Origin of the sequence: Pseudomonas sp. Irchel s3b2, assembly GCF_900187445.1 — a bacterium.
In the GTDB taxonomy this organism is placed as follows: Bacteria; Pseudomonadota; Gammaproteobacteria; order Pseudomonadales; family Pseudomonadaceae; genus Aquipseudomonas.
The window spans coordinates 1-57,671 of sequence record NZ_FYEB01000020.1 but is presented as its reverse complement, the minus strand read 5'-3'; the positions used below and the strand labels follow the sequence as shown (position 1 = coordinate 57,671).

Sequence of the window (57,671 nt, the reverse complement as noted above, 5' to 3'; positions counted from 1 at the left end):
ACCTGAAAACCCAACCCTTTCAGAGTCGGAAGACCTCGACCTCACCCAACTCTCCAAAGCCACCCAACGCGCCGTCAGCGCCCGCTTGCGCGACCCGAAACAGCCCGATCCCGTGAGTCATATTTTCACCATTCTCCCCGACGTCGACACACCCACCCTGCTCGCTCACGCCAGCGAAACCCTTGCCTCCATGAACGTCATGACCACCGACCTGGCCGACCAGCTCGAAGGTTCGCATCGCAACGTGGCATTGGCAATTCAGCAATTGGCCGTGCTGGCCGAGATGTTGATCAATCGAGCGCTGGATAACCTCGATTCGCCCACGCCGGCGGTCACGCCCGTCTGCCACTGAGTGATCACGCTCGTTGATCGAATGGAGGTTTTTTCATGGATCGATACATGCCGGTCACCGGCATCGACTGCACCATCGCGTCGCTGCTGATCGACACCGAAGCGCCGCTGGATGTGCTGCATGAAACGGCGGCCTACCGCATCCGCACCGCGACTCAATTGCTGGAGAGTTTCGCCGTGAACGAAGGCGTTTACAGTGAGCTGGCTCGGGTGTTGGTGATTTCGTTGCGCGATGGCTGCGATTTGCTGGATGTGGTTGGGCGAAGGTTACAGATGCAGGTTTCGGCGTCGTAACGAACCCGGCACAGGAAATCGTTGCCGCTTCCCCAATAGAAAAAGGCACCGACGAGCATATCGCAGGTGCCTTTTTTTGATTTGAGCGGGTAGGGATGTTCTAAATACGTGACAGAACTGAATGCCCCTATTTTCCAGAGGGTGCAATGCGCACCGACTGGCGCTCCTTCATCAACCCCACTGCAAGTGCCGATAGAATCAGCGCAATCGAAATCCCTTCATTGAAATCAACCCTATGCCCAAGCATCAGCATCGAACCTGCGATCCCAAACACCGGAATCAGCAATGACAGCGGTGCCACTCTGGAAACCGGGTACTCTCGCAGCAGTAGATTCCAACCCCAATAGCAGAAATGCGTCGCCGCATAGACTTGAAACAAAATCGAGAACACCGACACCCACTCAAGGTGTGTTGCCAAGGAGGTAAACGGAGCGGGACCGTGTGCCAGCCAAGTGAGTACCAACAAGGGAATCGGCGGGAACAGGCTGGCCCATACCACAAAGGCGAACATTTCCCGAACCTTCGACCTTTTGATGATGACGTTGCCGATACTCCAACTAAAGGCACTCACCAACAACAAGCCATAACCTACTGTCGTTGCATGGCCGGGACTGCTGAAAATAATGCTGATCAGGCCCAGCGCTGCGAGCCCCACTCCAAGGATCTGTCCAAGGCTCAGATGCTCGCGAAACAACAACACTCCCCAACCCAAGGTAAAAAATGCACTGAACTGGATCAACAGGGCAGCGGTCCCTGGTGGAACACCCAGTTCGATGCCCAGGTTGATCAACGCCCACATCGCGACGCCAAAAATCAATCCATAGGCGGCCAACCACCCTATGGCAATCGGCGGGCGCCTGACAAAAAATACCCACGGCAACGCAGCCAGCATAAAGCGAAGAGCAGTCAGCAACAGCGGATCGATAGCGGCCAAGCCTAGTTTGGTGATGGGAAAGTTCAGGCCCCAGACGGCTGTCACCAAGACGGCCAGGGTCAGATGTTTTTTCTGCATGACGTTCTATTTCCAGAAGACAAGGCCGGCAGCTGTATGCACCAACCAAGTCATCACTATGAGCAATAGAGGCAATGGCTCGCTTGCACTACCAGGTCATAAATCATTAAATTCGGGCCATGCGCGAAACTGAAATAGATCCCTACGAAAACACACCCCGCGATGCAGTGGTGACTGCCAATAACTATCTGGATGGCCAGCGCTTTGCGCTGCATACGCATCAACGTGGGCAGTTCGCCTACGCCGCCTGCGGCGTCATCACGGTATTAACCAGCCAGGGTAACTGGGTTGTACCCCCACAAAGGGCTATCTGGGTACCGGCGGGAGTTCCCCATGAGATGAGCATGAGCGGGCCGGTCACCATGCTTAATACTTACATCCGTAACCGCGCCGCGATTCGGCTCAGTCTGCCTGCCCACTGCCAGGTCTTCGGCGTGTCGGCACTGCTTCGGCAGCTGCTGATCCGGGCCATAGACGTTCCGGCACTGTATGCCAAGGAGCATCTGGACGGCCATCTGATGACATTGCTGCTTCACGAAATAGCAGGCATGTCGCCCCTATCGCTTAATGCACCTCTGCCAATTGAGCCAAGGTTGGCACACGCCTGCCGCAACCTGCTGGAGCAACCTTCGCTGGAGATAGGGATTGATGATATGACCAGGCAGGTCGGGATGAGCCGCCGCACATTCACCCGTCTATTTCGCCAACAAACCGGTATCAGTTTTGTCGAATGGCGCCAGCAGGCATGTCTATTGGCGGCCGTGGTGCGTCTGGGTAACGGGGAGGCAATTACGCGGGTGGCGACCGATCTGGGCTATAGCAGCCCGAGTGCCTTCACCAGTGTTTTCCGTCGAGTATTGGGTGAGGCGCCCAGTCGGTATTTTCGTAGCGAGAAAGGATTTTTCTGACAGATTAGAATCACGTCATACTGGGAAATTTCCCGCAACTCATAGCGACGTCCATGAACTGGCGAATAAGGTTTCCGGAAGATAGTCTTCATTCTTCGCTACAAACCCTGCGGACGGTTTTGACAAGCCGAAACAGCGTAAGGATCCCTAATCCCATGGAACGCCCTTATGAAAAAAATCCCCCTGAAATTAGTTGAAAAACCGGCCACTTCAGAGCCTGAAACAACCCAACTTCCCCAAGCCATCGAACGCGTCGTCAGCGCCCGCCGGCGCAACCTGAACAGAAACATTTTCAGCGTCCGCCCCGACGTCGACACGACCACCCTGCTCGCTCATGCCAGCGAAACCCTGGCCTCGCTCAACGTCATGACTTTGGACTTTGCCAACCAACTCGAAGGCTCGCAGCGCAATGTGGCGCTGGCTCTTCAGCAGTTGACAATGTTGACCGAGCTTTTGGTCAACCGAGCGCGGGATAACCTCGATCCGAACGGGTCGGTGGCCGTAGCCAAGCCTCCCGTCTTTCACTGAGTGATCGCGCTCGTTGATCGAATGGTGGTTTTGTCTGGATCGATACAGGCGACGGCTACAGGCGCAGATTTCGGCGTAGAAAAGCAAAATGGGCGGCCTCATTGAGGTCGCCCATTTTTATTGATGCCGTCAGTTGCCCCTTCATTGACTACTCTTCGTGGCAGTGAGCAACACGGAGGAGCCTTCCATCAACATGAATTTTTCTTCACCCCACCGCTTCTCTCCAACCTGTACATTCCTCTCGCTCATTCAAGAAACTACAGTTTGCCCGCCTCCCGCGGGCTTTTTTTGCCTGCCGTTTTATTAGGTCAGTTCAAGGTAACCGCCGCATGGGAAACCTCCAGCAGTTCCTACAGGCATTTCAACCGATACAAATACGTATCCTGCTCCCCATGCTGCTGCGAACACCGCGCCTGATAAAACATCCTGATCAAACCAAACCCAGCCGCTTCAGCCAGCCGCTGGCTCGCCACGTTGGCCGAGGCGGTGATCAGGTAAAACGTGAAACCGGGCATGCTGTTGATCAATGCTTCAAGCGCCGCCCGCATATAGCCTTTGCCCGAATACTCAGTATTGGCCCAGTAGCCGATGAGATATCGATTGCGGCGCCGGGGTTTCAAGCCAATGCAGCCAATGATCGTATGCGCTTCATCGTCGACGATAAGCAACCGCCGCTCGCCAGCTTCGCTCTTGAACTCATCGACCGCCCGCGCGAGAAACGAGCGCGCTTCGTCCTCGGTGGTGTAGGGTTTGGCCCAATGCAGAAATTCGGAATGGGCGGTAAAGCTGGTGTTCAGCGCATGCTGCAACGCTTTACACCATTCAGGGTCGGGGGAGCTCAATCTCAATGTGTGAGTGCCAACCGTCAGCGCAAGCTCCATTGCATCATCCTTAAATACAAACTCCATGACACCTGAGAGTAACAGGTCAGCTATTTAGCCTGCAGTCTGAGGCTGCGCAGAAGCCTCAGGCTTTTCATGTTTTTCCAGCACCGGCAACTCCAGCCGCGCCCGCCCATAGAACGCCAACGCCGTCAGCAAACACGCCAGCCACACAAAGATTCCGGCCCAGAAGGTGTGGGACATGTAGTGCCAACCCTGTAGAACCCGCGTTGTGCCGTAGACGAAACCGAGCAGCAGCGAGCCGTACATCAGCGCTTTGGAATACCGCCAGCGGTAGCGGCGAGCCACGAAGTACAGCGCGAGCATCGTGAAGCCGCCCGACGCATGTCCACCCGGCCAGCAACGACCGGCACCGGCGACTTTCAGCAGGTCGAAATTCTGGTACCACGCTTTGTGTTCGATTTTCCCGGCGTACTGAGTCGTTTCGACCGGGCAATAGACACTGGTGTGGCCCTTGAGGTAGTGGATAACGCCAGTGCTGATGGAAAACGCGAATACCACATAGAGAAAGTCCCGACGGTGTTTACTGGCAAACTGAAGCACCGGCGCGAGTTTGATTTTTTCCAGCAGTGCGATGATCTTCGAATGTTTTTCAATCTTCAGACGCGGCCAGAGAAACGACAGCAAAGCGCCGATCATCGCGACCTCACCGGTCCAGTTCGGAATGATCCGCGCCCATTTGTGGGTGATTTTCTCGAACAGATGAACATGCTGTAACGGAAACACCCGGGTGGCCGGATCATAAAAAAGATCGCTGAAGGCGATGTCTATCCTGGTCATGTCAAACAGCAGGAAAACCACGACCGCGCAGGCCAGCGGGATACCGAAGTTCGCCCAATAAAAGCGGTAACGGGAAGAAGTCAGCATCGTACGTCCTGATCCAGAGGGATGATGGTCAGGCTCATTCAGTGGTCACCGAATGCCAGTCAGAGGCTTCGATGAAGCCGAGCATGCGCGGTGCCTGAAGTTTTTCGGCGGTGATAAACAGAGAGGCGCCGTAGCCGAGGGTGTCGGTGGGTAACTTGAGGTCTTTTTCCAGTTGCGCCATGCATTCGCTGTGGGTCACCAGAATCAGGTTGCGCCCGGCCACCTTGTGCGCGAGGACATCGCGCAGCATGCTGCCTCTGCAGTGGACCAACCAGTCTTCGTCGACGCCGACCTTGTTGAACATATAACCGGCGGTTTGCGCCGTGCGCATCACCGGGCTGTTGTAGATGTCGGCCCGATCCAGGCCCAAATGCTCGAACTGCGCGCCGACACTCACCGCCACGCTGCGCGAACGATCCGTAATGCCATCGTTGCCAACCAGACAGGCTGCGGTGGAGTGATCGCAGCGCTCGACGTGGCGCACCAGCACGATCATGTCGCCCTTGGTCCAACCGGTCACCAACGCCCGGGCACCCGCTACATTGCCATGGGCCAGGTCCGGGACGGCAGCAGGCCGCAACAGCCACACGGTCAGCGGAATCACCAGCAGCGCCGAGGCCAGCACGACCGCAGTATTTCGATAACGGGTCAAACGGCTCAGATCGATCGAGCGTTTTATCCCGAACAGACTCAGTCTCAATTCCACATCAAACCGCCTCGCCGGCATGCACCATTGTCATTCGATGCCGCGAGGGTAAAGAGGCGCGCGTCGGCAACCGGTGAAACCCATGTGAAAAAAAGCTTAAGACCCGCCCAAAAGTCTTGTTACAGAATCGGTCCGAGAAAATCCTTTCAGCTCTCGGGGTTGCTGCCGATACAGACCTGCTAACCCCTTGCTGGCTCTTAAAACAACAATCTTCCAGCCAACCGACGATCAAGAAACACAACGTTCCTGGAGGAATATTGATGAATAGCTGGTTCGGTAATATCAGCGTGAACCTGAAACTGGGCCTGGGATTCGGCCTGGTCCTGGCACTGACCTGCGTCCTCGCCCTGACCGGCTGGACGAGCCTGGGCGGGTTGATTGACCGCAGCAACTGGATGAGCGACATCACTCAGTTAAACGCTGGCCTGACCAAACTGCGTGTGGTTCGCCTGCAATACATGCTGACCAACGGCGATGAAACTGCCGCACAGAATGTACAGACAACACTCGATGGCTTCGTCGCTCAGCAACAATCGTTGCTGTCGAAATTCAAAAGCCCGGAAAATCTCAAGTTGCTCAAAGAGCAGAGCGCGACCATCAGCGCTTACCAGATATCCCTGAACAAAATGCGCAGCGCCTACCGCACCGGTAACAGCGCCCGCGACGCCATGGGCGCCAACGCTGAAACCGCCAGCAAGTTGATCGAAACGATCAGCACCCGGGTGCAGCAAATGCCCCTGAGCGATCAGCGCTTCGAACAGTTCCAGGCCATCACTGCGGCCAAGGAAGCATTCATCCTGGCTCGCTACGAAGTGCGTGGCTACACCGCCAGCACCAACGCCGAGACCGAGCAAAAAGCCGTCACCCAACTGGACACGGCCATCGCCAGCCTGAAACAGCTCAACGTGCATTTCGCCGAGACCCAGCAAGACGCTCTGCGTCAGCTGGAAACCGCGCTGAGCAACTACCGCAGCGCCTTGCAAACATATAAAGCCGCCAACACCGATGCGGTGCAGGCACGCAAGGAAATGACCGATCAAGGCGCCACCATCGTGACGCAGAGCGATCAGCTGTATCAGATCCAGCTTGACCGTCGTGACGCCGAAAGCGCCAAGGCCCGCACGCTGCAACTGATCAGCACCTTGCTGGCATTGCTGGTGGGCATCATTGCTGCCGTGCTCATCACCCGTCAGATCACCGGCCCGTTGCGCGATACCCTGGCCGTGGTCGAGCGCATCGCCAGCGGCGATTTGTCCCAGGACGTCAAAGTGACCCGCCGCGACGAACTCGGCGTGTTGCAGCAAGGCATCGCACGCATGGGGGTGACCCTGCGCGATTTGATCAGCGGTATCCGCGATGGCGTCACCCAGATCGCCAGCGCCGCCGAAGAACTGTCGGCCGTGACCGAACAAACCAGCGCCGGAGTCAACAGCCAGAAGATCGAGACCGATCAGGTGGCCACCGCCATGCACGAGATGACGGCCACGGTGCAGGAAGTCGCGCGCAATGCCGAAGAAGCCTCCCAGGCCGCAGCCGCCGCTGATGGCGAAGCGCGCGAAGGCGATAAAGTGGTCAACGAAGCCATCGCCCAGATCGAACGTCTGGCCAGCGAAGTGGTGCGTTCCACCGAAGCCATGAGCGTGTTACAGAAGGAAAGCGACAAGATCGGCAGCGTCATGGACGTGATCAAAGCCGTGGCCGAGCAGACGAACTTGCTGGCCCTCAACGCCGCCATCGAAGCAGCCCGTGCCGGTGAAGCCGGTCGTGGTTTTGCGGTGGTGGCCGACGAAGTCCGCGGCCTGGCCCAGCGCACGCAGAAATCCACCGAGGAAATCGAAGGCCTGGTGGCCGGCCTGCAGAACGGCACCCAACAGGTGTCGACCGTGATGAACAACAGCCGCGCCTTGACTGACAGCAGTGTCGCGCTGACCCGCAAGGCCGGCGTATCACTGGAAAACATCACCCGCACGGTGTCTAACATCCAGTCGATGAACCAGCAGATCGCTGCCGCTGCCGAGCAACAAAGCGCCGTGGCCGAAGAGATCAGCCGCAGCATCATCAACGTACGCGACGTGTCCGAACAGACCGCTTCCGCCAGCGACGAAACCGCTGCCTCCAGTGTTGAACTGGCGCGGTTGGGTAATCAGTTGCAGATGATGGTAAGCCACTTCCGGGTTTGACGTTACGTCAATGGTGAATGACAGATCCATTCGCGGGCAAGCCTCGCTCTTACAGGCTACTCATTAAACTTGTAGGAGCGAGGCTTGCCCGCGAAGGCGATCTACCGATCACCAGAGTCATTCAGGCTTCCCACGGATTGATCACTTCAATCCCGGGAAACTCGAAGTCCCGAACATTGCGAGTGGCAATGGGTGCTCCGTGACTTCGGCAGATTGCCGCTATCTGAGCATCAGCCATCGACGCCATTCGACCATTTGCTTCAGAGCCAGCTACCAGCGTCGCGTACTCCACCGCGGCATGGGCATCAAAAGGCAAAATCCTTCCGGCAAAGTCTTCTTCGAACATCGCCATCGCATGAGCTTCAAGTTTCTGTTTACGCTTGCCGAACGGGAGCCGGGCAATGCCATGGAGAATTTCCGCTACAGTGACAGCACTGATTGCCAACTCCATTGCTGGCTGTGCATCAACCCAGGCAAGCACTTGAGTGTCAGGCTCGACCCGCATGAATTCTGAAAGAACATTGGTATCGAGCACTATCATTCGGAAAAATCCACCGCTGTCGCTTTCTCGTGACGCGAAGGAAGATCGAGCTCAACCCCACCACTGGCTTTGAACCTATTGCGGATTCGGCTACCAAGACCTCCTGCGCGATCAACGGTGGCCAGGGCTCGACCAAGAATCAGGCGAGCCTCTTCTTCCATCGAATGCCCATTGTGAGCGGCGGCGATACGCAACTGTTCCTTGATCTGATCGTCCAGGTTTCGAATTGTGATACTGGCCATGATGCCTCCTGCAATCAATGAAATCATTGATTGAGGCTAACACACCTTGCCCCATCAAAACCCGCAGAGCTGCCGAACGGCCCCAGACACTAATCGCAAGGAACTCGGCGTAAAACTCCAAAGCCCTGGTTTCATCGAAAATCCGCAGGGTCAGGGTGGTTTTGCCGAAGCTCATGGGTTGCACCCCACCAGCGCAGCAAATGAAGGCTCACTCAATCATGATGCTCGCTGGCGCGTTTGAGCAGTTTTTTGCAGCGTTCGGACAGATGCAGCACGCGTAGCTGTTTGCCAGCCTTGGTGTAGCGCTCGCGCAATGTTTTCAGCGCAGCAATGGCCGAGTAGTCGACGAAGCTCAAGTGGCGACAATCAAGGGTCACCTGGGCCGGGTCATTGGCGGGGTCGAACTGGTTGAGGAATGGCGTGGTCGAAGCGAAAAACAGTGTGCCGTGCAGGCGGTAAAGTTTGCTGCCATCGCTTTCCTGATAGCTGTCGGCATACAGCTCGCGAGCCTGTTGCCAGGCGAAGTTGAGCGCCGCAATGATGATCCCGCATAGCACGGCGATGGCCAGATCGGTGAACACCGTGATTATCGTAACCGCAATAATCACCAGGACGTCGTTGAGCGGCACCTTGTTCAGCACCCGCAACGAGGCCCAGGCGAAGGTCTGCTGCGCCACCACGAACATCACCCCGACCAGTGCGGCCAGCGGAATGCGCTCGATCAGCGGCGACAGAAACAAGATGAACAGCAGGATCATCACCCCGGCCACTGCACCGGAAAGCCGACCGCGACCACCGGAGCTGAGGTTGATCACGGTTTGCCCGATCATGGCGCAGCCGCCCATTCCGCCGAACACACCAGACACTATATTGGCAGCACCCAATGCCACGCATTCGCGATCCGGGTAGCCACGGCTCTCGGTGATTTCGTCGGTCAGGTTCAGGGTCAATAGGGTTTCCAGCAAGCCGACCATCGCCATCAATATCGCGTAAGGGGCGACGATGCTCAGGGTTTCCAGGCTCCATGGGATATCTGGCAGCGCGAAGCTCGGCAAGCCACCGGCAATGTGCGCCATGTCGCCCAACGTGCGGGTCGGCAGACCCAGCAGGTAAACCGCCAGCCCAACACCCAGAATCGCCACCAGTGCCGGCGGCACGGTACGTGTCAGACGCGGCATCAGGTAGACGATGGCCATCGTCAGCGCCACCAGCCCGATCATCATGTATAGCGGCGAGCCACTGAGCCAGGCGTCACCACTCTTGAAATGCTCCAACTGGGCCAGGGCGATGACGATCGCCAAGCCGTTGACGAAGCCGAGCATCACCGGATGCGGCACCATGCGCACCAGTTTACCCAGCCTCAACAGACCGAACGCCAGCATGATCAACCCACCCAGCAGCACAGTCGCCAGCAAGTACTGCACACCGTGCTGCACCACCAACGCGACGATCACCACGGCCATCGATCCGGCGGTGCCGGACACCATCCCCGGCCGCCCACCAAACAGTGCAGTCAGGGTGCAGATGATGAAAGCGCCGTAAAGCCCCATCAATGGATTGAGGTGGGCCACCAGCGCGAAGGCGATGCATTCGGGCAACAGGGCGAAAGAGGTCGTGAGTCCGGCCAGGACATCGGCGCGCAGACGTTTGGGTTTCATGGCTTACCTAAAAATACAGGCGGGAGAAGAGAGGGCGAATGTTACGGAATTGAGCGCGGGCCGGCCAGTGAATAGGCCGCTGGAAACGCAATCGCGAGCCTGCTCGCGATGAACGATGACGCGGTCTACGCATCAGCCCTTGAAATCCGCAATCGCATAAGCCGCCAATTTGCCCTGAATGAAGTCCAGGAAGCACTGAATCCGTAAAGCAAGTTGCGAGTTGCGGTAGTACACCGCGTTGATCGGTTGGCGATATCCGCTGTTGAACTCCGCCAGCAGCACCTGCAAGCGACCGGCATGGATGTCGTCGATGGTCATGAAGTGTGACAGGCAGGCGATGCCCTGCCCTGCCAGCGCCAGGTGCCTGATCGTCTCGCCCCCGGATGCACTGATCGATGCCTGAATCGGCCAGCGGTCACCGTGGACATAGCGCAGCGGCCATTGGTTCAGGCCTTCATTCTGGGTAAACCCCAGCAGCGTGTGCCCGGTCAAATCCTCGACAGCACTCGGTGTGCCGTGTTGCTCCAGATACGCCGGGCTGGCGACGATGTGCAGCGGGCTGCAACCCAGGGAGCGGGCGTGCAAGGTTGAGTCGGCCAGCGTGCCGATGCGGATGGCGATGTCGGTACTTTGTTCGAGCAGGTCGATGATCAGGTCGTTGCTGTTGAGTTCGAGCAGGATGTCCGGGTAGAGACGGCGGAACTCTTCGATGTGCGGCACGATGGCATGCAGCATGAACGGCGAAGCGGCATTGATCCGCAGGCGCCCGGACGGGGTTTGCTGGCGTGAGGACAGGCGCTCTTCGAGTTCGTCCATCTGATCGAGAATCAGCTTGGCGTGCTCGAAGAAGTATTTGCCCTCCTCGGTCAGGTCCATGCGCCGCGTGGTGCGGTTGATCAGCGTAGTGTCGAGCTTGGCCTCCAGGCGCGACAGTGTACGGCTGACCGCCGACGGTGTTTGCCCGACCTGTTCGGCCGCAGCCGAGATCGACCCGCACTCAATCACGCAGACGAAAATCTGCAACTCATCGGATCTGGCTTTCACGTGTGTCCCTTATCGATAGTCCTGCGCCGTTCTACTGTGGACGGGGCTTGTGGGGCTCAGACTTTCGATAGTAGCCGAGCGTTATGCCTTAAGACCAAACACCTCGCTCAAGTGCTGCTCATAACGCACCACATCGGCCTCGATATTCGGGCGTTTCATCACATCCACGCACAGGAAGGTCGGCAAACCGGTCATGCCGAGAAAGGTGTTGGCCTTGTGGAACGGGAAGTACACCGCGTCCACACCCTTGGCTTCGAAGAAGTCGGTCGGATCGTCGAAGGCTTGCTGTGGCGCGTTCCAAGTCAGCGACAGCATGTATTTTTTACCGTGCAACAAACCGCCACTGCCGTACTTCTGTGACGCGTCGGAGCGTGTGCGGCCATCGCTGGCGTAGAGGCTGCCGTGGCCTTCGGTGAAGACTTCATCAACGTACTTCTTGACGGTCCAGGGCGCGCCCATCCACCAGCCGGGCATCTGATAAATGATCACATCGGCCCAGAGGAATTTGGCGACTTCCTCCGCGACGTCATAGCCCTCATCGATAAACGTGGTTTTCACATCCACACCACCGCGGTCCAGCACGCTCAACGCGGCTTCATGCAGCGTCGTGTTGTAGCGACCATCGGAGTGTGCAAATTTTTTGCCGCCATTGAGCAGCAGAACTTTTTTCATGGGAAATCTCGCAAGGTTGGAATTCGATGGCGGCAGAGTAGCGATCAACCTCGTGTGGAATAAGCGCTCAATCGACAAAAATCATTTGACCAATACGCACAAATGGATAGGTGATTGTTGCCATAGACTTGCACCGATTACGACTCTCAAGGAGAACCTGATGAGCGAACTGCAAGGCTTCATCCTGTACGCCAAGACCCGCCCGGAAAAAGCCGAGGCCTTCGAAACCTTCTTCCGTGCCTACGTCGAACCGAGTCGCGCCGAACCCGGTTGCATCGAGTACCACATGCTGCGAGACAAACAGGACCCGACGCTGTTTATCTTCTACGAGATCTGGCAATCACAGGCCCATCTGGATGTGCACTCCAATCTGCCGCACATGAAGCAGTTCCTCGACATGCGCATGGAATATCTGGAGCGGGATTTTGATATCCGCCCGATCGAAAGGCTCAGCACATCGTCCGCTAGCCGCTGATCAACAAGTGGCTGCCGAGCACGCCGAGGCCGATGAAGAACACGCGCTTGAACAACACGGCGCTGATCCGCTGGCGCAGCCATTGCCCCAGCAGCATGCCGAGCACCGCCGGAATCAGTGCCAGCAGCGACGCGCTCAACTCGCCACCGCCGAGGGCACCGCGCCACAACAGACCGGCGGCCAACGCGAGGGTCGACACGGTGAACGACAGGCCTAGCGCCTGCACCAATTCATCCTTGCTCAAGCCCAGCGCTTGAAGATAAGGCACCGCAGGAATCACGAAGACGCCGGTGGCCGAGGTGATGATGCCCGTCAGCACACCGCAGAACGGACCGAGCCAACGCTCGGTACGACCGCCGACACGCAAGGTCGGCAGGAACAACCCGCTCAAGGCGTAAATCAACAACGCCGCTCCCAGCCCCCGCACGACCCAATGCCCACCGGCCATACCGACCCACAAAGTACCGGCGCCCGTGCCGATGAAAATCGCCAGCAGCATCGGCCATAACCGGTTCAGCAGCCCGCGCAAATGACCACCGAATGCCAGTTGCCAGACGTTGGTCAGCGTCGCGGGAATAATCAGCAAAGCCGCAGCCTGCGACGGTGCCATAGCCAGACCGAGCAAGCCCATCGCAATGGTTGGCAGACCGAGACCGATCACGCCTTTGATCATCCCGGCGAGCAGGAAGGTGGCGATAACCAATAAGGACAGGGCCAAACCCAGATTTTGGTAGAACGCGGCGAGTGTATTCATGGGGGCTATGGTGAGCGCTGAAGGTTGCCTTGAAAATCTGGCATATATTGAGGCTGCCTCTTGATTTGGTGGAGGCTAGAATTTTCGTTGCTACTGCTGACGCCTTCGCGGGCAAGCCTCGCTCCTACAGGGGATCTGTGATCTCCAGAACGACATGAATCCTGTAGGAGCGAGGCTTGCCCGCGAAGACGTCCGCCCAGCCAACAAACCTCCTGAGGCTGTCACCATGCACTTCGACCTCACCGACCTGCGCCTCTACCTGAACATCCTCGACACCGGCAACATCACCGCCGGTGCCGTACGCAGCCATTTGTCCCTGGCAGCGGCCAGTGCGCGAATCCGCGCCATGGAGGCCTCAATGGGCATCGAGTTCCTTGAGCGAGGTCGCCGCGGCGTCAGCCCGACCCCGGCCGGCAAGGCCTTGGCGCACCATGCCCGAGTCCTTTTGCAACAGGCCGAGCGCTTGCAGCAGGACCTGGCCGAATACGCCAAAGGGGTCAAAGGCCAGGTGCGGTTGTTGTGCAACACCACAGCGATCACCGAATACCTGCCGGAGTTGCTGGCAGACTTTCTATGCGACCATCCGAACCTCGGCATCGACCTGCAAGAGCTGCCCAGCGCGCGCATCACCCATGCCTTGCGCCAAGGCGCGGCGGACCTGGGCATCGTGTCCGACGCCGTGGATACCGACGGCCTTCAGACCCGCTATTTTCGTGACGACCCGCTGGTGCTGATCCTGCCGTACGATCACCCCTTGGCCGACACCGGAGCGTTAAGTTTCAGCGCCACCTTGCACCACGATTACGTCGGCCTGAACGCCAACAGCGCCTTGGCCGTGTACCTGGAAGAACAGGCCCTGCACAGCGGCTTACGGATGCAGATTCGCATCCGTGCCGATGGCTTCGATGGTGTGATGCGCATGGTCGCCCGAGGTGCCGGGCTGGCGATCGTGCCCTTGGCGGCGGTCGAACGCTGGCCGACTGAAACACCGTTCAAAAGCATCGCACTGAAAGAGCCGTGGGCCCGACGCAAGCTGTTGCTGTGCGCCCGAGACTTCGCCGTGCTGCCCGGTTATGCCCAGGCTTTGCTGAACGTTTTGACTCTCCCCTGAGGGGCAGACTTTACCCTTGAGGTTTCATCTTCAGGGACCGTTACGATGAGCAAACGAATACTGGTGATCCTCGGTCACCCTTCGAGCAACAGCTTTTGCGGCGCACTTGCCGAACGCTACGCACAATCGGCGTCGCGTGCCGGGCATGAGGTGCGTCAGCTGTGGTTGGGCAAGATGAACTTCGACCCGGTGCTGCGCGAAGGCTATCAGCATGTGCAGCCGCTGGAAGCCGACCTGCGCCGCGCTCAGGCGGACATTCTGTGGGCCGAACACCTGACCCTGGTCTACCCGATCTGGTGGGGCGGCGTACCGGCCTTGCTCAAGGGTTTTCTTGATCGGGTGTTGCTTCCGGGCTTCGCTTTCAAGTATCGCGAAGGCAAAGCCTTTCCCGACAAATTGCTGCATGGCCGCAGTGCGCATTTGCTCGTGACCATGGACACGCCACCCTGGTATTACCGCTGGATCTACCGCATGCCCGGGCTGCATCAGATGCGCAAAACCACCCTGGCATTTTGCGGCATCGAACCTCAGCGCACGCTCACCTTCGGGCCGATCCTGGGGTCCAGCGCCGGTCAGCGCGAAACCTGGCTGCTGCAAGCCCAGGCTATCGCCAGCCGATGAGTCTGCCGATAATGGGTCTGGCTTACCCACGGCAAAAAAGGACTTTTCATGTACATCGGCCAAGCCGCGCATCGCTCGGGCACGACGATCAAGACTATCCGTCACTATGAGGCCATCGGCCTGTTGCCTCCCGCCCGGCGCAGGGGCAACTACCGCGTCTATGACCAACACAGCGTCGACCTTCTGAGCTTCATCAAGTGCGCCCAGCAATTGGGCTTCAAGCTCAAGGAATTGCAGGCGGCTTTCGCTTCCCAAAACGGTCAGCCGCTGTCCTGGGTTCAGGCGCAACAGGCAATCACCAACAAGAAACAGGAAATCGACGACCAGATTGCGGCGCTGACACAGCGGCACGCGCAATTGGTCGAGTTCGAAAGCAGCCTGCAGAACGCCTGGGAAAACTGCCCGTTAGAGGGACCTTGAACGCTCTCTCATGCACACCCCTTTTTAGCAAAATAAGCACAAGGAATAGCTTGCATGGTACGGCTACATACGTACTATAGCTTTGAAGCCGAACGTGTCGTTCAGTCCCCGCCACCTTGCGGCGATGGCGGGCAAGGAAGAACGGATCAGCTCCAATAACCTACAAGGAATGAGGGGACGCTATGGTTGATTCAACTGAATTTCGTAATGCAATGGCGATGCTGGGAAGTGCAGTCACCATTGTGACCACGGATGGCCCCGCGGGCCGTTTTGGCTTTACCGCTTCGGCGGTGTGCAGCGTGACTGATTCACCGCCCACACTGCTGGTCTGCGTAAACCGCTCCTCGTCCAATCACGAGCATTTCAAAACCAATGGAGTGCTCTGTGTGAACGTGCTCACGGGAGATCATCAATCGACATCCGGGGCATTCGCCAATCGTCAGCTGTCCATGCAGGAACGCTTTTCCAGTGTGAACTGCGAAACCCTGGTGACCGGTTCGCCAGCCATCGATGAAGCGCTGGTCAATCTCGACTGCCGCATCAGCAAGATCGACGAGGTGGGTACTCACAGCATTTTTTACTGTGAAATCCTCAAGCTCAAACACAGCGAGGCCAAGGAAGGCCTGGTCTACTTCAATCGCAATTACTACCGTCTCAACGACGAACTGCGATTGGCGCCCGATCAGTAACCGCTGCTCACCCGGCATTGATGACAGCCGCCGTGTTGCCTGAACGTCGGCCTGTCGAATACCGGGTCATCACAGGGATGAGAACATGTTGTTCAATGAAGAAAACTTCGCGGATATAGACCTTAACCTGATCATTACTTTTCTGGTGTTGTTCCGGGAGAGAAGTGTTACACGCACGGCTGAACGCCTGCATGTCAAACAACCAGCGATCAGCGGATCGTTATCGCGCTTGCGCAAAAAGTTCGATGACCCGTTGTTCCTGCGCTCCTCCAATACCATGCGCCCCACCTCGAAAGCTGAAAAACTGGCGCTGGCCCTCACCCCGGCAATCAGTCAGATAGAAGCAGTGATTTGCCGCTGACAAAGAACGCAAAATCCCCTTGGCCGGGTGAACGATCAGGGGGTTGTCCCGCTCTTGAATACCTGCCGGATTCAACCGTAAAACGCTGAGGGGATGAAAAGATGAGGGTTTGGGAGACGCGTGACTTCAAGCTCGATTGCCGAGCCTGATCCTGACTAAACCCGCACCCAAAAGGCCGGTAGAAAACACTCACTGACCAACAAGGCAGAGCCATTGCGCGTGAAGCGCGAACGTCTGGCCAGCAGTCGCTGGGCCTGGGGGGCGAAACGATAGGACAGCGCTGCCAGCGGCGCGCCGGGAGACAGCAAAGCGCACTGGAAAGGTTCGCGCAGGGTTCGGTCCGACGTGTAGAGGATCTCGGCCAATGGCCGGCCACCGTATTCGTTGAGCTCCGACCAATCGGCGTTCAGGGCCGGAACACTGGTCAGGCTGCGCGCCGTGACACAGGGCTCACCATCGAGCTTCATGACCACTTCACGCACCCAACCGGTCGACGCCGTCGGCACATTCAAGGCCTCTGCCTCGTCAGGGTTGAGCAGCCCGTGGGACTGCTCGACCACTTCGATGGAGTACTCGCCCATCGCCTTTAAACGAGGGGTCAGCGCGCCCGGCAAAAACAGCCAATGATGTTCGGGGTCAGTTAACTCCGATAACGGTCGCGACGACCAATAATGACTTGTCCCCATACTCTCACCTCCCTGGTGATCGTGAACTCAATGGTTGCAGTGAAGGACCCTGCCGTTCACTTGCGGTGTCACCTTAAACCTCAAGACTCGGCATCTTCGTTCACTTCATGCTTGCTGATCACTTCGACGGTTTGCTCATCGAACTTGACCGCGGTGAGCAATGAATCGAGCAGCCCTGGAAAACGCTGGTCCATGTCCTCGCGGCGCAAAGACAACAGGTTTTCACGACCGTACGGCCGTTGCCAAATCAGACCGCTGTCACGCAGGACACGCCAGTGGTGCGTCATTGTCGATTTCGACGCCCCCTTGAGAATTCGCCCGCACGGGTGTTCCTGGCCATCGGCCAACACCTTCAATACGGTCAGACGCAACGGGCTACCCAGTGCGGACAGAACATTCTCTAATAAGATCTGGTCCTGATTAGGGTGATTTGCAACGTTCATAGGTAGGTACCTTTGATGATATAGGCGGGAGATGTCTTACTAGGATTCGTCTATACGAGAACAGTAAGACTATACACAAAAAGTACCCCCCCGCGATAACCACCCCGGGCACTACAGCACCTTGAACCCTGCAATCCCCCGTTCGTTTCTTACTCCACTTCGCTCTCCTGGAAGCCACCGCCCAAGGCTGCCATCAACGAAATCGAACTGTCGATGTGCTTGCTGTTGAGGAAGGCCAGGCGCATCTCGTCCTGAATCAATTGTTGCTCGATGTTTAACGCATCCAGGAACGTATCTTCACCGGCCTTGTACCGGGACTGAGAAAGATCGTAGGACGACTGGGCAATGGCACAGGCATCGCGCTGCACTGCAATCTGCTGCTCGAAGGAGCGCAGTTGCGTGACCGAGATTGCCACTTCATGCAGGGCCGAGGTCAGCACCTGGTTGTAGTGAGCAATCGAAATGTCCAGTTCGGCGTTGCCGGCCTTGAGGTCGGAGCGCAAGCGCCCGGCATCGAAAATCGGCAGGGAAACGGCCGGTGCGATGTTCCAGAACTTGCTGACGCTGGCCAGCAACGCATCGCCGGACAAGGCGTGAGTCCCCGCCGAGGCCACCAGGTTGATGTTGGGGTAAAACGTGGTCTTGAGCGCATCGATATTCTTGTTCTCGGCCTCGACCCGCCAGCGCGCCGCCACGATGTCTGGCCGACGCCCGACCAGTTGCGCCGGCAACTGAGCGGGCAGCGCCACCACACTGGCTTGCAGGCTCGAAGGACGGTCGATGCTTTGCGCGCGATCGACGCCCTTGCCGACCAGGGCCGACAACTGCAACCGGGCGATTTCGATGTCATCCAGCGCGCCGATCAAGGTCGATTCCGAGCGCGCCTTGAGGCTTTGCACCTGCTTCAACTGCGACAGGTTATCCAGCCCCGAGGCGTAGCGTGAATCCGACAGTTCAACCAGCTTGCTCAACCGCGCGAGGTCTCGGCGATTGAGCTCCGACACTTGCCAGGCATAGGCCAGTTGGTTGTAGGCCTTGACCACGTTGACCGTCAGGATCAGCCTCGACGATTGCAGGTCGACTTCGGCCGCCATGGCGCTGTTGAGTGCCGACTCCCAAGCTGCCCGCTGTCCACCCCACAGGTCAAAGGTGTAGTTGAAATTGACCGCCAGGGATCGGGCGGTGACGTAGTTCCGGCCCTCTCCGCTGTAGTCCTCGTACCGCGACAACCGGGCACGGGTGACACCCGCCGAAGCATTGACTTCGGGGTAGCGCTCGGCCTCGCGCAAATCCAGGAACGCGTTGGCCTTGGCGACCCGTGCCGACACTTCCTGCAGGTCCGGGTTGTTGGCATAGGCCTCTTCGATCAAGGCGCCCAATCGCGGGTCACCCAACGACGTCCACCAGTCGGCACGAGGCCAGTTGGCGGGCGGCAGTGTGTCTTGCAGCGTTTTGGAGTGCAGATCGTCAACCGACAATAAGGTGCCCTGATGATCGATCCCGGCATAGTTCACACAGCCTGCCGCCATCAGGATGGAAACAGCCAGCGGCGCCAGCATGAAGCGTGTAATCCGATACATACAACATCCTCACATGATGGGTTGCGGCGCACTGACCAGCGTGGCTTCAGGTGCGCAGGCGGGCTGCTTGATCGAACTCAGCAAGGTGTAAACCGAGGGCAGGATAAACAGCGTGAACAGCGTGCCGATCAGCATGCCCACCACAATCACCAGGCCCAGCCCAAAGCGGCTGTTGGCGCCGGCACCGCTGGCGAACAACAGGGGTGCAAGCCCCACCACCATTGCTGCTGTGGTCATGAGAATCGGCCGCAGGCGAACCTGCGCGGCATGTTGAATCGCCTGTACCCGGTCCATGCCCTGCGTGCGTTGCAATTCATTGGCAAACGCGACCATCAAGATGCCGTGCTTGCTGATCAACCCGATCAAAGTGATGAGGCCGATTTGCGTGTAAATGTTCAGCGACGTCATCCCCAGCGCCAGCGGAACCAGCGCCCCGCAAATCGACAGCGGTACGCTGATCAGAATGATGAACGGATCGCGGAAGCTCTCGTATTGCACGCTTAGCACCAGGTAAATGATCACCAGCGCCAGACCGAAGGTGAACGCCAGGCTGTTGCCCTCCTGCACGTACTGCCGGGCATCGGACTGCCAGTCGAAACTGAAACCTGCCGGGAACCCTTCCGATTGCTTTTGCAGGAAACCCACGGCATCGCCCAAGGTCACGCCCGGTGCCGGAATGGCCTGGAACGTGGCGGAGTTCTGCTGGTTGAATTGGGTCAAGCGATTGGGCTCGACTTTCATGCTGAGCGTGGCCAGCGTCGATAACGGCACCGGATTGCCCTTCTGGTCCTTCACGTAATACAGCTTGAGGGTTTCCGGGGTAAGCCGGTCCGAGGAAATCGACTGCGGAATCACGTCGTAGGAGCGCCCGTGAAAGGAGAACCGATTGACGTATTTCTCGCCGATCAGGCTGTTGAGGGTCTCCCCGATATCCTGCATGCGAATGCCCAGGGCGTTGGCCTTGGCGCGATCAATCTGGATTTCCACCACCGGGTTGTTGAAGTCCAGGTCACTGTCGACCACGGCAAACAAACCGCTGGCCTGAGCCGCCTGCTTGAGCTGATCCATCACGTTGAACAGCGCCAGATAATCCTGATCGCTGCGGATCACCATTTGCACCGGTAACCCACCGGTGGAACCCGGCAAGGGCGGCATCTGGAACACGAAGATGCTGGTGCCTTCGATCTCGTTGACCCGCGCCTGCAAGTCGGGCTGGATCGTGTTGGCGTCGCGACCGCGCTTGTCCCAGTCCACCAGGTTGATCCCGCCGACGCTGTTGGACAGCCCATCGGAACCGTTGGCCACCCAGTTGCTGTAGCCCTCGGGAATCTGATTGAACGTCTCGTAGAGCTTGTGGGCGTACGCTTCAAGGTAATTGAGGTTGGCATGCTGCGGCGCCTTGATGGCCGTCAGCAGAATGTTCTGATCTTCCAGCGGCGCCAGTTCGGTCTGCGCCGAGCGGTACAGGAACGGCAGGCTGAAAAAGATCACCAAGGCCACGCTGAGACTGATCCAGCGACGCGCAAGCGAGCCACCCAGCAACGCGCCATAGCGACTGGCCAAAGACTGGAAGAAGCGGTCGGCTTTGACAGCCATGAAGCCTTCGCTGCTTTTGGCGTCCAGCAGACGGGTACTCATGATCGGCGACAACGTCAACGCAACGATGCCGGAGATAACCACGGCCCCTGCCAGGGTCAGCGCGAACTCCTTGAACAGCGTGCCGGTCAGCCCGCCCATCAAACCGATAGGCGCGTACACCGCCGCCAGGGTGAACGTCATCGCGACCACCGGCCCGGCCACTTCCCGGGCGCCAATCAACGCGGCATCGAACGGGGATTTGCCTTCCTCGATGTGGCGATGCACGTTCTCCACCACCACGATCGCATCGTCCACCACCAAGCCAATGGCCAGAACCATCGCCAGCAACGTCAGCAGGTTCAGACTGAAGCCGAACATCTGCATCAACATTGCGGCGCCGAGCATCGACAGCGGAATGGTCACCAACGGAATCAGCACGGTGCGGAAGGTACCCAGGCACAGGTAAATCACCAGGACCACGATCACCAAAGCTTCCAGCAGCGTGTAGGACACTTCATCAATCGAGGATTGAATGAAGTGCGCCACTTCGAACGGAATTTGTACCGTCACACCCGGCGGCAGGGTTTCCTCGATCTGCGGCAACAGCTCCCGTACGCGCTTGACGATCACCAGCGGGTTACCGGTCGGTGCGGCGTCCAGCCCGAGGAACAGCGCAGGCACATCGCTCATCGAACCACTGGTATCGGTGGAGGCGGCATTGAGCTCGACAGTCCCGACATCCCGCACGCGGATGATGCGGCCGTTATCGTTGCGCAGCACCATGTCGCGGAAATCTTCAACACTGTTCAGGTCCGTGTTGACCCGCAGGTTGCTGACCACATACAAGCCCTTGACCTGGCCCGGGGCGGCCTGGAAGTTGTTGCCTTCGATCGCCTTCGACACGTCCTGGCCAGTCATTCCGTAGCCCGCCAGGCGTTGCGGATCCAGCCAAAGGCGCATGGAGAGTTTCTGCTCGCCCATGATGTTGATTTTGGCCACGCCTTCGATGCCGGCGAACATTGGTTCGACGACACGGGAAATGTAATCGGACATCTCCGGAATGGTCAGATTGGAACTGGCGAACGCCACGTAGGCCACGCTGGTAAAACCACCCGAGGTGCGCTCCACCACTGGGTCATAGGCATCCTTGGGCAAGCGGTACTTGATCTGATTGACCTTGGCCATGACCTCGGTCAGCGCAGAGATGGAATCACTGTTGAGTGCCATCCGGATCGTCACTTGACTACGGCCCTGGGTCGACGCCGAAGACAGGTAATCGATGCCCTCCACCGAGGCCACCGCCTGGCTGATCGGTTGTGTCACAAAGCCCTGCATCAACTCCGACGAGGCGCCCGGGTATTGGGTGGTGACGGTGATGGTCGAGGTTTCCAGCATCGGATACTGACGAATCGGCAGGTTCAGCAACGCCCGCACGCCGAACAGCAGGATCAGCGTACTGACCACCACTGCCAGCACGGGGCGGCGGAGAAAGATGTCGGTGAATTTCATTTTTCCAACCCAGTGGTGAGGTTAAGTCCAACCGTGTCCGGCACACCTTCCACGGCCACTCCGTCATGGAGTTTCAACTGCCCGGAAGTCACCACCTGCACGCCCTCGTTCAAACCTTTGTCGACAACCGCCCAGCCATCGCGGCGCTCACCAACCTTGATGCTCTCGCGCTTGACCTTCTGCACCCCAGAGTCATCGGTGTACACGCAGAAGACACTTTCGCCGTAGGCGTTATAGGTGATGGCCGTCTCCGGAATCACCAGCTCAGTAGTCTGCGGCAACGTGACCGATACCCGGGCATACATGCCTGGGCGCAGCAGTTTTTTCGTGTCAGTGATCACCGCCTGGACATTGATGGTGTGGGACTGATTGATCTGTGGATCGACCGCCACGATCTTTCCCTGAAACTTCACATCCGCCCAGGCATCGACTTTCGCCTGCACGGTTTGGCCGAGCTGTACGCGGGAGCCATCGCGCTCGGCCAGGGTGAAATTGACTCGCAGCACACCGGGGTCGGTCAGGGTCGCGACAGCGCCACCGGCCTCCAGGTACTGACCCAGATGCGCCTGACGAATCCCGAGGGTGCCAGCGAACGGCGCACGAATATGACGCTGGGCGATTTGCGCCTGCATGCGTTCCATGTCGCCTTTTGCCGCGTCATATTGAGCACGGGCACTGTCGAAGGCCCGACGACTCTCGGCACCGGTTTTCGCCAGTTCCTGCACCCGGGCGAATTGCGCCTTGGCCGATTCGAACTCGCCCTTCAAGCGAACCAGTTCACCTTGCTCCGGCGCGTCGTTGAGCGTGAGCAGAACCTGTCCCGCCGCCACTTGATCACCGGACTCGAAGTCGATGTCCACGACCTTGCCGCTGACTTCAGCCGACACCAGCACCTGGCGCTGAGCCTCAAGCTTGCCGATGGCTTCCAGGTAATAGGTGTAGGGCTGCTTCTTGACCTGCGCCAAACCGACCTTGGTGCTGGGTATCCGTTGTTCGGCCGAGGCCGGGGCGGGCCACCAGAAACGCCAACCGAAGGCACTGCCAATAACAATAACCAGCAGAACAAACACCAATGATTTAACTTTATTTCGAGCAAGCATGTGGCACTCCCTTGACTCTCAACTGCGAGCGCAAAAGTTCAAGAATTAATAAAAGAGGCGGCACAAACCCGGCGTGTTATTAATCCCTGTGATGAATCACTCATAACACGCCGGATTTATTTATAACCGTTTACGCTGCCGCGAGCGCATTGGTCTTATCCAGATAAAACTTGCCGATACCGTGCAAGTTCAAAGGCGACAAGGTGAAGTGCTTTGAACCGGTATGAATATCGCGGAAACAGCGTTCCAGGAAGTGGGACTTGTAAACCGCTTTGGAACCGGCCAGCGCATAAATCTGATTCACCGCATTCACCGAGTTTTCAGTGAGCACCGAGGCCGCCAGCCCGACCCGCGCACTGACCGGATCACCGATCGTTTCGCCACGATTGATGACCTGGCAGATCGCATCTTCGAGCAGCAACTGAGCCGTGTGCACCGAGGAGATGGCTCGGCCGGTTTTCTCGAAAATCACCCCTTCCAGGCCAGGATCGGTGTTCACCGCCCGGTCGTTACGGAAATGATCGACCGCTGCGCGGGCAACCCCCAGCACGGTAGACATCGCCGCCAGGGTACCGAACTCGTAATAGCCTGTGGCGTACGCCCGCGAGCTACGGATTTGCGGGGACTTCTTCAACGTCTCGACATCCAGGGAGAACGCCTTGTTGACCAGCACTTGCTCACACTCGAAATGGTGGCTGCCCGTGCCGCGCATGCCCAGCGTGTCCCAGGTGTGGTTGATCTTGCATTGAGACGCCGGGACAAAAAACATCCGCACTTCAGGGGCCGAGCCGTCGGCCGGGCCTTTCACTGTGGCGGTGCACACCAGCCAGTCGGCATAGGCCGAACCGCTGGCGAAGGCCCATTTGCCGCTCAGCAGGTAATCGTCGCCGACCGGCACGGCTTCACCGCCAGAGTGAATCGCGCCAATCACAAAACCCGTGCAAGTGCTGTAGATCGCTTCCGAAGTCTGCTCCGGCAAGTAGTCGGAAAGCCGACCCATTGCCACTTGCACCGCCAATTGCCAAGACACCGAGGCGTCGTGACGGGCGAATTCGAGCAGCATGGCGGAAGTCGTCTGGATATCCACTTGCGAACCACCAAACGCCTTGGACACCGACGTTCTGCCGAAACCTTCCTTGAAGAGCTCAGACATCACATCCTTGTGAGTCGCATTCGTCTGCTCGCTGTAATCCCTGTGCCTGATGATCAACGGGTTCAGCGCACGCACCTTCTCGAGCCATTCATTGGACTCAGTGGGAAGATTGTTCCATTGCATAAGATTTTTCATAACGGCTCCTAGCTATTATTTATTAACGATCAGCAGACGAAGAACAGATGAATCTTTTTTATTTTTAAGCCCGACAAAAAATGTACGTCTACAGTCGTACATTGGCAAGCGTTAGTTAACTTTTCTTTTAGAAAAAAACCTGCTCCACTTAATGAAAAACTTCAGACGAAAGAACACTACCGAACTTCCAGAGAAGTTACGCTTTTTGAACTTTCGGGTATTAGCGTGAGCCGGCGCGTCGTGCACTCACCTCCAACAGCGATGCCCAGTCCTGATCGCCCTGACCATGGGCCATTGCGTCCAGCAGGTTGTCTTTCAACACACTGGCAAATGGCAATGGCACCTGTGCCGCTTCGCCCGCCTCTAGAGCTAGGCGAATATCCTTCAGGCCCAGGGACAGCTTGAAGCCTGCCGGCTCAAAATGTTTATCGATCATCAGTTGCCCGTAGCCTTGATAAACCGGCACGGCAAACAGCGTCGAGGTAATCATTTCAATGAACGTCGCACGGCTGATGCCATAGCCGCTGGCGAGGGTGGACGCTTGCGCCGTGGATTCGATCGCCGCCGCAATCATCAGATTGGCCGACAGTTTGGCCACGCACGCCAGCTCCGCGCATTCCCCGAATGGCCAGGTCTTGCGCCCCAACACATCGAACAACGGCTGAACACGGGCCAGTGCTTGCGCAGGACCAGACGCGAGAATATTCAAGTTGCCAGCTGCGGCCACGTCTACCCGCCCCAGCACTGGAGCAGAGACATATGCCACACCACGCTCGGCATGCAGCGCCGCAAACTCCTTGGCCAGTGCGACCGACACCGTGGACATATTCACGTGAACACTCCCCACGGCGAGGCCATCCAGCCCTTTGCTGTCGATGAACACCGAACGAATGGCAACGTCATCGCCCAACATCGAGATCAACACCTCGGCCTGCGCGGCGAGTGCAGGACTATCGACGGGCTGAGCACCTGCACGCGCCAGGTCATCCAGCGGTGCTGACGATCGATTCCACACTTTGACCCGATGACCGGCCTTTAACAGGTTCAGCACCATTGGCACGCCCATGGTGCCCAAACCAATGAATCCCAGCTCCATGCTCTGCTCCCGTCCTTGTCAGCTGTTCGAAATGTCCGTTGGACGTCGATCCAGAATTGCGATTGTACGTGTACAGGCGTACATTTCAAGTGCCTCGGTTATTTAACCTCCAGGCACCGGCTTCAAACATACCTACACGCAAGGCAAGGAGGCTCTATGCAATTCGGGATCTACACCGTTGGCGACGTCACACAAGACCCGACCAACGCCAGTACCCCAAGTGAATCTCAGCGCATTCAGGCTACCCTGCAAATCGCGCAAAAAGCCGAAGACATCGGCCTGGATGTATTCGCCACGGGCGAGCACCACAATCCGCCGTTCATCACGTCCTCCCCCACCACGTTGCTGGCGTACATCGCGGCGAAAACCCAGCGCATCATTTTGTCGACGTCCACCACCCTCATTACCACCAATGATCCGGTGCGGCTGGCCGAGGAATACTCGTTGCTGCAACACCTTGCAGGCGGCCGCATGGACCTGATGCTTGGCCGGGGAAATACCGCACCGGTCTATCCCTGGTTCGGCAAAAGCATCGTCGACGGCCTGCCACTGGCGATGGAAAACTATCGATTGCTGCACAGGCTCTGGCGCGAAGAAGACATCAACTGGAGCGGCCGCTTTCGCACCCCTTTGAAGAACTTCACTTCCATTCCCAGACCACTGGACGACGTGCCGCCCTTCGTCTGGCATGGCTCGATTCGTACCCCGGAGATCGCCGAACAAGCGGCGTATTACGGTGATGGTTTTTTTGCCAGCCATATCCTCTGGCCCCGCGAGCATTTCATTGCCCTGGTGGAGTTTTACCGTGAACGGTTTGCGCACTACGGGCATGGCACGCCGGAACAAGCCATCGTCGGCCTGGGCGGGCATATTTTCATGCGCCGCAACTCTCAGGACGCACGACGGGAATTCCGCCCCTACTTCGATAACGCACCGGTGTATGGTCACGGCCCGTCCCTTGAAGAGTTCATGGAGATGACTCCGTTGTCCGTGGGCAGCCCCCAGGAAATCATCGACAAGACCCTGACGTTCCGCGAGCACTTCGGCGACTACCAGCGACAGCTTTTTCTCTTCGACCATGGAGGTATTCCTTTAAAAACCGTGCTGGAACAACTCGACATGTTCGGCAAGGAAGTACTGCCGGTATTGCGCGAAGAGACCCGCAAGCGTCGTTCACCATTAGCCGCCGAACCACCGACCCATGCCGGTCGCCTGGCACGTTTGCGTTTGACGCAAACGCCACCGCTTGAACCGCGACCGGGCTTCAAGACTCCGCAACACGACAGCGTCACCGGACGATAAACCGCCGCTTCAATGGCCCACGATCGAGCTGTGGGCCATTGAATGGAGTCAGGCCACGCCTTTGAGCGGTTGCCGCGCATCCATCACCGACAGCACGTCATCGTTGATCAGGCGGGCCAGGTATTGACCGTAGCCGGTCTTGCTCATGCTCCCTGCCTGCACCAACAGTTGGGCGTCGTCGATCCAGCCTTTGTTGTAGGCAATCTCTTCCAGGCAAGCGATCTTCAGGCCCTGGCGTTTTTCGATGGCATGCACGAAATTTCCGGCTTCCAGCAAGGAATCGTGCGTCCCGGTATCCAACCAAGCCAACCCGCGCCCCATCACCGAAACGTTCAACTTGCCGCGTTCCAGGTAGACATTGTTGACGTCGGTGATTTCAAGCTCGCCCCGTGGCGATGGCTTGATATCCGCGGCAATCTGCAGTACATCGTTGTCGTAGAAGTACAACCCGGTGACCGCGTAATTGGATTTCGGATTAGTCGGTTTTTCGCAGATGCTCAGGGCCTTGCCGGTGTCGTCGAACTCGACGACACCGAAGCGTTCCGGATCGGCCACGTAGTAGCCGAACACCGTGGCACCGTCCTCGCGGCTCGCCGCTTCCCGCAGCGTGTCGCCGAAACCGGCGCCATAGAAAATGTTATCGCCCAACACCAGGCATACGTTGTCTTCGCCGACAAACTCGCGACCGATGATGAAGGCTTGGGCCAGACCGTCCGGGCTCGGTTGTACTGCATAACTCAAGCTCAAGCCCAACTGACTGCCGTCGCCGAGCATGCGTTGGAAACCCGGCAAATCCTCTGGGGTGGAGATGATCAGGATTTCGCGAATCTCCGCCAGCATCAACACCGACAGCGGGTAATAAATCATCGGTTTGTCGTAAACCGGTAGCGACTGTTTGGAAACGCCCAAAGTCACCGGATGCAACCGTGAACCCGCGCCACCCGCCAACAAAATTCCTTTGTACTTGGCCATGCTTTTCTCCTTGAAGCAGTTGTGTGACAGACGCCCGCAATGGCGTCCGTGAAGTGGGTTCCGCTCAGGCCTCGACGGCCTCGTTTTGGTGTTCGCCGATGCGTTCCAGGGCGTAGTCGCCCGACAGTACCCGTGTCCACCAGGAGCGATTATCGAGGTACCAGTCGACCGTTTTACGCAGGCCGCTCTCGAAGGTTTCCTGCGGCGTCCAACCCAGATCCTGCTGGATTTTTCCGGCATCGACGGCGTAACGCTTGTCATGGCCGGGACGATCCTTGACGAAGGTAATCAAGCCTCGAAAGCGCTCCACACCCGCCGGTTTAAGGGCACCGCGAACCTCCAGCAAGTCGCACAAGGTGTGCACCACTTGCAGGTTGGTTTTCTCGTTGTGGCCACCGATGTTGTAGGTCAGGCCCACCTCACCGCGGCTGACCACCGCATACAACGCCCGGGCATGATCTTCGACGAACAGCCAGTCACGGATCTGGCCGCCGTCGCCGTACACCGGCAACGGTTTGCCATACAGCGCATTGAGGATGATGTGGGGGATCAGTTTTTCCGGGAAATGGAACGGCCCGTAATTGTTCGAACAGTTGCTCAGCACCACCGGCAAACCGAACGTCCGGTGCCAGGCCCGAACCAGGTGATCGGAGCTGGCCTTGGTTGCCGAGTACGGAGAACTGGGCGCGTACGCGGTGGTTTCGGTGAACGCGGGATCCTCGGGTTCCAGGTCGCCGTATACTTCGTCCGTGGACACATGATGGAAGCGAAACGCCGCCTGACGTGGCGCATCCAATCGGTTCCAGTAGCCGCGCGCCGCTTCGAGCAAGGTGTAGGTGCCGACGATATTGGTTTCGATGAAGGCCTGGGGCCCGTCAATCGAGCGATCCACGTGGGACTCGGCCGCCAGGTGCATGACGGCATCGGGCTGAAGACGCGCAAAGATCTCGTCGAGCGCATTCCTGTCGCAGATGTCGACTTGATAGAAACAATACCGCGGCGAGTCGGCCACGTCGGCCAATGACTCGAGGTTACCGGCGTAGGTCAACTTGTCCACGTTGATCACTTCGCACTCGGTTTCGTTGATCAGATACCGCACCAGTGCCGAGCCGATAAAGCCCGCGCCTCCTGTCACTAAAATTTTCATCAGCGCCTCCCTTGGCCATTTGATGATTCACAGTCATCGATGGCGTCTGCCATCGAGCCATCGGTCAGTTGAGCAAAGCCACCCAGTACTGGCTCAAGCCTTTCTCCAGAATCAGCAAGGTCTGAATGCAGACAAAGCTTTCATCGGTGGTGGCCGATGTCGAATTGAGCGGCCCGAAACCGCCATCCTGTTTTTGATGGGCAGCGATCCAGTCCTTCGACGCTTGCAAGTAGTGAGGTTGGGCATCAAGCAAATACATCGCGGCGATGGCCATGTAGGTGCCCACCAGGCTGACGGCCTTGCCGGGCCGGTAATGGAACGAGCCATTGGGCTGTTGCAGTTTTTGCAGCCACGCCACGGTCTGCTGTGCATCGACGATGCGTTTATTGAGGATGAACAGCGTGGAAACCACGCGGTACACCGAGAACGCATCCGGCGGATAACCCGGCTTGTTGGCAAACCCGCCTTCGGCGGTGCGGCATCGCAGCGCAAAAGCCTGCACAGCCTGCTCGTCGGGTGCCCGAGCGCCGAGCGCATGCAGCGACAAGACCGCCAGGTTGGTGTGCCAGATATCAGAGACATAACCCGGCACATCGCCGAAACCACCGTCCGGGTTCTGGCACGCCTGCAAGTAACGCACACAACCTTCGACATCATTCGGTAGCGCCCCCAGCACCCGCAGTGACAGCACTGCGCAATAACTGGCGAACACATCGCTGAGATGCCCCGGCTGTTCGGCAAAGCCACCGTCCGCGTTTTGCGACGACTTGATGCAGTTGATCAGGCTCGCCTTGTTTTCAATCTCGATGCCCAGGGCGTGCAAATCCGAAATCACATGCAAGCCGGAAAACACCTGCCACGTCTTGTCTGCCCGGAACCCCAGCGGAGCGGTTTCAGCGGTCAACCCGTACGGTGTGTCGCAAGAGGCCCGAGCCTGGGACAGCCACGCCAGATAACGCTTCAAATCAACATTGATTGCCGGCACGGCTGCCGGATGAATGTCCTGCACATCACCACCGCCATCGATGCTCTCCAGCCCCTGCTCCACCAGTGCCGCGTCATCGTGATGATGCACCGCCGTGGCTGGCTGGATCGCCTGCAATGCCTGCGCGGCGGCGAGCTGGGTTTTCAGGCTCTTCAAATGCAACGGCAGGTACGTCAGATTGCCGATGGTGAACACGCCTGGCTGGCGCGGCGCCGCCCAGAATTGCCGAATGAAGGGCACCGTCGGGTCATTGGGAGTCGACCAGAAATAGCCTTTGCCCATAAACAGCCCACCGTTGCGGCTGTCGTGAAAGTCCAGCAACGCCGCCGTCACGCCAGCCCGATCGAGGTCATGCGCATCAGCCGGAAACGCCTCAATCGCCTGCAACAGCAACGCTGCGTCATAGGCCGTTTTGATCGGAAAGGGCGACTCGTGCTTCTTATAAGACGTGTGCCAATCGACCCGCACTTTGCCGTTGATACACACCCGGTCCCAGAACCCGCCATAGGCCGGATCGCGGAACAACGCCAAGGTCTGTTTGAGAAACGAGCGGGCCAGATTCGACAATGCATTGTCATCACGAACGTTGGACAATCCGACCAGTGCAAGACTGGTCTGCGCCCGCACGGCACAGCGGCTCAACGCCACATCGACGCCCTGCTCGCTATCACTGCCGGCGACGCGGGCGATCAGGTTTTCGGCATGCACTTCAAGATGCCTGACAAGGCCGGCACCCAGCGAATCGGTGCCGATCAGCGCGAGCAAGTTGACGGCGCTGATGTCCAGCTCGATCGAGGTGGCCAGTTCCAGCGGTTCAGACCAGTCACTGCTGTACATCCCTGCCACGACCGATCGGCTATAGACCGTTTCGATTTTTTCCAGCATCGCCTTGATGTTGCCCAGGTTTGCGGTGTCTTGCGGCACTTTGCGCTGGTAAGCCATCAACGCCGCCAACGCGTCCAGTTGCAGCGCAAGCGTCCGGCAACGGCCCGAACCGTGAGGCGTCCAGAACCGATCGGCGAGCTCGTGAAACCCCGCGTGCTGGCCATCGTACAAACGCATGAGGCCCTCATGGGCGAAACGCAATTGCGCTTCGCTGCCATGTGCTGCCTGGTAGAGCGTCACCTCAACCTGATCCTGCAACTGCTTGTCACTGGAAATCGCGACCTGCCCGCTGGCATCAGTGATTGCGAAATAACCACCGTACTCGGCGTCTTTGAGGCCTTGATCAAAAAGGAACTGTGGATGAAGCGACATGGTGTATCCCTCTTCCTTGAGGTTAGGCAGCTTTGCTTTCGGTCAACGGGACAATGGCGTCCTGGCACAACTCGATAATCCGCGTGGCAGCGCGGGCAGCGCCTTCGCCGTCCGGGGCGGCCACTTGTTGATGAGGGGCAAAGTAATCGGCTGCGTTGGTATTTTTTTCGAGCTCGCCCGCCACCAACTCAACGATCCGGTGCTGGTCGTGCCCCAGATGGGTCGGGAAACCCAGAAGCTCCAGACGACGTAGGGCCTCGAGTTCGTGGTATTCCGATTTCGACGGCAGGACGAACAATGTAGGAATGTTCAGCGCTGAAATTTCCGTCACGGTGATCCAGCCTGGGGCCGAAATCAGCAGACTGGCTTCACGCAACAAGCCCATCCAGTCCGGGTAGTACGGCACGCAGATCACGCCTTCCTGGGCCTGGATATCCTGACGCCCCAGCAGCACCATTTTCAGCTCGGGATTGCGCTCGCGCAGGGTTTTGAAACTCTCCAGGTACGCCGCCAGTAGCGCTTCCTTGTTTTGCGAGAACATCGTAGTGCCACTGATGGAGGCGACAATGAACGGCGAGTCGCCAAGGTTCAGTTCGGCGCGCACGTTCAAGCCGCTTTGCACCTTGATGTCACGGATCATCGGCCCGACGAAGTGTGCTTTGCCGGCACTCAAGGCCTCGGCAACCGGAGTGCCTTGATCGAGGGAAGCGACATAGGGTTTGTCGGTCAGGACCAGTTGGCTCTGATTGATCATCCAGGAGAACTGGCTGTGCAGGGCCGTGCGGGCTCTGGCCATCTCCAGGGCGTTGACTTCGAATCCGCCGTCGGCCAGGTCGCTGTCTTCCAGTTGGCAGAGGGTGAAGTCATAACGCTCGGTCACGAATACCAGCGGCGTACCGCTGAAAATCGCCGCCAGGCAGGCCGCCATGTTGTAGTCCGACACCAGCACCGCCGGCTTGTATTCCGCGATCAGCGCCAGGTAAGACAGGATTCGCTCACCGGACAAAAAGGTATTGGCGATATAACCACCAATGTAATTGGCCCAGTCCAGCTCTTTCGACAAGTTACTCTTTTTCGAATAATCGACCAGTCGTCCAGCAATATCCACCACCTCGACGCCGGCCTTTTCAAACAATGGCGTAAAGGTCGGTTGCAAGGAAGCCAGCGCCACGGTCAGCGCCATATCCGGACGCTGTTTCTTTATCGCCTGAGCGATGGAAAGAGCCCGCATGTTATGTCCGGAACCGGTTGGGTTGGGGGCAAATAAAATCATTCCTGAATCTCCATTAGTTGAACAACGCCATTGACCACAGTGTTTTCCAATACATCCCTTATAACCACTGAGTAGGGTTTTATAACGGCACCATCACCGATACTCAGTGGACCAACTATGATTGCTCCCTCACCAATAACGCAGCGACTTCCAATGCGTACAGGGGCCTCCTCCCAAGGCAGTGAACGAAATGAATGATCGTGTGAAGAGGTAACGACAGTGACTCGTGCGCCCAACTCACTGAAGTCACCGATCGTGACTCCGCCTGCGGCCTCGATGACGATGCCTTCACCCAACGAAGCCCCGGTTCCAATATCGATGCCACCCAATTGCGACATTCCGCCCTGGCGCGCACTACGCCCGATCAGGATGCAGTCCCGCGCGATTTCCACCGAGGCACCACCGCGCAATTCGGCATCGATAAGCGTGTCTTCACTGATATCCCAGGTTTGGGTATCCGGGTTCAGTGTCTTGAGTCGGGCAACGGACAACGAGGCCCGGTCGAGCAATGAAGGCATGCCTTGACGAGCCCGCTCCCGCACCTTCGCCAGCACGCGTTCCGGGCTCGGCGAGCCATCCTCCACCACATTGCGATAGGCGATAACGCGCGCGGGGCGCCCTACCGCGACAGCATCGGGCGGAATATCCGAGACCACCAGAGCGCCTGCGGCAACCACCGCGCCAGCCCCGATGGTGACACCGGCTTTCACCGTAACCTTCGCACCGAGCCAGGCGTTTGCGCCGATCCGGATCGGTGATTGAGCAATACCCAGACACTGCACGCCGGTAGCCAGCATGCTTGAGTTGCCGATGGAGACAAACTTCAAGTCACACTTGAAGCCGACAAAGCAGTCATTACCCAGTTGTACATTTTGCAGACGGCTGGCGGCACGAATCCATACATGCCGACCGAGTTCACTGCCTGAATCAATCGTCGTTGAAACTTCGACTACATTAGTGTCATCCACAGTAAAGCCTCATTCCATTGATACGGGATGCATGATGATTTAATGCACACAGAAACCCCGCGGACATCTCCGCTCGTGCACAAACAACAATTGACTATTTGTTTCTTTCGCACTCTCAAAGCACGCATGACATTGCGTCTGCGCAACTTTAATTAACTGTTCATTCACTGCTACATCGTCATTCCAATAACAACAGATAGACAGCAGCGCTTGAGCCAACGACCAAGTCAGTAATTAATGATAGAGAAAGCTGAATAAAGTCTGTCCGTGACTAAAAGGTAGCTCCATTGGCGGGAAAGTCCGCTAGTACGAATGTTATAGTACAGACAATTTTGTTTTGCAATAGGTGTCTGACTGGTTATTTCGTTTGCGTCTAAAAATGTATTGAACTTTTATGGTGCGCCGCTGTAGTAAAACTGTCATACACGCACAGCAATAGTGCGAAACAGTCTCTGCACAGGCCCTCGCATCAGCGTTTACAGGTAACTGGATGTCGACCCCAGACATCCGGGTGCCCCCTCCCGACGATAGGCTGGTCATTCAATCCTGCCGCTAGCCTGGAGCTGACATGCCCGCACCTATCACCGTCCTACGCGATACCCATCCGCTGCCCGTGCTCGACGCCTGCAAATGGGAAAAACTGGAAGGAGACCCGCACACCGTCAACCTCAACGCGTACACCAGCGAAGATGGCAGCAAGATCATGGGCACCTGGATCTGCACGCCGGGCAAGTGGTACGTGGAATACGTGAAGTGGGAATACTGCCATTTCCAGGAAGGCTACTGCGTCATCACTCCCGAAGGCATGGCACCGATCCACCTGCGCGCCGGTGATATTTTCGTCATCGAGCCAGGGATGAAAGGCACGTGGGAAGTGGTTGAGACCGTGCGTAAGTATTTCGTGTTTGCCTGATGCAAAAAAACCGGGGGATCACCCGACGTGATCTCCCGGTAAATAGGTTTTCAAGAGCGATACATGACCCTGTGGCGAGAGAGCTTGCTCCTCGTCACAAAAACCCGCTTGCCGAAAAACTTTACTGCGGTTTTCGATAGCTATTGATGATCGCCGAGAAGTCCTTCCCACCTTCCCCACGCTGGCTCATCGCTTGATACAACTGCTGCGCCACCGCGCCGAGCACCACCGGTTGGTGCGCCTGACGTGCCGCCTCAGTGGCCAGCCCCAGATCCTTGAGCATCAGCTCGGCACCAAAACCGCCGGTATAGCCACGCGAGGCCGGCGCCGTTTCGACGATGCCGGGCCACGGGTTGTACATCTCCGAACTCCAGCAACGCCCGGTGGAACTGTTGATGATCCCCGCCAGCACCGTCGTGTCGATCCCCAGCGCATCACCCAAGGCCATGGCCTCGCTGACACCGACCATGGAAATCGCCAGCAGCAGGTTATTGCAGATTTTGGCGATTTGCCCGGTGCCGACTTCGCCGCAATGGACAATATTGCGGCCCATCTGCGCCAGTACCGGTTGCAGGGTGGCGAACAGTTCAGGGGTGGCGCCGACCATGAAGGTTAGCGTCCCCGCCGCAGCACCACCGGTACCGCCAGAGACCGGGGCATCGGCCATCGCTACGCCTTGTTTGGCGGCGGCGGCGGCAACGTCGCGCGCCGTCTGCGGATCGATGGTGCTGCAATCCACGGCGGGCACGCCCTTGGCGATCCCGGCCAGCACGCCGTCTTCGCCCAACCAGACGCTGCGCACATGCACAGCGGCTGGCAGCATGGTGATCACCAGCTCTGCATCTTGAGCCGCTTCACGTGCCGAAGCGCTGATGCTGCCGCCCAGTTGCTCGAGCTCTGCCAGCACAGTTTTGTTCAGATCGACCAGGCGCAGTGAATGGCCGGCCTTGATCAGGTTGCGCGCCATTGGGGCGCCCATGTTGCCGAGACCGATAAAAGCGATTTTCATGTCCGGCTCCTTAACGCAAGTGGATGGTGGTGTTCACACCGTCGTTGACGCTGTCATCGTCGAACCAGCGTGCGGTGACGGTCTTGGTTTGAGTGTAGAACTGCACCACTTGCTTGCCATACGGACCGAGGTCGCCGAGCTTCGAACCACGGGAACCGGTGAAGCTGAAGAACGGCACCGGTACCGGAATCGGGATGTTGATGCCGACCTGGCCGACGTCGATTTCCGTCTGGAATTTACGCGCCGCCGCACCGCTCTGGGTGAACAAACCCGTGCCGTTGCCGAATGGGTTGGCGTTGACCAGTGCGATGGCTTCATCGAGGGTATCGACTTCCAGTACCACCAGCACTGGACCGAAGATTTCCTGGGTGTAGATCTGCATATCGGGTTTCACACCGGAGAACAGGGTCGGGCCGACAAAGTTGCCTTTTTCGAAGCCTGGAACGGTAACGTCGCGACCATCCAGCTCAAGCTTGGCGCCTTCCTTGATGCCGCTTTCGATCAGATCGAGAATCCGTGCCTTGGCACGTTTGGAAATCACCGGACCAACATCAGTGCCCGGCTCGCTGCCGGCATTCACTGTAAGTTTCTGTGCCAGTGCTTTCAGGTCTGGCAGCCATTGCTTGGCCGCGCCCACCAGCACCACCACGGACGTGGCCATGCAGCGTTGCCCGGCGGCACCGAAACCAGCCCCCACCAGCGCATTGAGCGCTTGTACGCGATTGGCATCGGGCAGCACAACGGCGTGGTTCTTGGCGCCCATCATCGATTGCACACGCTTGCCGTGTTTGCCGGCCAGGTCGTAGACGTGCGTACCGACCGCGGTCGAACCGACGAACGAAACAGCCTTGATGTCCTTGTGGGTGCAAAGAGCGTCCACGACATCCTTGCCGCCATGAACAACGTTGAGCACACCCGGCGGAATGCCGGCCTCGATGGCCAGTTCCACCAACAGCATGGTCGACATCGGATCCTGTTCGGACGGCTTGAGTACGAAAGTGTTGCCGCAGGCGATTGCCATCGGGAACATCCACAGCGGAATCATCGCCGGGAAGTTGAACGGGGTAATGCCGGCACAGACGCCGATCGGCTGACGCAGGGTGTAGGTATCGACACCGCCAGCGACGTTCTCGGCGAACTCGCCCATCTGCAGGCTGCCAATGGAGCAGGCGTGTTCGACCACTTCCAGGCCGCGGAAGATATCGCCTTCGGCATCGGCAATGGTTTTGCCCTGCTCATTGCTGAGCACCACGGCAATACGCTTGGAGTGTTCGCGAATCAACGCCTGAAGCTTGAGCATGATGCGCATCCGCGCGCCGATCGGCGTCAGCCTCCAGGTCTGGAAGGCGCGATGGGCGGCGCTGATGGCAGCATCGACTTCGGCGGCTGTGGCGAATGGGACTTTGGCCAGCACTTGTTGGGTTGCCGGGTTGACGATGTCATGCCATTCGGTGGTCTGGGATTCAACCCACTCGCCATCGATCAACAATTTGACCTTTTGCACGGTGGTTTCTAGCGATGCGTTCATGTTGGTCTCCGGGACGTTGTTCTTATTAAGAGAGCTATCTTGGGAGCCAAGGCGAGAAAGTCGCCTTGAGATGAGGCGTGTGTCGCGAATTGGTTGTCGGACTGTTTTTGGAGTATAGATGTGCAAACTTCTAATAAGAACGCACATAAAAGCCGGTCCATCATGCAAAAAAACATCACGTCTTTAGGCTCGTTGAACTGGGATGACCTCAAGTTTTTCCTCGAGGTTGCCCGCACTCGCAAGGCCAGCACCGCGGCCAAGCGCTTGGCGGTGGACTACACCACCGTGTCGCGACGCATCAGTTCGCTGGAAGCTGCGTTGGGCACATTGCTGTTCGAAAAGTCCCGGACCAGCGGTTTCGTCTTGACTGCCGAAGGCCAGCGGCTGCTGGGTTATGCCGAGTCGATCGAAAGCACCCTGCACATGGCCTGCGAGCAGGTTTCGGGCTCAGGCGTGGCGTTGTCCGGGCATGTGCGCATGGGCTGCACCGAAGGGTTCGGCAGCTTTTTCATCACCCCGCAGCTGAGCCATTTCGTCGACGCCTACCCGGCGATCTCGGTGGACATCCTGCCACTGCCGCACTTCATCAGTCTGTCCAAGCGCGAGGCAGACATTGTCATCGCGCTGGAGCGGCCGGAACACGGCCCGTATGTCTGCTGCAAACTCTGCGACTACCGATTGCAGCTGTATGCGACCCAGGATTACCTGGACAAGCACCCACCGATCCGCCGCCCGGCAGACTTGGGCAAGCATCAATTCATCAGTTATGTGGACGATCTGGCGTTCAGCTCGGAGCTGCTGTACCTGGCTAATGTGTTGCCCGGTGCGAGTGCCAATCTGCGCAGCACCAGTGTGATCGCGCAGTTCGTGGCAGCTCAGCAGGGACGATCATTGGCGATTCTGCCGTGTTTCCTGGCGGCTCAGGACCCGCGATTACTGCCGGTGTTGCCGCAAGAGATCACCATTACCCGGCAGTTCTGGATGTACTGCCGGGAGGACCTGCGCAAGCTCAAGCGGATCACGTTGTTGTGGGATTACATCCGTGCCGTCACCGAGCTTAACCGCCCGTTATTGTTGGGCGAAACGCATGTCCTTCGGTTTGCAGACTGAGAATCTACAAGGAGTAAGGGAGCCTCATCGTAACGAGGTCAGCAGCCCCTTGGCAACGGTTTGTGACAGGGGTTGATACAGCACTTGTGACAGTCGAAAAGGTTCTTACAGTGGCGTACATGGGCGCGTTTAGGACCCCATGCGGGCATCGGTGTGGGCACCTGCGCGAGGGCATACGGGGGAACCTACGCTGTAATGAATCAATGAGGTGATGTCTCGGAAATTTCTATCAAATTCCCGCTAAGGGGCCTACACGACCACAACCAGAGAACCAACAGAAGTAAGCAGTGGACAGATCTTCGGTAAGTACGTAATTTCGCCGTTGGCCCTTGCCTGCCTCGGAGTACACACGCGCCAACCTCGCTTTAGGCAACAAGTGAACTCCAGCGAATCGATGACAAGGAATTTTACTCACTGGTAGTTTGACTGCATTGACAGCCCGTGACCAAAGAGCTTTGAGCGTAGAGAACCATGAGCATTCCGAAAGTATTCATCTCCTATTCGCACGATTCGCAAGAACATAAGCAGTGGGTCTTAGAATTTGCGACAAGGCTACGTAACTCTGGTGTAGACGCAATACTGGACCAATGGGAGTTACAGCCAGGAGACGACCTTCCGCATTTCATGGAGCAAAACCTTGCGTCTTCCGACCGAGTGCTCATGATCTGCACTGAACGCTATGTAGGGAAAGCCAACTCGGGATCAGGTGGGGTCGGTTATGAAAAGATGATTGTTACGGCGGATTTGATGAGGACCATTGATTCTAACAAGGTGATACCTTTAATTCGTCAAACTGGAACTCATGAAACTCCTACGTTTTTGAAGTCAAAGTTATTTATTGATTTTTCGAGCGACGATCAAACCGAATTTTCCTTCGACGAGCTAATTCGGACTCTTCATGGCACACCGCTCTTTGTTAAACCTCCGGTAGGAAATAGTCCCTTCATACCTGTACTAAACAACCCACCTGAGCGGCAAGGCGATGCCATTCTCGAACTCATGAAGAGTTTGGTACGTATCTTTGAAAGGCAAAACGAAGACTATCTGAGTTACAGCGAATTGCGTGCTGACATCAATATATCCAGATTGATGCTTGATGTGCTGATCGAGCAAGCCAAAGAAGACGGCCTTTTAACTCAAGGCGCGGGCAAGCTTCTGTACCTTACGACAAAAGGGAAGCAGTACGCCATATTCCATAAACTTTGAATTAGAACAAGTTCGGCGCAATCCGTTATTTTTGCTATTTGGGGTCGAGACACTATGGATGACAGCAACTGATCGATTGTGTTGAAAAAGTCGACCCGGCCAAATGGGCAATCATGGAGCGATGAAAACGTGATTTTTGTGGTTGCTACGTAACATCTGAGCCTTGATCCTTATGCGCGTATTGCGGATTCAATCTCAGAGGCGCTTTTTTCTGAGCAGGAAGCCGCGCCGACTGTTTCAACAGAATCAGTTGAGTGCGGCCACTCGCTCTTTTGCAGGCATTTGTTCATGAGAAGCTCAATTAGGCGGTCAAGTTAATGCAGTTACACTCCTAACCCTATACAACCCCAAAGCATATTGAGTGTTTGCTTGGACGACCTCACAGGCCCCTTTGGGAGTTCCTGTAGGCCAGTCGCCTCAAACGCTGGAGCTCCTTTTCGGCAGGGCTCAGAGGACACCGTGGAGTCTTCCTGATGGCCTTCTTGATGGCATGAAGGGCTGCTTGCCGATTGTCCTTCTCACGTTCGATCAGATGGACCACAGCGGCCTGAACGGACACATGCTCAAAGCCTACCCCTTCAAGTTCAAGCCAGCGTTTGACGATCAGGTGACGTAGTTTGACGCTGTAGCCGGTGATGAGCGTAAAGGTCAGTTCCTTGTCGAGGATAACCATCGGCTGAGCTTTGTTCTGACTATTCTGGTAGCTGGTCTCGACAAAGGAGGACGCGTCGGTTTTGACGACTCCTATTAATCCCAACTCTTCGAGCATCTTCCTGGCGTCCTTCAGAACACGGTCATGCCGCTTGCCAGTGATCTCAGCGATCTCCAAGGACGACATACCGGGCAAACCGTTGATGGTCGTTGGGGTCATCACTCCAGCCTTGTTGATCTTCTCGAAGGTGGCTGCGGTAGTGCTGATCATTTCTTTCATTAGTCGTTACTCCTTTTGATTGCTCCCTGAGTTCACTCCCACCGACCAGCACAGAGACCCACGACAAGGGTTCTGGCGAGTAGCACAAGGAACAATCAGAAAGACTCTGCTCGATTAATTGCCCAGCGACGGGCGAGAGGGTTCAGTCTGCCCAGACTTAGGCTCGTTGAGTTGAAGCGGATGGGTACCTTCAAGATGCCCTTTTCGATGGAGGGTGATAATCATTACTCCCCTCCTTCTTACCGGGCATCCTCATGGGTCCTCCAAGTTGGTCTTTTATATATATAGGCGGATTCGAGAGCCCATGGTGGATATGGTCTCCAGTCATGTGTTGGTAGCAGTTTCGGAACCTTGACCTCAATCCTCGATGCCGCCGATCCAGTCACCAATGTAGGACTGACGACTGGCCAGATCGCCACGCCAGCCGTACCACGGATGAACGGTTACTTTGGTCGGAAGTGTCTTCCCTTGTCGGATCACACGGATTAAGCCAGCTTGGCTCAAGTCTCCAATCTCCCGCTTGGTCCCGATGTCGGCCAGCTTGCCAAACCAGATATTCCGACCAGCCAATCCAAGTAGGATCTGCCGGAACAACCTGACGGCGCCCGCAGTGATTTTTCCTGTCTCCAGTAGGTCCAGAAGCTTGTCAGCCTCGACGGTCAGATTGTCAGCCCAATGGTCGTGAACGGAAAGGATCTCAGCGAGCTCCTCAAAGTTGCGAGCATCAACTGGGTGTCTGCATTGCTTGCCCACGTCCGTGGTGACTCTATGTCTTTTTATGATCTCCTTTCGGCTCACAAGGACTTCACCTGTATGGGTATCAAATGTCAGTTCTTGCTCAGTTGTAATGTCGATGGTGGTTTTGAGACGGTTCGAAATTATGGTCAATGATGAGGACTCCTATTCAGATGAACAAGCAGAGGGCCTGTCCCGTAATAGTGAGGGGATTTAATATCTTTACAGGCCTACTCGTGAAACGCTGCATTTCGCTTGTGTAACCATCAACTGAACTTTATTAGAGGCTCGTGCTACTGGTAACCATAGTGAGGGTTTTTAATTCCACGGTGTACCCGATGGAAATTTCACCGACAGGAGCTAATCTTTACGTAAATCAACGTGGCGTCGAGCCGATTCTAAGCTGCTGCCCGCAACAAATGGTTTAACCGAACAGGCTTCAATCACGTTTAGATGCTTTCGGCATTATCCGCGTTGACAAAACCATAGAATCGGTGTTGGATTACCTTAGCGAAGAAGAACCGTGACGCCGCCACCCAATCAAGGAAGTCCCCACCCCATGTCCATAAAAATTGTACCGGATGATTTGTTTTCTTATTTGATGGGAAAAATTTCTGGCGTTCGCTTTGAAGTATTTGCGAAACAGCTATTTGCCCTCGTCTTTAAGGAAAGCTTTATTCCTATGGGCGGAATACATGACGGTGGGGCGGATGGGGCACTTTCCAGCTACATACAGGAAATTACCGGAAAACCAAATACCTTCGTACAGTTTACAATTACTGCTGAAGCGGGTGTCAAAGCAAAGGTTAATGAGACGATAAAAGCGTTACAAACCAGTGGACGCACCCCTCTTCAAATAATTTACGTCACCAGCATTGCCTTACCAAAGTCGGACATCATTGTACAAGAAATTATTGAAAATCATGGCATCATGGTTCAATTCAGAGACTATGAAAAAATCAAGGGTTACGTTAATACTGACGAAAAGTACAACAGTATGTTTTATGAGTTCTTCACTTCTGAAATATCTGCATTGTCACGAGCAGCAAGCAGCAACCTAACCGCCGTCAATGAGTATGCAACGGACCCTACGGTTTATGTATATCTAAATTACGAACTAAAAAGCAAGCATGTAAAGAACCATTTAAACGAACAGGTTTTGGACGCATTGATTTATTGGTCTCTCAGAGATACCGATCCAGATACCAAAATCTTGGTAAATCGCTCGTCAATACACACTTCAATATCGGAATTATTCCCGCAAGCAAAAACCGTATTACTTCCAAATCTCAATAAGCGCCTGACGGCCCTCATGACCAAAGAAGCAGGCGGAGTGGAGCGTCTCAGATACTATAAAGCTACTGACAGTTTTTCATTGCCCTACGAGATGCGAACAATATTGGCCACTGAGGCAAGCGCAGCTCTGGCGCGGCAGACCACATTTCGACACTCGATCACCGCGAGATTGGTCGGGGAAATCGGTGATATAGAGAAGGCAATACAAAAAGTTGCTTGCAACACACTTGTGTTTCAAACCGTGCATCGCTACTTCATCGATCAGGGCCTACTACTCGCGGCTTTTCTGGAAGGAAAACTTGAGACAATACATATCTCTGACCAAGTGGTAGAAGATATTATGGTGAGAGTACTTTCCGAAATTGACCACGGAAAATCCCTCACCCCAGAAATGTTTGGAGCCTGTCTTAATTCTCTTCGAGGGATATTCTACCATCCTTCAACGGAGGAAAGAGAATACATGGCTTACCTCTCTAAGACTTCCTGCCTATTGGTTACCATGCAGTCTGCACCGAGGCTTCTGGAGTACTTTAACAAGATGGGAGGAAACTTCCGACTGCTCATCGGAACTGATTTGATTGTTAAGGCAATCTCTGAGAGGTACGTAGAGGACGCAAACAAGCAGGTCACCAGAATACTTGAGGTATGTAAACAGCTGGGGTCAGAGCTGACTTTAACCGAACCAGTACTGGATGAAGTTTTCACTCACCTACACGCCACTGACTTAGAATTCAGAAATCACTATGCGGAACAAGAAAAGTACCTACAAAAAGATATGACGATTGATAGTGACCGAATTATGATCCGAGCATACTTTCATTCTCGCAAAGCTGCTAAAGGCCCTAAAACCTGGACTCAATTTATAGAGCAAGTCGTCACACATTCAGCACTTCGAAATCGCTCTGAAAGTGCTCGACAGGATCTCAAGGGCTTTCTGCTTCAAAAATTTAGCATGAAATTTCTCTCAACAGAGGAACTCAAGGCATCCGTGAACGATGAGAAAGTAAAGGAGCTTGCGGCCAAGCTCGAAGAAGCAAGACCGTCTAAGCATGAAGACCTTTCATATAACGATGCTTTGATGGCATATGCCACATATGCGCAAAGGAGAAAAAACGAAGAAGCCGGTATCTATGACGGATTTGGCTACAGGACGTGGTGGCTTACAAAGGAAACTCACGTACTGAATTTCTCGAAGGCTCTTGTCGAGTCTCAAGGAGGGGCCCCCTACATCATGCGACCTGAGTTCATACTAAACTTTGTTTCCTTGGCTGCTAACGCTGAAAATGTCAGAAGATTATTTTCTGATCTATTGCCAACTACCGCAGGCTTACAACTTGGCAGACATCTACCCTCAGCGACCATGCATCAGTTAATGGGCGACACTGAAGAGTGGGGTGATCGACCTCCTGAGAGGATCAGCATGATTATTAGTGAGCGAGCCAACAAACTTAAACATGACCAGTATAAAAAGTACTCTGACAACATCGGCTGAGAATGCAATAAAGCCTGCTGCTGAGGTACGAGTCCCGTCCTAAGGGCCTTGAAGACAGGAATTCCGGATGCTCGCAGAGGGTGTCCGACTCTATTACTGATACACCTCAGAAGATTTGGTAGTGCTTCATGTGTTAGACGGAGCTGCGGAGTCAAGGGGATCTAAAATCAGGTTCCCCTTGAATTTCTGAGGTTCACCCCCTCTGAGAGATACTCAGATTTCACGTAGGAGCGCGAAAACTGAGCTGATCTTTGCATAGGGACGGTAGCCTTGGTGTCCAGCGCACGAGTCCTGAAAGCGTCAGCTAACTTCCCGAAAGACTCCGGAAAGCACCTTAGCGAGTGCCTCAATGGGTACACCGTTTCCATATATATCGAACGTGATGGTCCCCGAGGCATGCCCCATGACCGCCTGAGCATGAACCGTAGGAACGCCCTGAACCTGCATCAGCGAAGCCAAGGAATGGCGGAATGAGTGGTAAGTGAGGCCAGCCTTGTGATCAGCTCCAAGAGCCACAGGGATTGCTTGACGGTTTGCCCAGTCTCCCGCTGTCTTGTACCCGATCTGCGCCAATGGCTCCGGCTCCGCCCCACTGAGCTTGCATAACTCGACATATCGCAAGAATGCTGCAAGGTCGAATCCATAGGCGCCATCAGTTAACGGCACCAATCGTTCACTGCGCTTGTTCTTTATCGACTTCCCTTCTCCAGCCTCATTGATGTGGATGGCAACGATTCCCGACGCAAGAGTCTGTATGTCGCTTGTTGTTAGCTGAGAGATTTCGTTTAGACGCCCGCCAGTGATGACTCCAAGACTGAGCAGCCAGCGCTTCCATGAGGTCTCTGGGAGGTTGCTCGCATACTCCATCACCTTGACCACTTGAGCCTGAGAGAACGTCTTACGGGTCGATTCGAGGCCCTTCGTGAGTTTCAGCTTCTTGTCGTAGGTCTTTACCAGATGACCGTTCTCCACAGCCCAAGCGAGTACCGCCGAGAGTTTCACGAGCAGCTTGTTGACCGTTGAGGACATCCGGCCTTCGGAGAGGCGATCTCGGAGAGCCACAAGGTCAGCCCTTGAGTGATTCCGTAGATCAAGGTCTCCCAACTGAGCAGAGAGTGTTCCGTGGCACACCTTAGTCTCCTTAAGGGTCGATGCCTTCTGGTCCTGAGCGCGGTCCGCCAAGTAGAGCCCCGAGAGAACCTCAAAGGTCATTGGAGCTAATACAGATAGAGACACAGGGACGCTCTCTGCGGGCTTCGCTTGGTCACCTTCAAGGTCCCGGATGATGGTCACCAATGGCACAGAGTCGCCCTGTAGGCGCACCTGAGCAGCAGACATCACCTCCCTCGCTCTCGCTACGTGTTCATGCTGATCGACGCTGAGTGGCATCGTTGCAGCAATCTCAGACAGGTTGGTCCAAACGTCTTCGTAGAGGTCGCCCCAGTCACGTAACGAGTGAACATCATGGGCAGTCGACAAGAGACTCTCAGCGACCCACAACAGATGCTCCCGCAGCTCAAGCCAAGTCGCCTGAGGGTGGTCCAAGTGGAAAGCCTTGATGGTCTCGGCAAGTCGTCGTGAAGCGTCCATAGCGGCCTTTCTATCGGTGGTCTTAAGGGAAACTGAGGTGGTTTGAGTGGTGCTGCCGGTCTCTCTGAGGCGCAGATAGTAGATGCCATTGCGCCTGTAGTGATAGGGCTTAGCGAGCCTTGTAGTGGGCCTGAGGGAGACAGCAGAGTTTGTGACAGCACTTGTAACAGGACAGAGCTTGAAAATGGTCATCATGGCATTAGGGCCCCGTAATCATTGGGTGGAACCCTTACGTCCTGTAGTTCTGGATGTACTGCCGGGAAGACCTGCGCAAGCTCAAGCGAATCACACTGCTGTGGGATTACATCCGTGCCGTCACCGAGCAGAATCAAGGGCTGTTGATGGGGGAAAGTAGAGAGATGCTGTTCGCCGATTAATCCGCGCTCACCACGATCGATACCCGACGGTTCTCGGTGCGTCCGACCGCGCTGTCGTTGGAAGCGACGGGGTTGCTGCTGCCCAGACCGCGCAGTTGGATGTTTTCTTCTTTCATGCCGACGGCGGCCAAAACCTTGCCGACGCTTTTTGCGCGACGCAGGGAAAGCTGTTCGTTATAGGACTCTTTGCCCGAAGCATCGGTGTGGCCGTCGACCCTCACCCGTTCGATTTCCACACTCAATAACGCCTTGCCAATGCGCTCGACAATCTCGGTACTAACGGCGTTGAGGTTCTCGACATCACTGCCGAACAGCACTTTATCGGACAGACCAAAGGCCCAGCCCTCGTCAGTCATCTCGAAACCTTGCTGCTTGAGCTCGGCGATCTGCGCCGGGGTCAGGCCTTGTTGCGGTGCCATCTGGCAACCGGTCAATGCCAGCAAGGCCAGGAACAGGGTGATCGTGAACAGTCGTAGAGAATGCTGATTGGGGGTGAACACAGAAACTAGCTCCTGGTTTGAACATGGGCGACAGGGAGCTCCGCCCCTGCCGTTTGCTGCGCGCCTCGGGAAAGGCGTTTGGCCTGGTACATCGCGGCGTCGGCAGCATCGAGCAACTCACCCGGTGTGACCCCATGATCGGGGTACACGGCGATGCCAATACTGAGTGAAGTCAACACCTGGGTACTGCCCGGCAATTGGATGGGTATTTCCATGCTGGCGATGATTTTGTCAGCAATCCGTTCGGCGTCTTCGGCCTTGTGCAGCGGTGTGAGCAGGATTGCAAACTCGTCGCCGCCCAGACGTGCAACCAGATCCTCTTCACGCAGCTGTGCGCGAACCCGGGTTGCCACGGCGATCAGCACCGCATCGCCGGCAGCGTGGCCGAAGTTATCGTTGATCTCCTTGAACCGGTCGCTGTCGAGAAACAGCACGGCCACTCGCTCATCGAGCTTGCCTGCATTGCGCAAGGCACGCATCAGGCGGCCTTCGAAAAATGCTCGATTCGGCAGCCCGGTAAGGCTGTCATGGCTGGCTTGGTGGGCCAGGGTTTCGTTTTCGCTTTGCAAGTGGGTCTGCCAGGATTCGAGTTCATCGAGCAAGGCATTGAAGTCGTTGCCCAGGTTGTCGAGTTCGGCAATGTCGGCGGGCGGCACGCGCTGGTCGAAAGCTCGCTCACTGCGGGCGGCGTGAGCCACGGCAGCCAGGCTGCGCAACGGGCCGATGATCCCCCGCAATTGCCGACGCGCCAGATAGAGCGCAACGCAGGCACTGACGGCGGTACACAAGACGATCCCCATCAGACCGCTGAGCAAAAAGCGCATCAGACTGCCGCCGTGGCCGGTGAGCAGAATGCTGCCGATTTCCTGACCTTGATGGACGATCGGCATGCTGATGGGTTTTTCCAGAATCGCCCGGGCGACCTGCATTTCAAGATCGGAGAGCAATCCCGTTTCCGGTCGTTGCCAACGTGCGAGCAACTCCCCTTGCCCATCCATCACCAGGGCATCAGCCACTTCTTCGGTGGACGCGATCAATGCCAACGCCTCAGTGGCGGCGACCTTATCGTTGAACACCACCGCGGCTTCCACGGTGTAGTTGATCGAGCGGGCAATCAGATGCAGGTTGTGATCGGCATAAACCCGCAAGGCCAGAACGCCCAGCAGGGTCAACGAAACACTGGCCATGGCCACGCCCACCAGGGCGACGATCAAATGCCCACGGCCGATAAGCGACCCTAAGGTCGGACGTATACGAGATTTGAATAGATTCATGGCGCCGCCGGCTTGCGACGCGACAGTTGCAGCACGCTGGGATGAATGCGCACACCGCTGCGGGCGACCGAGTCGAGGTTGACCTCGAAGGACACCTGTTGATCGCCGACCCGCAAGCAGAACAGACTGCCAACGGTGCATTGATCGTCGCCTTCGCTGATGCTCACCACCGGGCGTCCTGTCAGCGAGGCGAATAGCCGACTACGCTCGTCGCTGGTCAGCTTACCGATGTACACCGCGTCGCATTCACCGGCAATGGCCGGGTTGTCGGCCAAAAGCCGGCGCACGGTGACAGGCCGACCAGTGGGCTGGGTCGTGCCTTTGACCAAGTCGTCGGTGTACTCGGTAGGGCCGACCACGCACAGTCGCGACTGTTGGGGCTCAACAGGCCACCGGGCATAACTGAGGATCCCGAGCACTACCTGAGTGACCGCTCTGGCGCGCTGGTCGGCCTTGCTCACGGCAATTTCCGGCTGAGCGCAGGCAACGCCCGTCAACAAACAGAGAAGGCCGGCAAGCAGCACTTGCTTGCAGCCAACAACGCGCTCTGTCGCCCAGACAGCCACCTTCATGCAGGGATTCTCTTCGATCGCAACGAAATGATGCCGCAACGATAGCACAGCACCGAAACACCAGCGAGGCCACGCACCACGGCACTTCGGACAGATTCCGTCGTCTGGCGCCGCCCGCTTAGTGGCCCGGCTCGATACCCTCTTCCAGCTCCAGCATCAACCCGCTCAAGCGCTTGACCTTGCGCCGCACGGCCTCTTCGAATACGCCGGCGCGAGGCTCAATCAGGGTGAACCAGTGTTTGGCCCGGGTAATCCCGGTATAGATCAGTTCCTTGGTGAGCACAGGGTTCAGGGCGTCCGGCAGAATCAACGCCGTATGGGCAAATTCCGAGCCTTGGGATTTGTGTACGGTCATGGCGTACACGGTATCGACATCGTTGAGCCGGCTTGGCAGCACAAAGCGCACACCGCCCTGACCATCGTTGCGCGGGAAGGCCACACGTAGCACTTGCCGCCCTGCATCGGGCCCCTCACGTTCCGGCAGCTTGAGCGCAATGCCAATATCGCCGTTCATCAAACCCAGGCCATAGTCGTTGCGGGTCATCAGCACGGGCCGACCTTCATACCACTGGTGGTCGCTGTCGATCAGCCGAGCCTTGAGCAGCGCGTCAGTCACTCGCTGATTCAAGCCTTCCACACCCCAAGGCCCTTTGCGTACCGCGCACAACAGCTGGAAGGTATCGAAGGCTTGCAGCACCACACGAGCCCAATGGGTCCAGCGTGGATCATCGAGTGGGCAGTCGAGCGGTGGCCGCTGACTGCGCAAAAGACTCAGGTAATGCCGATAACCTTTCGGCCTCTCACCCTGGCCTTCGAGCAGCAAGCGCTCCAGCGCCCGATCCTGCTCCCCCTTGAGAGGCAGGGAAAATACATCGTCATGGCTTCCAGCCGCCAATAACTTGCGGGCGTCCTCAGGTTGCTGCCGGTTGACCCAACGGGCCAACTGGCCAATGCCGCTGCCCTCACCAAAGCGCCGTGAGTGACGCAGCATCACGACTTGCTGAGCCAGGGGATGCGCTCCGTTGATGTCTTCGTGCAAATCGCTCGCACCAAGATTTTCACCGCTGACCGCCTCCAGCCACTGGCGGGTCTGCGGGCTGTACCAACCGGCTTCGGCATCGCGGCACAGATCACCCAGCACGGCACCGGCCTCGACCGACGCCAGTTGATCCTTGTCACCGAGCAGCACCAGACGGGCATGGGCTGGCAATGCGTCGAGCAGATTGGCCATCATTTCCAGGTCGATCATCGAGGCTTCGTCCACCACTAATACATCCAGCGGCAAGCGATTGCCGGCGTGGTGCCGGAAATGCCGGGTACCGGGACGACTGCCGAGCAAACGGTGCACGGTGGTCACATCCGACGGGATCTTCCCGCGCACCGTTTCAGGGACTTTCAGGGTTTGAACCTGCTGGCTGATGGACTCGGTCAAGCGTGCAGCAGCTTTGCCAGTGGGTGCCGCAAGACGGATGCGCAGCGGTTTGCCGGCCTCCACTGCGGGCGCCTGGAGCAATGCAAGCAAACGCACGACCGTGGTGGTTTTACCGGTTCCCGGGCCGCCTGTGACGATGCTGAATGCGCTACGTGTGGCCAGGGCGCAAGCGAGTTTTTGCCAGTCGATCACGTCATCAGGTCTGGCTGGACCGAACAGGCCCGTCAGGCGCTGGGGCAAATCACTCGGTGTTGTTTCGTATGCCGCCAGACGCTGACGCAGGGCGTTATCGATCCGCCGTTCGTAAGCCCAGTAGCGACGCAAGTACAGGCGTTTACCCGATAGCACCAACGGCCGGTGCTGCGCGGCTTCACGCTCGTCGACGGCCAGAGCCACCAAGCGGCTGGACGCCAGGACCTTGCACCAATGAGCACCGTCCAGCGCCTCAAGCAATTGCGACGGCAGCAACATCGCGCCACTTTGCAGATCACCTTCCGGCGGCAGCGATAGAGCGAAGTCTGGTTCTTTCAGCGTTTCGAACAGGTCCAGGCAAACATGGCCGTGACCCAGTTGGTGACTGGTCAACGCCGCGGCCAACAGCATCAGTGGATCATCGTCGGGGGCGAGTTCGTGGAGAAAGGCCACGAAGGCCTTGTCCAGCGCCCGCAGCCAACCGCGCTCGACCCAGCGCGTGAGCAGCAGCAACAAGTCATCTGCGCGACTCAGGGGGGCCAGGTCCGCCAGACTTTCGGCCGCCAATGGCGTGGGCAGCAAATCGGCGAAGGTGCGACTCATAGCAGTACTCCCTGTTCCCAGGCGGGTTCGGCCTTGGGCTCTGGCTTGCCCTGGAACAACCGGTCCAGACGCTCGATCAGCTCCCGTGGCGGACGGGCGAAATACACGCCCTGGCTGGCCGCGCGAGTACCGCGAAGGAACAAATACAACGCCCCACCGACATGCCGATCGTAATCGTAATCGACCAGCCGCGCCTTGAGCTGGCGATGCAGGGCTAGCAGGTACAACACATATTGCAGGTCGTAACGGTTATCGAGAATCGACTGCTCCATGGCCTGCTCGGTATAGGCCGCGTCATCGACACCCAGCCAGTTGGATTTGTAGTCGGCGACGTAATAACGACCATCGTGCTCGAACGTCAGGTCGATGAAGCCTTTGAACATGCCATTGAGCAGCACCGGTTCGGCGGCCACCCTGGCCACGCCGTTGTGGGTGTATTGGCGCACCAGTTCATCGAGTTTGAGCACATCGACTTTGTGACTGGCGAACCAGAATTCCATCTCGACCCGGTATTGGGTCAACTTCTCGAACACCACTGGTGGCTGCCCGCCGCCGATGTGCAGCGGGGATTTGAGCAAGTGCTGCAACCAGTCACTCAACGTCGTGATCCAACCTTCCCAGCCACGGCGATTGCAGCGGCGGGCGATGGCGTCTTCCACAGTCTGGGGTGCAGCGGTAAAACCTTCGTCACCGGCCCACTCAAGCAATCCATGGAGAAAAGTGCCGGGGTTCGGCCCGCGAGGGAATCGATGGATATCAGCCCCGCCAGCAATCACTTCTCGCGGCGCTTGCGGATCGAGACGTTCGTCGTCAAAAAGCTTTTGTGCTTGCGGGCTCTCTGGAGCTTCGTCACTTCCCATGCTCAGACTGTCGCCAATGCGCAAGGCGCTGTAGGAGGCGATCCACCAGTTTTCGCTGGCCTTGCGCTTGGGTATCAGCGGCGCAAGCAAGGTCGCTTCATTGCGCGGCGGATGGTAATGCTCGGCGCTCGCTTCAGGTATTTCACCGTAGTTCAGCGCCGGGCAGTCCTGCTGCAAATCTTCCAGCCAACGCCGCAACCCTGCCGACTCGGCCAATGGCGCACCACCGCCCAGCAGATAACCCAACGCCGAAAGGTGCAGAACCGAACCGTTGTTGTTGCCGCGCTTGAGGTCAGTCACACCGACCCAGCAAGCATGTTGCGCCCGGGTCAGAGCGACATAGAGCAGCCGAAGATCCTCGGCCAAGCGCTCATCATCGGCCTGGACGATCAACTCGGGCGTCGGCTTCAAGCTCACTTGAGCCTTGCCCATCGCATCGTGGTAATACAACGGCAGACGGCTGCCATCCACCGGTTTTGCCGAGCAAATGAACGGCAGAAACACCAACGGATATTCAAGCCCTTTGGATTTGTGGATGGTCACAACCTTGACCAGTTGTTCGTCGCTTTCCAGGCGCAGGATCTGTTCTTCGCCAGCCTGACCGGACAATGCCAGATGCTCGGACAAATGACGGATCAAGGCTTGCTCGCCATCGAGTTCCGCGCAGGCCTGCTGCAGCAGCTCGGACAGGTGCAGCAGGTTGGTCAATACTCGCTCGCCATCGTTACGCGCGATCAACGCCTGGGGCAGTTGGAAGTCGTGCAACAAACGCCGCAACATTGGCAGCACGCCCTGCTTGCGCCAGAGCTCGCGATAACCGCGGAACTGCATGACCCGTGCTTCCCAGGCCAGTTCGTCCTGATTCAGCCGTTCCAGCTCAGCCAGCGAAAGGTTCAGCGTGATGCAGGCCAGCGCGGCCCGGAGGGGACGCTCGACATCCGGCTCGGCACACGCCTTGAGCCAGGTCAGCAGATCATGGGCTTCCTGCGCGGCGAACACGGAATCCTTGTCTGACAGGTAAACGCTGCGCACACCGCGGGCCGAAAGTTCGCCACGCACAGCTTGGGCCTCTTTGCCGTCGCGCACCAGAATTGCAATATCCGATGGCAGCAGACCTTTGAAGTCCTTACCGTCCTGGATGAAGCCAGCATGGTCTTGCTGGCCACCATTGAGCAGCGCGGTGATTTCACTGGCGCAGGCAGCGGCCAGTTGTTGTCGATACACCGCGCCAGACAGTGGCTGATCGGCGGACAGGTGCCAGATGTTCAGGGCCGGTACAACCTGACCATCAATCTGCAGAATTTCTTTGCGCCCTTGGGATTCGACGGGCAGGAACGGTACCGGGTTCTCGCCATTTTTCTCACGAAACAGGAATGCTCCGCGTCCCTGCTCACGAGATTCGGCGCGCTCGAACACATGGTTCACCGCACTGACCATGCCATGACTGGAACGGAAGTTGGTGCCCAGGGTATGCAGGCGGCCAGTGGTGGCTTGGCGGGCACGCAAGTAGGTATAGATGTCGGCTCCGCGGAAGGCATAGATCGCCTGCTTCGGGTCGCCGATCAGAAACAGACCGGTTTCAGGATTGTTGTCTTCGATGCGATAAATGCTCTCGAAGATTCGATACTGCACCGGGTCGGTGTCCTGGAATTCGTCGATCAACGCGACCGGGAACTGCTCGCGGATCAGTGTTGCGAGGCGCTCACCGCCTTCGGACTGCAACGCCGCATCGAGGCGCAGCAGCATGTCATCGAAGCCCATTTCCGCGCGGCGACGCTTTTCTTCTTCGAACCGAGCACCCACCCAATGCGCGGCGTGTTGCAGCACGGCGGCATCGGGAGTCGGCAAACGCTCGAGACTGATCTTGAGACCGGGCATTGCATCAAGACCGGGATGACGGGGAGCTTCACCCTTCCAGGCTTCAGCCATGCCATCAGGGGTCAGACGAGTGAAGCCAGTGCCAATGTCCAGTTGCTCGAGAGATTCGTCTTCGGCCCAGGCTCGGAGCTTTTCGAACCAGGGTTCAAAGTAGCGCGGCTGCATCTTGCGGCCATCGACGCTTTTGCTCGCGACGCCCTGGTGACAGATGGCAAGCAACTCATCCGCCCATTGGCGCCAGGGCATCTTGAGTTCGAGCAAAGCGGCCCGTCGCTCCTGCAGGCATTCGGCAATCAACTCGGCAGGCTCTTTACCTGCAACGCTGTCACGCTCGCTGGCGAACAACCCTCGCACTCGCGGCAGCAACGCCGCCGGGCCGCCCCAATTGCCGCGAACCCAGTTCAACGCATCGCCTTGCATCGGGTAGCAAAACAGTCGCCAGTAGTCGCACAGGACTTCGCCGAGTAAATCGCTGTGATCGGTTTCCAGGGTCTGAGTGAACAGGCTGCCACTGTCGAACGCATGTTCGCGCAGCATGCGCTGGCACCAACTATGGATGGTCGATACCGCCGCTTCATCCATCCACTGGGCAGCGATGTCCAGGCGGTTTGCACAGCCGGACCACTGTTCGGGAAGGTACTGCTCGCGCAATTCGGCAATGAGGCCATCCGGTGCCGGTGTCTCATCACGGAAAAACCGTGCGGCTTCAGCCAGCCGTGTGCGAATACGTTCGCGCAGTTCTTTGGTTGCGGCATCGGTGAAGGTGACCACGAGGATTTGCGGCGGCAGCAGTTCACGGCCAAAACCACTCGACTCGCCGCCGTGGCCAAGGACCAGACGCAAGTACAGCGCAGAAATGGTGAAGGTCTTACCGGTCCCGGCGCTGGCTTCGATCAGTTGGCTGCCACGCAGAGGGAATGCCAGGGCCAGCGGTGTTTTCGTGGTCATGAGCGCGCCTCCTCGCTGGTCGATGAACGCCACGAGGCCTCAAACAGCGGCCGATATAAAGCGTCGCACCAATCGGGGAAGGTCTCGTCGGCAATCAGTGCATCGTAATCGGCGAATTGCCGAGCGAGTGCCGGGCTTTCGCGGCGCTCGCCGTCAGTGGTCTGGCCATCGCCTTCATAGGCCTTGCGGGCAGCGGCGTCAGCTTTGGCCGGATCGGTTTGAGCGAGCCAGGCGAACGCTGTTTTTACTGCAATCGGCAGCGGCTGACGCATGCCCGTTTGCCAGGCCAACAACAGATCGCCCAGAACCCGGGATGCTGCGGCCTCCTCTATCGGACCGAGGAGCAAACTGTCGTCGCTGGCCACCAATGCAGTTGTCATCGGCATGCCGCTGGCACAGGCCACCAGGTGATTGACCCAAGGTCGCGTCAGGCGATGCCATTTGCGGGCTTTGATCGAACCGATGCTGTTGGGAATCGTAGTAACCGACAACAACCCGCCATCTGCGCGTTGATGCAGGCCACTGAGCCAACCCTCCAGACGCAATCCTTGTAGTTCCAGACTCACCGGCAACGCGCTGGTGAGCGGGGTCGGCCATAACGCCAGAAGTTGCTGATAGCGCAGTAGCAGATCTGGTAGCGGCTCGATCAACTCTCGCTGAAGACATTCACCAAAACCAGCCATGGGCAAGAGCCCGCTGTTTTGCAGGCGTTTCGCCTGCGCTTCCAGTACCTGATCGGTTTGGTCCAATTGCCCCAGCGCCGCTTCGAGCAAGCTGTCGCTGAGGCTATAGCGTTGCAGCGCGTCGAGTACAAATGGCTCTTCATCTGCCAAAGGCACTTCGGCAGCCTCGAAGAACACTTTGAGCCGCTGACTGAAGAAATGTCGTACAGGGTTGCGCAGAAAATCCTGCAGTTGACCCAGGCTCAGTGGTTCGTCCTGGACGTAGGGTTCAAGTACTTCGATATCAGTCGCCAGATCACCGGCTTGATGAAGAACCTGCCACTCGCTGGCGTAGCTGAATAGATCATCGCCTTCGTGAAAGTAGCGAGCGCTGAAAGGTTGCAGCGGGTGTTCCTGAGTCATGGACTCAAGCAGGTCATCATTGTCATCGTGCAGTCGCCAGCCGCTGCCAAGATGGTCACGCAACTGCCCTATCAACACCGAAGCAGGGCGCTCGCTGTTGTCCCGAATACTGCGGCCGACCCAGCTGATATAGAGTTGGTCGCGTGCGGACAACAATGCTTCCAGCAACAGATAGCGATCATCCTCGCGTCGGGAACGATCGCCGGGACGGTAGTCACTGCCCATCAGGTCGAAATCCAGCGGCGGCTGCGCGCGAGGGTAATCGCCGTCATTCATGCCAAGCAGGCAGACCAGTTTGAAGGGGATCGCTCGCATGGGCATCAAGGTACAGAAGTTAACGGCCCCGGCGAGGAAACGCTGAGACAGGCGACCTTGATCGAGACCCGCCAGCCAGGCTTCACGGACTACGGTCAGCGGTAACTCGTCCTGCAAACCTACGGACTCGCAGGTCTCGAGCCAGGTCTCTCGCAGCTCTTCGAGTTGGGCCAACAAATAGTCGTCATGCTCGTTACTGGCCAGGAAGAACAACTGCACCAAAGCTTGCAACCGCGAGCCCCATTGTTTGGGCGCTGCAGGTTGAGTGAGTTCCTGGTGGGCAATTTCCAGCGCATCCAACAATGCCACCAAAGGACCTATGAGTGCGGCATCCAGACCACCAATCTCGTCGTAGGGTTCGATCCCCTCACAGGCACTGGCGCTGCCCACGGCATAACCCAGCAGCATCCGTCGCAGACCGAAACGCCAACTGTTTTGCTCCAGTTCTTCAGGCAGGCCCAGGCCCGCGCGCTGCTCGGCGTTCATCCCCCAGCGAATACCTGCGCCTTCAATCCAGCGATGCAAGGTTGGCAGGTCACTTTCCTCTACACCAAAGCGAGCGCGTAATGCCGGAACGTCCAACAGATCGAGGATTTCGCTGACGGGGAAGCGACTATCAGGAAGTTTGAGCAGATGCTCGACAGCGATCAGTAGCGGGTCACGACCTCGCTGGCCTTGATCCGCAAGCGTGAAAGGAATGAAGCGCGGATCAAAGCGGTCAAGCTGACCAAAGACAGCACGGATATGCGGGGCATAACTGTCGATGTCCGGGACCATTACGATTACGTCGCGAGGCCTCAGGTCTGGGTCGGCACTGAATCGTGCGAGCAATTGGTCGTGGAGGATCTCCACTTCGCGTTGAGCGCTATGGGCGATGTGAAAACGGATCGATTCGTCCTTTTTCAAATCGATAGCAGGCCAACGCTCGCGGGTCTCGTTCAGGGGACGCAATTCCAGGATGTCGTCCTGCAACTGATTGAGCATGTTATGTGGTTGGTTTTCGCTGAAAAGGTCGATGCGCCCGTCGCGAAACGCCGAGCGATAGCTACTCGGATCGTCGTAGCTGTCGAGCAGATTAATGTAGTCCCGCCCCTGCTTACCCCACGCGGCCAATAGCGGGTGGGCGTGCTGATGGAGCGTTTGCGAGTCGAGCACAACTGGCATGCCGCTCTTGCGAGCCTGACGCTTGTACTGATGTCGCAATAGATCTTTGTCGGCGACGATGTCCGCCCAATGGTGACGACATGGATTGTGTACGCACAGCAAGACCTGGCTGAATCGAGCAAGCCCGGCAAGCGCTTCCAGGGCTTGAGCAGGCAGGGAAGAAATACCGAAAACGATCACCCGTGAAGGCAAACCACTGGGCGCTACTTCGAGGCTATTGATCCGCTCGATAAAGCGTTGGTGGACGCCTGCGCGGCTTTGCGCCATGCCTTGTTCACCAACATCCAGCAACAACGCTCGCCACAGCTCCGCCTGCCAGCAGTTGGCCGGGGTCAGGGCTTTGGCCTCGCCCCTGCCATTTCGTAACTGATGACGACCTTCTGCCCAGTCTTCGAGCCAGTCGGCACGGTAGACCTGATATTGGTCAAACAGGTCTGCCAGTCGCTCCGCCAATTGATAGCGTTTACGTAAGTCGGTGTCATTGGTAAGAAAACGCTGCAGGGGTTCGAAGTGCGGTTGATTGATCAACTGTGGCAGCAGACGCATCAGACGCCAGGTCAGCGGGGCTTTATCGAGAAGGGATTTGACCGGGATTTCGTCACGTCCCAGCACCATGCGATAGAGCTGCCACATGAAGCTGCCCGGTAACTGCACGTCGATGGCAGCGGCGATTCCGCAGCCGCCCATGTCGTCATCTTCAGGATCTTCGGCCAATGCCAGCTTCAGCCATTGAGCGATGCCGTTGCTCTGTACCAAGGCGATTTCATTTTCCAAGGGAGCCAGCGGGTAGCGCCGCATCCAGCTAACCACCAGGCTGCGTAACTCGTCCAGGCGGTTGCCGTGGACCACCATAAAACCAGCACTGAGGGACGTAGCGTCCGGCATAAAGGCTTCCTTGGAAAAATACAAAAGCTAGGGCCGAACCTTAGCACTGTCGGCAGACTGTGACAGCCGGGAGCGGTCCGATGATGCTGTACGAACTTTCCTGCGGACAAAACAAAACCCCTACCTGCATACGCAGATAGGGGTTTCGGAATTTAATCTTGACGATGACCTACTCTCACATGGGGAAACCCCACACTACCATCGGCGATGCATCGTTTCACTGCTGAGTTCGGGATGGGATCAGGTGGTTCCAATG

49 protein-coding genes, 1 rRNA gene and 3 pseudogenes (1 of these 53 running past the window's edge) are annotated in these 57,671 nt (G+C 57.2%); 18 read left to right on the top strand and 35 right to left on the bottom strand.

What is annotated here, in order from left to right:
- Both CKW20_RS26805 and CKW20_RS26800 read left to right on the top strand, forming a co-directional pair.
- On the top strand, positions 1-352 hold the 3' portion of the coding sequence (locus CKW20_RS26805) for a DUF6124 family protein (protein WP_095055576.1). 17 nt of this gene lie to the left of the window's left edge; only the last 352 of its 369 coding nucleotides appear in the window; its start codon lies beyond the left edge, outside the window; its stop codon occupies positions 350-352.
- A 35-nt stretch (positions 353-387) separates the two neighbouring features.
- Positions 388-645: a hypothetical protein gene (locus tag CKW20_RS26800; RefSeq protein WP_095055575.1), complete on the top strand. Its 258-nt coding sequence runs from the start codon at positions 388-390 to the stop codon at positions 643-645.
- A gap of 127 nt (positions 646-772) precedes the next feature.
- Here CKW20_RS26800 and CKW20_RS26795 read toward each other — a convergent pair whose 3' ends face one another.
- Complete coding sequence (locus CKW20_RS26795) at positions 773-1,657, bottom strand: EamA family transporter (RefSeq protein ID WP_095055574.1); 885 nt, start codon at positions 1,655-1,657, stop codon at positions 773-775.
- A gap of 119 nt (positions 1,658-1,776) precedes the next feature.
- On the opposite strand from CKW20_RS26795, the gene CKW20_RS26790 reads away from it, so the two are divergent.
- Both CKW20_RS26790 and CKW20_RS26785 read left to right on the top strand, forming a co-directional pair.
- Positions 1,777-2,565: a helix-turn-helix domain-containing protein gene (locus CKW20_RS26790; RefSeq protein ID WP_095055573.1), complete on the top strand. Its 789-nt coding sequence runs from the start codon at positions 1,777-1,779 to the stop codon at positions 2,563-2,565.
- A 168-nt stretch (positions 2,566-2,733) separates the two neighbouring features.
- A complete protein-coding gene (locus CKW20_RS26785; RefSeq protein WP_095055572.1) occupies positions 2,734-3,093 on the top strand; it encodes a DUF6124 family protein in 360 nt (119 codons plus the stop codon).
- A 350-nt stretch (positions 3,094-3,443) separates the two neighbouring features.
- On the opposite strand, the gene CKW20_RS26780 is transcribed toward CKW20_RS26785, so the two are convergent.
- From CKW20_RS26780 to CKW20_RS26770, 3 genes are read right to left on the bottom strand one after another with little or no spacing between them, the layout of a single operon-like run.
- A complete protein-coding gene (locus CKW20_RS26780) occupies positions 3,444-3,974 on the bottom strand; it encodes a GNAT family N-acetyltransferase (protein WP_095055571.1) in 531 nt (176 codons plus the stop codon).
- A gap of 54 nt (positions 3,975-4,028) precedes the next feature.
- Positions 4,029-4,862 carry a phosphatase PAP2 family protein gene (locus CKW20_RS26775; protein ID WP_095055570.1) on the bottom strand — a complete coding sequence of 278 codons (834 nt, stop codon included), beginning with the start codon at positions 4,860-4,862 and terminating at the stop codon, positions 4,029-4,031.
- Positions 4,863-4,896: 34 nt separating this feature from the next.
- Positions 4,897-5,568 (bottom strand): histidine phosphatase family protein, encoded by a 672-nt coding sequence (locus CKW20_RS26770; RefSeq protein ID WP_095055600.1) that lies wholly within the window; start codon positions 5,566-5,568, stop codon positions 4,897-4,899.
- A 260-nt stretch (positions 5,569-5,828) separates the two neighbouring features.
- Between CKW20_RS26770 and CKW20_RS30285 the strand changes: the two are divergent.
- Together CKW20_RS30285 and CKW20_RS30280 are read left to right on the top strand one after the other, a co-directional pair.
- A pseudogene (locus CKW20_RS30285) lies at positions 5,829-6,842 on the top strand (methyl-accepting chemotaxis protein); the annotation flags it as partial.
- Between the two features lie 42 nt (positions 6,843-6,884).
- The gene (locus CKW20_RS30280) at positions 6,885-7,748 is read left to right on the top strand and encodes a methyl-accepting chemotaxis protein (protein WP_371857456.1); all 864 of its coding nucleotides are present in this window, start codon (positions 6,885-6,887) and stop codon (positions 7,746-7,748) included.
- Between the two features lie 121 nt (positions 7,749-7,869).
- Here CKW20_RS30280 and CKW20_RS26760 read toward each other — a convergent pair whose 3' ends face one another.
- From CKW20_RS26760 to CKW20_RS26740, 6 genes and pseudogenes are all read right to left on the bottom strand, one after another.
- On the bottom strand, positions 7,870-8,289 hold the full coding sequence (locus tag CKW20_RS26760; protein WP_095055568.1) for a type II toxin-antitoxin system VapC family toxin: 420 nt from the start codon (positions 8,287-8,289) through the stop codon (positions 7,870-7,872).
- Positions 8,286-8,531: a plasmid stabilization protein gene (locus tag CKW20_RS26755; protein WP_095055567.1), complete on the bottom strand. Its 246-nt coding sequence runs from the start codon at positions 8,529-8,531 to the stop codon at positions 8,286-8,288. The genes CKW20_RS26760 and CKW20_RS26755 overlap by 4 nt, the downstream gene beginning before the upstream one ends.
- An 85-nt stretch (positions 8,532-8,616) precedes the next feature.
- Positions 8,617-8,706: pseudogene (locus CKW20_RS30035) on the bottom strand (VOC family protein); the annotation flags it as partial.
- Positions 8,707-8,743: 37 nt separating this feature from the next.
- The gene (locus CKW20_RS26750) at positions 8,744-10,189 is read right to left on the bottom strand and encodes a SulP family inorganic anion transporter (RefSeq protein ID WP_095055566.1); all 1,446 of its coding nucleotides are present in this window, start codon (positions 10,187-10,189) and stop codon (positions 8,744-8,746) included.
- A 132-nt stretch (positions 10,190-10,321) separates the two neighbouring features.
- Positions 10,322-11,233 carry a LysR family transcriptional regulator gene (locus tag CKW20_RS26745; RefSeq protein ID WP_095055565.1) on the bottom strand — a complete coding sequence of 304 codons (912 nt, stop codon included), beginning with the start codon at positions 11,231-11,233 and terminating at the stop codon, positions 10,322-10,324.
- Positions 11,234-11,314: 81 nt separating this feature from the next.
- Positions 11,315-11,905, bottom strand: coding sequence for an NAD(P)H-dependent oxidoreductase (locus tag CKW20_RS26740; protein ID WP_095055564.1), 591 nt, complete (start codon positions 11,903-11,905; stop codon positions 11,315-11,317).
- A gap of 160 nt (positions 11,906-12,065) precedes the next feature.
- Here CKW20_RS26740 and CKW20_RS26735 point away from each other — a divergent pair, with 160 nt between their 5' ends.
- Entirely contained in the window at positions 12,066-12,380 is a 315-nt protein-coding gene (locus CKW20_RS26735) for a putative quinol monooxygenase (RefSeq protein WP_095055563.1), read from the top strand.
- On the opposite strand, the gene CKW20_RS26730 is transcribed toward CKW20_RS26735, so the two are convergent.
- Complete coding sequence (locus CKW20_RS26730) at positions 12,370-13,134, bottom strand: sulfite exporter TauE/SafE family protein (protein WP_095055562.1); 765 nt, start codon at positions 13,132-13,134, stop codon at positions 12,370-12,372. The genes CKW20_RS26735 and CKW20_RS26730 overlap by 11 nt on opposite strands.
- Positions 13,135-13,360: 226 nt before the next feature.
- On the opposite strand from CKW20_RS26730, the gene CKW20_RS26725 reads away from it, so the two are divergent.
- The 5 genes from CKW20_RS26725 to CKW20_RS26705 all read left to right on the top strand — a co-directional run bounded on the left by CKW20_RS26725 (position 13,361) and on the right by CKW20_RS26705 (position 16,336).
- Complete coding sequence (locus tag CKW20_RS26725) at positions 13,361-14,245, top strand: LysR substrate-binding domain-containing protein (RefSeq protein WP_095055561.1); 885 nt, start codon at positions 13,361-13,363, stop codon at positions 14,243-14,245.
- A 45-nt stretch (positions 14,246-14,290) separates the two neighbouring features.
- Positions 14,291-14,866, top strand: a complete 576-nt coding sequence (locus tag CKW20_RS26720; RefSeq protein WP_095055560.1) for an NAD(P)H-dependent oxidoreductase — start codon at positions 14,291-14,293, stop codon at positions 14,864-14,866.
- 48 nt (positions 14,867-14,914) lie between these two features.
- The gene (locus tag CKW20_RS26715) at positions 14,915-15,286 is read left to right on the top strand and encodes a MerR family transcriptional regulator (RefSeq protein ID WP_095055559.1); all 372 of its coding nucleotides are present in this window, start codon (positions 14,915-14,917) and stop codon (positions 15,284-15,286) included.
- A 182-nt stretch (positions 15,287-15,468) separates the two neighbouring features.
- Positions 15,469-15,975, top strand: coding sequence for a flavin reductase (locus CKW20_RS26710; RefSeq protein ID WP_095055558.1), 507 nt, complete (start codon positions 15,469-15,471; stop codon positions 15,973-15,975).
- A gap of 85 nt (positions 15,976-16,060) precedes the next feature.
- Positions 16,061-16,336 carry a LysR family transcriptional regulator gene (locus CKW20_RS26705; RefSeq protein ID WP_095055557.1) on the top strand — a complete coding sequence of 92 codons (276 nt, stop codon included), beginning with the start codon at positions 16,061-16,063 and terminating at the stop codon, positions 16,334-16,336.
- Between the two features lie 155 nt (positions 16,337-16,491).
- On the opposite strand, the gene CKW20_RS26700 is transcribed toward CKW20_RS26705, so the two are convergent.
- The 7 genes from CKW20_RS26700 to CKW20_RS26670 form a co-directional block, all read right to left on the bottom strand.
- Positions 16,492-17,022: a chorismate lyase gene (locus tag CKW20_RS26700; protein WP_095055556.1), complete on the bottom strand. Its 531-nt coding sequence runs from the start codon at positions 17,020-17,022 to the stop codon at positions 16,492-16,494.
- An 80-nt stretch (positions 17,023-17,102) separates the two neighbouring features.
- The gene (locus CKW20_RS26695) at positions 17,103-17,465 is read right to left on the bottom strand and encodes a helix-turn-helix transcriptional regulator (protein WP_095055555.1); all 363 of its coding nucleotides are present in this window, start codon (positions 17,463-17,465) and stop codon (positions 17,103-17,105) included.
- 149 nt (positions 17,466-17,614) lie between these two features.
- Positions 17,615-19,045 (bottom strand): efflux transporter outer membrane subunit, encoded by a 1,431-nt coding sequence (locus CKW20_RS26690; RefSeq protein WP_095055554.1) that lies wholly within the window; start codon positions 19,043-19,045, stop codon positions 17,615-17,617.
- 9 nt (positions 19,046-19,054) lie between these two features.
- Complete coding sequence (locus CKW20_RS26685; protein WP_095055553.1) at positions 19,055-22,132, bottom strand: MexW/MexI family multidrug efflux RND transporter permease subunit; 3,078 nt, start codon at positions 22,130-22,132, stop codon at positions 19,055-19,057.
- Positions 22,129-23,232, bottom strand: coding sequence for an efflux RND transporter periplasmic adaptor subunit (locus CKW20_RS26680; RefSeq protein ID WP_095055552.1), 1,104 nt, complete (start codon positions 23,230-23,232; stop codon positions 22,129-22,131). The genes CKW20_RS26685 and CKW20_RS26680 overlap by 4 nt, the downstream gene beginning before the upstream one ends.
- 130 nt (positions 23,233-23,362) lie before the next feature.
- Positions 23,363-24,520, bottom strand: a complete 1,158-nt coding sequence (locus tag CKW20_RS26675; protein ID WP_095055551.1) for an acyl-CoA dehydrogenase family protein — start codon at positions 24,518-24,520, stop codon at positions 23,363-23,365.
- Between the two features lie 220 nt (positions 24,521-24,740).
- Positions 24,741-25,616: an NAD(P)-dependent oxidoreductase gene (locus tag CKW20_RS26670; RefSeq protein WP_095055550.1), complete on the bottom strand. Its 876-nt coding sequence runs from the start codon at positions 25,614-25,616 to the stop codon at positions 24,741-24,743.
- Positions 25,617-25,772: 156 nt separating this feature from the next.
- Here CKW20_RS26670 and CKW20_RS26665 point away from each other — a divergent pair, with 156 nt between their 5' ends.
- Positions 25,773-26,918: a CE1758 family FMN-dependent luciferase-like monooxygenase gene (locus tag CKW20_RS26665; RefSeq protein ID WP_095055549.1), complete on the top strand. Its 1,146-nt coding sequence runs from the start codon at positions 25,773-25,775 to the stop codon at positions 26,916-26,918.
- Between the two features lie 48 nt (positions 26,919-26,966).
- Here the strand turns inward: CKW20_RS26665 and rfbA are convergent, their stop codons facing one another.
- The 5 genes from rfbA to CKW20_RS26640 form a co-directional block, all read right to left on the bottom strand.
- Positions 26,967-27,890, bottom strand: coding sequence for a glucose-1-phosphate thymidylyltransferase RfbA (rfbA, locus tag CKW20_RS26660; RefSeq protein WP_095055548.1), 924 nt, complete (start codon positions 27,888-27,890; stop codon positions 26,967-26,969).
- Positions 27,891-27,954: 64 nt separating this feature from the next.
- Positions 27,955-29,037, bottom strand: coding sequence for a dTDP-glucose 4,6-dehydratase (rfbB, locus tag CKW20_RS26655; RefSeq protein WP_095055547.1), 1,083 nt, complete (start codon positions 29,035-29,037; stop codon positions 27,955-27,957).
- Between the two features lie 64 nt (positions 29,038-29,101).
- On the bottom strand, positions 29,102-31,279 hold the full coding sequence (locus CKW20_RS26650; RefSeq protein ID WP_095055546.1) for a prenyltransferase/squalene oxidase repeat-containing protein: 2,178 nt from the start codon (positions 31,277-31,279) through the stop codon (positions 29,102-29,104).
- Positions 31,280-31,301: 22 nt separating this feature from the next.
- Entirely contained in the window at positions 31,302-32,510 is a 1,209-nt protein-coding gene (locus CKW20_RS26645) for a hypothetical protein (protein WP_256585144.1), read from the bottom strand.
- 38 nt (positions 32,511-32,548) lie between these two features.
- Positions 32,549-33,520 carry a DapH/DapD/GlmU-related protein gene (locus CKW20_RS26640; RefSeq protein ID WP_095055544.1) on the bottom strand — a complete coding sequence of 324 codons (972 nt, stop codon included), beginning with the start codon at positions 33,518-33,520 and terminating at the stop codon, positions 32,549-32,551.
- A 568-nt stretch (positions 33,521-34,088) separates the two neighbouring features.
- Between CKW20_RS26640 and CKW20_RS26635 the strand changes: the two genes are divergently transcribed.
- On the top strand, positions 34,089-34,433 hold the full coding sequence (locus CKW20_RS26635; RefSeq protein WP_095055543.1) for a cupin domain-containing protein: 345 nt from the start codon (positions 34,089-34,091) through the stop codon (positions 34,431-34,433).
- 121 nt (positions 34,434-34,554) lie between these two features.
- Here CKW20_RS26635 and mmsB read toward each other — a convergent pair whose 3' ends face one another.
- Together mmsB and CKW20_RS26625 are read right to left on the bottom strand one after the other, a co-directional pair.
- Positions 34,555-35,442: a 3-hydroxyisobutyrate dehydrogenase gene (mmsB, locus tag CKW20_RS26630; protein ID WP_095055542.1), complete on the bottom strand. Its 888-nt coding sequence runs from the start codon at positions 35,440-35,442 to the stop codon at positions 34,555-34,557.
- Between the two features lie 10 nt (positions 35,443-35,452).
- On the bottom strand, positions 35,453-36,970 hold the full coding sequence (locus CKW20_RS26625) for a CoA-acylating methylmalonate-semialdehyde dehydrogenase (RefSeq protein WP_095055541.1): 1,518 nt from the start codon (positions 36,968-36,970) through the stop codon (positions 35,453-35,455).
- 162 nt (positions 36,971-37,132) lie between these two features.
- Between CKW20_RS26625 and CKW20_RS26620 the strand changes: the two genes are divergently transcribed.
- Positions 37,133-38,080, top strand: a complete 948-nt coding sequence (locus CKW20_RS26620; protein ID WP_095055540.1) for a LysR family transcriptional regulator — start codon at positions 37,133-37,135, stop codon at positions 38,078-38,080.
- A 471-nt stretch (positions 38,081-38,551) separates the two neighbouring features.
- Positions 38,552-39,286, top strand: a complete 735-nt coding sequence (locus CKW20_RS26615; protein ID WP_095055539.1) for a toll/interleukin-1 receptor domain-containing protein — start codon at positions 38,552-38,554, stop codon at positions 39,284-39,286.
- Between the two features lie 379 nt (positions 39,287-39,665).
- On the opposite strand, the gene CKW20_RS26610 is transcribed toward CKW20_RS26615, so the two are convergent.
- Complete coding sequence (locus CKW20_RS26610; protein WP_256585143.1) at positions 39,666-40,217, bottom strand: Rha family transcriptional regulator; 552 nt, start codon at positions 40,215-40,217, stop codon at positions 39,666-39,668.
- 357 nt (positions 40,218-40,574) lie between these two features.
- On the bottom strand, positions 40,575-41,105 hold the full coding sequence (locus CKW20_RS26605) for a hypothetical protein (RefSeq protein WP_095055538.1): 531 nt from the start codon (positions 41,103-41,105) through the stop codon (positions 40,575-40,577).
- A 406-nt stretch (positions 41,106-41,511) separates the two neighbouring features.
- Here CKW20_RS26605 and CKW20_RS26600 point away from each other — a divergent pair, with 406 nt between their 5' ends.
- On the top strand, positions 41,512-43,740 hold the full coding sequence (locus CKW20_RS26600) for a hypothetical protein (RefSeq protein ID WP_095055537.1): 2,229 nt from the start codon (positions 41,512-41,514) through the stop codon (positions 43,738-43,740).
- 300 nt (positions 43,741-44,040) lie between these two features.
- On the opposite strand, the gene CKW20_RS26595 is transcribed toward CKW20_RS26600, so the two are convergent.
- Positions 44,041-45,525, bottom strand: a complete 1,485-nt coding sequence (locus CKW20_RS26595) for a tyrosine-type recombinase/integrase (RefSeq protein ID WP_256585142.1) — start codon at positions 45,523-45,525, stop codon at positions 44,041-44,043.
- 47 nt (positions 45,526-45,572) lie between these two features.
- Between CKW20_RS26595 and CKW20_RS30275 the strand changes: the two are divergent.
- Positions 45,573-45,707, top strand: a pseudogene (locus tag CKW20_RS30275) (LysR family transcriptional regulator); the annotation flags it as partial.
- Here the strand turns inward: CKW20_RS30275 and CKW20_RS26590 are convergent.
- The 7 genes from CKW20_RS26590 to rrf form a co-directional block, all read right to left on the bottom strand.
- Complete coding sequence (locus CKW20_RS26590) at positions 45,704-46,207, bottom strand: OmpA family protein (RefSeq protein ID WP_095055536.1); 504 nt, start codon at positions 46,205-46,207, stop codon at positions 45,704-45,706. The pseudogene CKW20_RS30275 and the gene CKW20_RS26590 sit on opposite strands and share 4 nt — an antisense overlap.
- 5 nt (positions 46,208-46,212) lie before the next feature.
- Complete coding sequence (locus CKW20_RS26585; protein WP_095055535.1) at positions 46,213-47,481, bottom strand: diguanylate cyclase domain-containing protein; 1,269 nt, start codon at positions 47,479-47,481, stop codon at positions 46,213-46,215.
- Positions 47,478-48,053, bottom strand: coding sequence for a YfiR family protein (locus tag CKW20_RS26580; RefSeq protein WP_095055534.1), 576 nt, complete (start codon positions 48,051-48,053; stop codon positions 47,478-47,480). The genes CKW20_RS26585 and CKW20_RS26580 overlap by 4 nt, the downstream gene beginning before the upstream one ends.
- 118 nt (positions 48,054-48,171) lie before the next feature.
- A complete protein-coding gene (gene recD / locus CKW20_RS26575; protein ID WP_095055533.1) occupies positions 48,172-50,280 on the bottom strand; it encodes an exodeoxyribonuclease V subunit alpha in 2,109 nt (702 codons plus the stop codon).
- The gene (gene recB / locus CKW20_RS26570) at positions 50,277-53,966 is read right to left on the bottom strand and encodes an exodeoxyribonuclease V subunit beta (RefSeq protein ID WP_095055532.1); all 3,690 of its coding nucleotides are present in this window, start codon (positions 53,964-53,966) and stop codon (positions 50,277-50,279) included. The genes recD and recB overlap by 4 nt, the downstream gene beginning before the upstream one ends.
- Positions 53,963-57,415 carry an exodeoxyribonuclease V subunit gamma gene (recC, locus tag CKW20_RS26565; protein WP_095055531.1) on the bottom strand — a complete coding sequence of 1,151 codons (3,453 nt, stop codon included), beginning with the start codon at positions 57,413-57,415 and terminating at the stop codon, positions 53,963-53,965. The genes recB and recC overlap by 4 nt, the downstream gene beginning before the upstream one ends.
- A 156-nt stretch (positions 57,416-57,571) precedes the next feature.
- Positions 57,572-57,671, bottom strand: a 5S ribosomal RNA gene (gene rrf, locus CKW20_RS26560); the annotation flags it as partial.

Coding starts and splice junctions, on each gene's coding strand:
- CKW20_RS26600 (WP_095055537.1), top strand. CDS start 41,512: ATGTCCATAAAAATTGTACCGGATGATTTGTTTTCTTATTTGATGGGA.
- CKW20_RS26665 (WP_095055549.1), top strand. CDS start 25,773: ATGCAATTCGGGATCTACACCGTTGGCGACGTCACACAAGACCCGACC.
- rfbB (WP_095055547.1), bottom strand. CDS start 29,037: ATGAAAATTTTAGTGACAGGAGGCGCGGGCTTTATCGGCTCGGCACTG.
- CKW20_RS26670 (WP_095055550.1), bottom strand. CDS start 25,616: ATGGAGCTGGGATTCATTGGTTTGGGCACCATGGGCGTGCCAATGGTG.
- CKW20_RS26635 (WP_095055543.1), top strand. CDS start 34,089: ATGCCCGCACCTATCACCGTCCTACGCGATACCCATCCGCTGCCCGTG.
- recB (WP_095055532.1), bottom strand. CDS start 53,966: ATGACCACGAAAACACCGCTGGCCCTGGCATTCCCTCTGCGTGGCAGC.
- CKW20_RS26730 (WP_095055562.1), bottom strand. CDS start 13,134: ATGAATACACTCGCCGCGTTCTACCAAAATCTGGGTTTGGCCCTGTCC.
- CKW20_RS30280 (WP_371857456.1), top strand. CDS start 6,885: ATGGGGGTGACCCTGCGCGATTTGATCAGCGGTATCCGCGATGGCGTC.
- CKW20_RS26685 (WP_095055553.1), bottom strand. CDS start 22,132: ATGAAATTCACCGACATCTTTCTCCGCCGCCCCGTGCTGGCAGTGGTG.
- CKW20_RS26585 (WP_095055535.1), bottom strand. CDS start 47,481: ATGAATCTATTCAAATCTCGTATACGTCCGACCTTAGGGTCGCTTATC.
- CKW20_RS26650 (WP_095055546.1), bottom strand. CDS start 31,279: ATGTCGCTTCATCCACAGTTCCTTTTTGATCAAGGCCTCAAAGACGCC.
- rfbA (WP_095055548.1), bottom strand. CDS start 27,890: ATGGCCAAGTACAAAGGAATTTTGTTGGCGGGTGGCGCGGGTTCACGG.
- CKW20_RS26785 (WP_095055572.1), top strand. CDS start 2,734: ATGAAAAAAATCCCCCTGAAATTAGTTGAAAAACCGGCCACTTCAGAG.
- CKW20_RS26710 (WP_095055558.1), top strand. CDS start 15,469: ATGGTTGATTCAACTGAATTTCGTAATGCAATGGCGATGCTGGGAAGT.
- recD (WP_095055533.1), bottom strand. CDS start 50,280: ATGAGTCGCACCTTCGCCGATTTGCTGCCCACGCCATTGGCGGCCGAA.
- CKW20_RS26580 (WP_095055534.1), bottom strand. CDS start 48,053: ATGAAGGTGGCTGTCTGGGCGACAGAGCGCGTTGTTGGCTGCAAGCAA.
- CKW20_RS26720 (WP_095055560.1), top strand. CDS start 14,291: ATGAGCAAACGAATACTGGTGATCCTCGGTCACCCTTCGAGCAACAGC.
- CKW20_RS26700 (WP_095055556.1), bottom strand. CDS start 17,022: ATGGGGACAAGTCATTATTGGTCGTCGCGACCGTTATCGGAGTTAACT.
- CKW20_RS26780 (WP_095055571.1), bottom strand. CDS start 3,974: ATGGAGCTTGCGCTGACGGTTGGCACTCACACATTGAGATTGAGCTCC.
- CKW20_RS26690 (WP_095055554.1), bottom strand. CDS start 19,045: ATGTATCGGATTACACGCTTCATGCTGGCGCCGCTGGCTGTTTCCATC.
- CKW20_RS26615 (WP_095055539.1), top strand. CDS start 38,552: ATGAGCATTCCGAAAGTATTCATCTCCTATTCGCACGATTCGCAAGAA.
- CKW20_RS26625 (WP_095055541.1), bottom strand. CDS start 36,970: ATGAACGCATCGCTAGAAACCACCGTGCAAAAGGTCAAATTGTTGATC.
- CKW20_RS26735 (WP_095055563.1), top strand. CDS start 12,066: ATGAGCGAACTGCAAGGCTTCATCCTGTACGCCAAGACCCGCCCGGAA.
- CKW20_RS26610 (WP_256585143.1), bottom strand. CDS start 40,217: ATGAAAGAAATGATCAGCACTACCGCAGCCACCTTCGAGAAGATCAAC.
- CKW20_RS26715 (WP_095055559.1), top strand. CDS start 14,915: ATGTACATCGGCCAAGCCGCGCATCGCTCGGGCACGACGATCAAGACT.
- recC (WP_095055531.1), bottom strand. CDS start 57,415: ATGCCGGACGCTACGTCCCTCAGTGCTGGTTTTATGGTGGTCCACGGC.
- CKW20_RS26680 (WP_095055552.1), bottom strand. CDS start 23,232: ATGCTTGCTCGAAATAAAGTTAAATCATTGGTGTTTGTTCTGCTGGTT.
- CKW20_RS26695 (WP_095055555.1), bottom strand. CDS start 17,465: ATGAACGTTGCAAATCACCCTAATCAGGACCAGATCTTATTAGAGAAT.
- CKW20_RS26795 (WP_095055574.1), bottom strand. CDS start 1,657: ATGCAGAAAAAACATCTGACCCTGGCCGTCTTGGTGACAGCCGTCTGG.
- CKW20_RS26775 (WP_095055570.1), bottom strand. CDS start 4,862: ATGCTGACTTCTTCCCGTTACCGCTTTTATTGGGCGAACTTCGGTATC.
- CKW20_RS26790 (WP_095055573.1), top strand. CDS start 1,777: ATGCGCGAAACTGAAATAGATCCCTACGAAAACACACCCCGCGATGCA.
- CKW20_RS26755 (WP_095055567.1), bottom strand. CDS start 8,531: ATGGCCAGTATCACAATTCGAAACCTGGACGATCAGATCAAGGAACAG.
- CKW20_RS26725 (WP_095055561.1), top strand. CDS start 13,361: ATGCACTTCGACCTCACCGACCTGCGCCTCTACCTGAACATCCTCGAC.
- CKW20_RS26800 (WP_095055575.1), top strand. CDS start 388: ATGGATCGATACATGCCGGTCACCGGCATCGACTGCACCATCGCGTCG.
- CKW20_RS26645 (WP_256585144.1), bottom strand. CDS start 32,510: ATGCGGGCTCTTTCCATCGCTCAGGCGATAAAGAAACAGCGTCCGGAT.
- CKW20_RS26750 (WP_095055566.1), bottom strand. CDS start 10,189: ATGAAACCCAAACGTCTGCGCGCCGATGTCCTGGCCGGACTCACGACC.
- CKW20_RS26760 (WP_095055568.1), bottom strand. CDS start 8,289: ATGATAGTGCTCGATACCAATGTTCTTTCAGAATTCATGCGGGTCGAG.
- CKW20_RS26595 (WP_256585142.1), bottom strand. CDS start 45,525: ATGATGACCATTTTCAAGCTCTGTCCTGTTACAAGTGCTGTCACAAAC.
- CKW20_RS26705 (WP_095055557.1), top strand. CDS start 16,061: ATGTTGTTCAATGAAGAAAACTTCGCGGATATAGACCTTAACCTGATC.
- mmsB (WP_095055542.1), bottom strand. CDS start 35,442: ATGAAAATCGCTTTTATCGGTCTCGGCAACATGGGCGCCCCAATGGCG.
- CKW20_RS26675 (WP_095055551.1), bottom strand. CDS start 24,520: ATGAAAAATCTTATGCAATGGAACAATCTTCCCACTGAGTCCAATGAA.
- CKW20_RS26740 (WP_095055564.1), bottom strand. CDS start 11,905: ATGAAAAAAGTTCTGCTGCTCAATGGCGGCAAAAAATTTGCACACTCC.
- CKW20_RS26620 (WP_095055540.1), top strand. CDS start 37,133: ATGCAAAAAAACATCACGTCTTTAGGCTCGTTGAACTGGGATGACCTC.